The sequence below is a fragment of the Pseudomonas sp. GW456-E7 genome (assembly GCF_059424105.1).
This window is the reverse complement of sequence record NZ_JBWKZB010000030.1, coordinates 37630-84626: the sequence shown is the minus strand read 5'-3', so window position 1 is coordinate 84626 and position 46997 is coordinate 37630. Positions and strand designations below refer to the sequence as shown.

At 59.7% G+C, this 46997-nt stretch carries 42 protein-coding genes and 3 tRNA genes; 14 read left to right on the top strand and 31 right to left on the bottom strand.

All coding sequences use genetic code 11. The annotated features are described in order from the left end of the window. Position 1 precedes the first annotated feature (1 nt). From AC07YV_RS19265 to rluD, 6 genes are all read right to left on the bottom strand, one after another. A tRNA-Lys gene (locus AC07YV_RS19265) sits at positions 2-77 on the bottom strand. Between the two features lie 5 nt (positions 78-82). Then, a tRNA-Pro gene (locus AC07YV_RS19260) sits at positions 83-159 on the bottom strand. 9 nt (positions 160-168) lie between these two features. After that, a tRNA-Asn gene (locus tag AC07YV_RS19255) sits at positions 169-244 on the bottom strand. A gap of 300 nt (positions 245-544) precedes the next feature. Then, entirely contained in the window at positions 545-3109 is a 2565-nt protein-coding gene (gene clpB / locus AC07YV_RS19250; RefSeq protein WP_015096877.1) for an ATP-dependent chaperone ClpB, read from the bottom strand. A gap of 130 nt (positions 3110-3239) precedes the next feature. After that, on the bottom strand, positions 3240-3965 hold the full coding sequence (pgeF, locus tag AC07YV_RS19245) for a peptidoglycan editing factor PgeF (protein WP_102701716.1): 726 nt from the start codon (positions 3963-3965) through the stop codon (positions 3240-3242). Beyond that, the gene (rluD, locus tag AC07YV_RS19240; RefSeq protein WP_007990414.1) at positions 3962-4924 is read right to left on the bottom strand and encodes a 23S rRNA pseudouridine(1911/1915/1917) synthase RluD; all 963 of its coding nucleotides are present in this window, start codon (positions 4922-4924) and stop codon (positions 3962-3964) included. Before rluD ends, pgeF begins: the two co-directional genes overlap by 4 nt. Positions 4925-5075: 151 nt before the next feature. Between rluD and AC07YV_RS19235 the strand changes: the two genes are divergently transcribed. The 3 genes from AC07YV_RS19235 (at position 5076) to AC07YV_RS19225 (ending at position 8138) form a co-directional block, all read left to right on the top strand. Beyond that, entirely contained in the window at positions 5076-6098 is a 1023-nt protein-coding gene (locus AC07YV_RS19235; protein ID WP_015096879.1) for an outer membrane protein assembly factor BamD, read from the top strand. A gap of 124 nt (positions 6099-6222) precedes the next feature. Beyond that, positions 6223-6456, top strand: coding sequence for a PP0621 family protein (locus tag AC07YV_RS19230; RefSeq protein WP_102701717.1), 234 nt, complete (start codon positions 6223-6225; stop codon positions 6454-6456). Between the two features lie 344 nt (positions 6457-6800). Beyond that, positions 6801-8138: a sigma-54-dependent transcriptional regulator gene (locus AC07YV_RS19225; protein ID WP_102701719.1), complete on the top strand. Its 1338-nt coding sequence runs from the start codon at positions 6801-6803 to the stop codon at positions 8136-8138. A 92-nt stretch (positions 8139-8230) separates the two neighbouring features. On the opposite strand, the gene thiO is transcribed toward AC07YV_RS19225, so the two are convergent. From thiO to AC07YV_RS19190, 7 genes are read right to left on the bottom strand one after another with little or no spacing between them, the layout of a single operon-like run. Further along, positions 8231-9331 carry a glycine oxidase ThiO gene (gene thiO / locus AC07YV_RS19220; protein ID WP_102701720.1) on the bottom strand — a complete coding sequence of 367 codons (1101 nt, stop codon included), beginning with the start codon at positions 9329-9331 and terminating at the stop codon, positions 8231-8233. 56 nt (positions 9332-9387) lie between these two features. Continuing rightward, complete coding sequence (locus AC07YV_RS19215) at positions 9388-9789, bottom strand: type IV pilin protein (protein WP_102701721.1); 402 nt, start codon at positions 9787-9789, stop codon at positions 9388-9390. A gap of 14 nt (positions 9790-9803) precedes the next feature. Beyond that, positions 9804-10217 carry a hypothetical protein gene (locus AC07YV_RS19210; protein WP_102701722.1) on the bottom strand — a complete coding sequence of 138 codons (414 nt, stop codon included), beginning with the start codon at positions 10215-10217 and terminating at the stop codon, positions 9804-9806. Beyond that, on the bottom strand, positions 10204-10683 hold the full coding sequence (locus AC07YV_RS19205; RefSeq protein ID WP_102701739.1) for a pilus assembly PilX family protein: 480 nt from the start codon (positions 10681-10683) through the stop codon (positions 10204-10206). The genes AC07YV_RS19210 and AC07YV_RS19205 overlap by 14 nt, the downstream gene beginning before the upstream one ends. A 10-nt stretch (positions 10684-10693) precedes the next feature. Next, positions 10694-11401 carry a PilW family protein gene (locus tag AC07YV_RS19200; RefSeq protein WP_102701723.1) on the bottom strand — a complete coding sequence of 236 codons (708 nt, stop codon included), beginning with the start codon at positions 11399-11401 and terminating at the stop codon, positions 10694-10696. Then, positions 11398-11847, bottom strand: coding sequence for a type IV pilus modification protein PilV (gene pilV / locus AC07YV_RS19195; RefSeq protein ID WP_102701724.1), 450 nt, complete (start codon positions 11845-11847; stop codon positions 11398-11400). Before pilV ends, AC07YV_RS19200 begins: the two co-directional genes overlap by 4 nt. Continuing rightward, positions 11844-12317 (bottom strand): GspH/FimT family pseudopilin, encoded by a 474-nt coding sequence (locus AC07YV_RS19190; protein WP_102701725.1) that lies wholly within the window; start codon positions 12315-12317, stop codon positions 11844-11846. The genes pilV and AC07YV_RS19190 overlap by 4 nt, the downstream gene beginning before the upstream one ends. 124 nt (positions 12318-12441) lie before the next feature. Between AC07YV_RS19190 and AC07YV_RS19185 the strand changes: the two genes are divergently transcribed. Continuing rightward, complete coding sequence (locus AC07YV_RS19185; RefSeq protein ID WP_102701726.1) at positions 12442-12981, top strand: GspH/FimT family pseudopilin; 540 nt, start codon at positions 12442-12444, stop codon at positions 12979-12981. Here the strand turns inward: AC07YV_RS19185 and ispH are convergent. From ispH to murJ, 6 genes are all read right to left on the bottom strand, one after another. Further along, positions 12950-13897 carry a 4-hydroxy-3-methylbut-2-enyl diphosphate reductase gene (ispH, locus tag AC07YV_RS19180; protein WP_102701727.1) on the bottom strand — a complete coding sequence of 316 codons (948 nt, stop codon included), beginning with the start codon at positions 13895-13897 and terminating at the stop codon, positions 12950-12952. The two genes, AC07YV_RS19185 and ispH, sit on opposite strands and share 32 nt — an antisense overlap. A 176-nt stretch (positions 13898-14073) precedes the next feature. Next, positions 14074-14511, bottom strand: a complete 438-nt coding sequence (gene fkpB, locus AC07YV_RS19175; protein ID WP_173900849.1) for an FKBP-type peptidyl-prolyl cis-trans isomerase — start codon at positions 14509-14511, stop codon at positions 14074-14076. 7 nt (positions 14512-14518) lie between these two features. Then, the gene (gene lspA, locus AC07YV_RS19170; protein ID WP_007970932.1) at positions 14519-15031 is read right to left on the bottom strand and encodes a signal peptidase II; all 513 of its coding nucleotides are present in this window, start codon (positions 15029-15031) and stop codon (positions 14519-14521) included. Further along, positions 15024-17855 carry an isoleucine--tRNA ligase gene (gene ileS, locus AC07YV_RS19165; protein WP_102701728.1) on the bottom strand — a complete coding sequence of 944 codons (2832 nt, stop codon included), beginning with the start codon at positions 17853-17855 and terminating at the stop codon, positions 15024-15026. The genes lspA and ileS overlap by 8 nt, the downstream gene beginning before the upstream one ends. A gap of 13 nt (positions 17856-17868) precedes the next feature. Further along, positions 17869-18807, bottom strand: a complete 939-nt coding sequence (ribF, locus tag AC07YV_RS19160) for a bifunctional riboflavin kinase/FAD synthetase (RefSeq protein WP_104451400.1) — start codon at positions 18805-18807, stop codon at positions 17869-17871. A 129-nt stretch (positions 18808-18936) separates the two neighbouring features. Further along, on the bottom strand, positions 18937-20475 hold the full coding sequence (gene murJ, locus AC07YV_RS19155; protein ID WP_102701730.1) for a murein biosynthesis integral membrane protein MurJ: 1539 nt from the start codon (positions 20473-20475) through the stop codon (positions 18937-18939). A gap of 252 nt (positions 20476-20727) precedes the next feature. On the opposite strand from murJ, the gene rpsT reads away from it, so the two are divergent. After that, positions 20728-21006 carry a 30S ribosomal protein S20 gene (gene rpsT, locus AC07YV_RS19150; RefSeq protein ID WP_007970922.1) on the top strand — a complete coding sequence of 93 codons (279 nt, stop codon included), beginning with the start codon at positions 20728-20730 and terminating at the stop codon, positions 21004-21006. A gap of 184 nt (positions 21007-21190) precedes the next feature. On the opposite strand, the gene AC07YV_RS19145 is transcribed toward rpsT, so the two are convergent. From AC07YV_RS19145 to rplU, 5 genes are all read right to left on the bottom strand, one after another. After that, a complete protein-coding gene (locus tag AC07YV_RS19145; RefSeq protein WP_064675817.1) occupies positions 21191-21655 on the bottom strand; it encodes a CreA family protein in 465 nt (154 codons plus the stop codon). Positions 21656-21667: 12 nt separating this feature from the next. Then, entirely contained in the window at positions 21668-22786 is a 1119-nt protein-coding gene (gene proB / locus AC07YV_RS19140; protein ID WP_033047437.1) for a glutamate 5-kinase, read from the bottom strand. Positions 22787-22919: 133 nt separating this feature from the next. Beyond that, entirely contained in the window at positions 22920-24143 is a 1224-nt protein-coding gene (cgtA, locus tag AC07YV_RS19135) for an Obg family GTPase CgtA (RefSeq protein WP_008052064.1), read from the bottom strand. Positions 24144-24338: 195 nt separating this feature from the next. Continuing rightward, positions 24339-24596: a 50S ribosomal protein L27 gene (gene rpmA, locus AC07YV_RS19130; protein ID WP_003281574.1), complete on the bottom strand. Its 258-nt coding sequence runs from the start codon at positions 24594-24596 to the stop codon at positions 24339-24341. A gap of 35 nt (positions 24597-24631) precedes the next feature. Continuing rightward, positions 24632-24946: a 50S ribosomal protein L21 gene (gene rplU, locus AC07YV_RS19125; RefSeq protein ID WP_003176051.1), complete on the bottom strand. Its 315-nt coding sequence runs from the start codon at positions 24944-24946 to the stop codon at positions 24632-24634. Between the two features lie 240 nt (positions 24947-25186). Between rplU and AC07YV_RS19120 the strand changes: the two genes are divergently transcribed. The 3 genes from AC07YV_RS19120 (at position 25187) to AC07YV_RS19110 (ending at position 27156) form a co-directional block, all read left to right on the top strand. Then, on the top strand, positions 25187-26155 hold the full coding sequence (locus tag AC07YV_RS19120) for a polyprenyl synthetase family protein (protein WP_007970914.1): 969 nt from the start codon (positions 25187-25189) through the stop codon (positions 26153-26155). 203 nt (positions 26156-26358) lie between these two features. After that, complete coding sequence (locus tag AC07YV_RS19115; RefSeq protein ID WP_007970912.1) at positions 26359-26700, top strand: zinc ribbon domain-containing protein YjdM; 342 nt, start codon at positions 26359-26361, stop codon at positions 26698-26700. Between the two features lie 198 nt (positions 26701-26898). Next, a complete protein-coding gene (locus tag AC07YV_RS19110; protein ID WP_102701731.1) occupies positions 26899-27156 on the top strand; it encodes a PA4570 family protein in 258 nt (85 codons plus the stop codon). Positions 27157-27293: 137 nt separating this feature from the next. Here AC07YV_RS19110 and bamJ read toward each other — a convergent pair whose 3' ends face one another. From bamJ to AC07YV_RS19095, 3 genes are all read right to left on the bottom strand, one after another. Next, positions 27294-27911: a BamJ family beta-barrel-assembly machinery protein gene (bamJ, locus tag AC07YV_RS19105; RefSeq protein ID WP_007970907.1), complete on the bottom strand. Its 618-nt coding sequence runs from the start codon at positions 27909-27911 to the stop codon at positions 27294-27296. Positions 27912-28031: 120 nt separating this feature from the next. Beyond that, positions 28032-28322 carry a DUF6482 family protein gene (locus AC07YV_RS19100; protein WP_015096896.1) on the bottom strand — a complete coding sequence of 97 codons (291 nt, stop codon included), beginning with the start codon at positions 28320-28322 and terminating at the stop codon, positions 28032-28034. Positions 28323-28537: 215 nt separating this feature from the next. Further along, a complete protein-coding gene (locus tag AC07YV_RS19095; RefSeq protein WP_007970904.1) occupies positions 28538-29026 on the bottom strand; it encodes a TIGR00645 family protein in 489 nt (162 codons plus the stop codon). Between the two features lie 170 nt (positions 29027-29196). Here AC07YV_RS19095 and AC07YV_RS19090 point away from each other — a divergent pair, with 170 nt between their 5' ends. Beyond that, positions 29197-31026 (top strand): hypothetical protein, encoded by a 1830-nt coding sequence (locus AC07YV_RS19090; protein ID WP_102701732.1) that lies wholly within the window; start codon positions 29197-29199, stop codon positions 31024-31026. A 6-nt stretch (positions 31027-31032) separates the two neighbouring features. On the opposite strand, the gene AC07YV_RS19085 is transcribed toward AC07YV_RS19090, so the two are convergent. Together AC07YV_RS19085 and AC07YV_RS19080 are read right to left on the bottom strand one after the other, a co-directional pair. Continuing rightward, entirely contained in the window at positions 31033-31374 is a 342-nt protein-coding gene (locus AC07YV_RS19085) for a PA4575 family protein (RefSeq protein ID WP_007970902.1), read from the bottom strand. Positions 31375-31696: 322 nt separating this feature from the next. Then, positions 31697-34135, bottom strand: a complete 2439-nt coding sequence (locus AC07YV_RS19080) for a Lon protease family protein (protein ID WP_102701733.1) — start codon at positions 34133-34135, stop codon at positions 31697-31699. Positions 34136-34415: 280 nt separating this feature from the next. Between AC07YV_RS19080 and AC07YV_RS19075 the strand changes: the two genes are divergently transcribed. From AC07YV_RS19075 to AC07YV_RS19065, 3 genes are all read left to right on the top strand, one after another. Then, positions 34416-34904, top strand: coding sequence for a DUF3015 domain-containing protein (locus AC07YV_RS19075; RefSeq protein ID WP_007970900.1), 489 nt, complete (start codon positions 34416-34418; stop codon positions 34902-34904). Between the two features lie 225 nt (positions 34905-35129). Then, positions 35130-36983, top strand: a complete 1854-nt coding sequence (locus tag AC07YV_RS19070) for an Lnb N-terminal periplasmic domain-containing protein (RefSeq protein ID WP_102701734.1) — start codon at positions 35130-35132, stop codon at positions 36981-36983. A 392-nt stretch (positions 36984-37375) separates the two neighbouring features. Further along, the gene (locus AC07YV_RS19065) at positions 37376-37870 is read left to right on the top strand and encodes a GreA/GreB family elongation factor (RefSeq protein ID WP_102701735.1); all 495 of its coding nucleotides are present in this window, start codon (positions 37376-37378) and stop codon (positions 37868-37870) included. Here AC07YV_RS19065 and gdhA read toward each other — a convergent pair. Together gdhA and ettA are read right to left on the bottom strand one after the other, a co-directional pair. Then, positions 37867-39204 (bottom strand): NADP-specific glutamate dehydrogenase, encoded by a 1338-nt coding sequence (gene gdhA / locus AC07YV_RS19060; protein WP_102701736.1) that lies wholly within the window; start codon positions 39202-39204, stop codon positions 37867-37869. The genes AC07YV_RS19065 and gdhA overlap by 4 nt on opposite strands. 372 nt (positions 39205-39576) lie before the next feature. Then, positions 39577-41241 (bottom strand): energy-dependent translational throttle protein EttA, encoded by a 1665-nt coding sequence (ettA, locus tag AC07YV_RS19055; RefSeq protein WP_007970893.1) that lies wholly within the window; start codon positions 41239-41241, stop codon positions 39577-39579. A gap of 288 nt (positions 41242-41529) precedes the next feature. Here ettA and AC07YV_RS19050 point away from each other — a divergent pair, with 288 nt between their 5' ends. Both AC07YV_RS19050 and glyA read left to right on the top strand, forming a co-directional pair. Then, positions 41530-45378, top strand: coding sequence for a bifunctional diguanylate cyclase/phosphodiesterase (locus AC07YV_RS19050; protein ID WP_102701737.1), 3849 nt, complete (start codon positions 41530-41532; stop codon positions 45376-45378). Between the two features lie 249 nt (positions 45379-45627). Further along, entirely contained in the window at positions 45628-46881 is a 1254-nt protein-coding gene (gene glyA / locus AC07YV_RS19045) for a serine hydroxymethyltransferase (protein ID WP_102701738.1), read from the top strand. Positions 46882-46997 lie beyond the last annotated feature (116 nt).

Sequence of the window (46997 nt, the reverse complement as noted above, 5' to 3'; positions counted from 1 at the left end):
ATGGTGGGTCGTGTGGGATTCGAACCTACGACCAATTGGTTAAAAGCCAACTGCTCTACCAACTGAGCTAACGACCCAAATATGGTCGGGGTAAGGGGATTCGAACTCCTGACATCCTGCTCCCAAAGCAGGCGCGCTACCGGACTGCGCTATACCCCGGTTTGAAATTGGCTCCGTGACCAGGACTCGAACCTGGGACCCAATGATTAACAGTCATTTGCTCTACCGACTGAGCTATCACGGAACTACATATTTCAATTTACAACTTTGAAGCTTTACTGCGTTCTCTTCGACCCGTTCGCATCGCTGCGTTCGTGTGTCTGAGGCGCGCTATTCTACAATCTTCAGCACCTCTGTCAACCCCCTAAATTGCTTTCAAGTTAATGATTTGCAACTTATTTTGGATTCCAGCTTGGGGAGCGGAAACCCTGGCGGGTGACTGACTGCGGGGCGCACTTTACAAGCCTTTTCCTTTGAGTTCAACAGCCTAACGAAAAAAAGGCCTCGCATTGCGAGGCCTTTTCGATTTTGTTGCCGTTATGGATCAGACGAAGACGATTTCGTCGTTTTCCACCACACCGTGAGCGGTATCGCCCGGCATGAACCGTCCGGACAGAATCAGCTGCGCCAGCGGGTTCTCGATCCAGCGCTGGATAGCGCGCTTGAGCGGCCGTGCGCCGTACACCGGGTCGTAACCGACCGCGATCAGCTTGTCCATGGCCTCAGGGCTGAGCTCAAGCTTCAGCTCGCGCTCGGTCAGGCGGCTACGCAGACGACCCAACTGGATCTCGGTAATGCCGGCGATCTGATCCCGCGCCAACGGCTCGAAGATCACCACTTCGTCGACCCGGTTGATGAACTCCGGCCGGAAGTGGCTGGAAATCGCATCCATCACCGCCGCGCGCTGCGCCTCACGGTCACCGACCAGTTCCTGGATCTGTACCGACCCCAGGTTGGAGGTCATGACAATCACGGTGTTCTTGAAATCCACCGTGCGGCCATGGCTGTCGGTCAGACGGCCGTCTTCGAGCACTTGCAGCAAGATGTTGAACACATCCGGGTGCGCCTTCTCGACTTCGTCCATGAGGATCACCGAATACGGCTTGCGACGTACGGCCTCGGTCAGGTAACCGCCCTCTTCATACCCCACGTAGCCCGGTGGCGCACCGATCAGGCGAGCCACAGAGTGTTTCTCCATGAACTCGGACATGTCGATCCGCACCATCGCCTCTTCGGTATCAAAGAGGAATTCGGCCAGCGCCTTGCACAACTCGGTTTTACCGACACCGGTCGGGCCGAGGAACATGAACGAGCCGCTCGGGCGATTCGGGTCGGACAACCCGGCACGGGAACGCCGCACCGCGTTGGAAACAGCCACCACCGCTTCATCCTGGCCGATCACACGCTGGTGCAACAGGCTTTCCATCTTCATCAGCTTGTCGCGCTCGCCTTCGAGCATTTTCGACACCGGAATACCGGTCCACTTCGACACGACTTCGGCGATCTCTTCTTCAGTCACCTTGCTGCGCAGCAACTGGTTTTCGGCTTTGCCATGCTGATCGACCATTTGCAGGCTGCGCTCCAGGTCCGGGATTACACCGTACTGCAACTCGGCCATGCGGTTCAGGTCGCCTTTGCGGCGGGCCGCTTCCAGTTCCTGACGGGACTGCTCGATTTTCTGCTGGATCTGCGCAGAACCCTGGACTTCGGCTTTCTCCGAGTTCCAGATTTCTTCGAGATCCGAGTACTCACGCTCGTGACGAGCGATTTCCTCCTGCAGTTTTTCCAGACGCTTCTTCGCTGCGTCGTCGCTTTCTTTCTTCAGCGCCTGGGATTCCACCTTCAGCTGAATCAGGCGACGTTCCAGACGGTCCAGCACTTCAGGCTTGGAGTCGATCTCCATGCGGATGCGGCTGGCGGCTTCGTCGATCAGGTCGATGGCCTTGTCCGGTAACTGCCGGTCAGTGATGTAGCGATGACTGAGCTTGGCCGCTGCAATGATGGCGCCGTCAGTGATGGCCACCTTGTGGTGAACCTCATAACGCTCTTTGAGGCCACGCAGGATGGCGATGGTGTCTTCTTCGCTCGGCTCGTCCACCAGCACTTTCTGGAAACGTCGCTCGAGAGCGGCGTCCTTCTCTATGTATTGGCGGTATTCGTTCAGCGTGGTGGCGCCCACGCAGTGCAGTTCACCGCGGGCCAGGGCCGGCTTGAGCATGTTGCCCGCATCCATCGAGCCTTCGCCTTTACCGGCGCCGACCATGGTGTGCAGTTCGTCGATGAACAGGATGATCTGCCCTTCCTGCTTCGACAGTTCATTGAGCAGGGATTTCAGGCGCTCTTCGAACTCACCACGATACTTGGCACCGGCAATCAGCGCCCCCATGTCCAGGGACAACAGACGCTTGCCCTTGAGGCCATCCGGCACTTCGCCATTGATGATGCGCTGGGCCAGGCCTTCGGCGATGGCGGTTTTACCCACGCCAGGCTCACCGATCAGCACCGGGTTGTTCTTGGTACGACGTTGCAGCACCTGGATGGTCCGGCGAATTTCATCGTCACGACCGATCACCGGATCGAGCTTGCCGTCTTCGGCGCGCTTGGTCAGGTCGACGGTGTACTTGTCCAGGGCCTGGCGTGCTTCCTCGTGGTTCGGGTCGTTGACGGCCTCGCCACCACGCAGGTTGTTGATCGCGTTTTCCAGGGCTTTCTTGCTCACGCCCTGGCCGAGCAACAGCTTGCCGAGCTTGCTGTTCTCGTCCATGGCGGCGAGCAGCACCAGCTCACTGGAGATGAACTGGTCGCCTTTCTGCTGCGCCAGACGATCGGCCTGGTTGAGCAGGCGCGCCAGATCCTGTGACATATTCACATCGCCGGTCGGGTTCTGGATTTTCGGTAGCTGGTCGAGCTCTTTGGTCAGCTCTTTACGCAGGCTGTTGACGTCGAAGCCCACCTGCATCAACAGGGGCTTGATCGAGCCGCCCTGCTGCTCGAGCAAGGCTTGCATCAAGTGCGCCGGTTCAATGGCCGGATGATCGTGGCCGACAGCCAGGGATTGGGCATCGGACAACGCTAACTGCAATTTGCTGGTTAAACGGTCTATACGCATGGGTCACCTTCCTTTTGAGCAGGCCGGACCTATAAAACATCCTGAATGAAGAAACCTGCCAGATACCACAATAGATGTGGTCGATTCTGGGAGTTTCAAGCGTCGTGACGTTGATGCAGGTCAGGCAAGTCTAGCGTTCGAGCCAGATAAGGGAGGCAAACCGACCAGTGCGTGGACTGCGGCGGTAAGAAAAGAAGCGTGAGTCGGTCACGGTGCAGAAACCGCCGCCGTAGACCGCGGTTACACCACAAGCTGCCAGGCGCAAGCGGGCCAGCCTATAGATGTCGGCCATAAACTTGCCGGGGTTTTGACTCGGCACAAAAGCCTCAGCGGCTTGCGGCAACTGCTGAACGAAGGTCTCGCGTACTTCCGGGCCCACTTCAAAGGCTTGCGGGCCGATGGCCGGGCCGAGCCAGACCAGTACTTCGGCGGATGGCACATTGAGGCTGTCGAGAGTCGCTTCCAGCACACCAGTTGCCAATCCACGCCAACCGGCATGGGCTGCCGCGACACGCGTCCCGGCACGGTCGCAAAACAGCACAGGCAGGCAGTCCGCAGTCATCGCTGCGCAGGCGACACCCGGCGTTGATGTCCAGCTGGCATCAGCCGTGTCCACCCGGCCCGGATCGGCATGAGCCACGACAATGCCGTGGACCTGCTGCAGCCAGGCCGGCTGAATAGAGAAATGATCGGTAAGACGACGGCGATTCTCGGCAACCGCTTCAGGGTTGTCGTCGACGTGATCACCGAGGTTGAGGCTGTCGAACGGCGCCACACTGACGCCGCCCGCACGGGTGGTCACACAGGCTTTGACCCCGGCCGGCGCGGGCCAGTCAGGAATCAGCCAGTCACTCATCCGATGAACGCCTCGCGGTCTTGCTTGAGCAGGGTCAGCAGCCAGACGAAGTCTTCCGGCAACGGCGATTCCCAACTCATGCGCTTACCGGTGGTCGGATGATCCAGTTCCAGGAAACGCGCATGCAGCGCCTGACGCGGGAAATTTTTCAGCGACTCGACCATGGTCGGGTTGGCGGCCGGCGGAATACGGAAACGACCGCCGTAGGCAGGATCTCCGACCAACGGGTAGTTGATGTGCGCCATGTGCACGCGGATCTGGTGCGTACGACCGGTTTCCAGCTTCACCCGCACATGAGTGTGGGAGCGGAAGCGCTCGAGCACGCGGTAATGGCTGACGGCTTGCTTACCACCCTCCATTACGGCCATGCGCTGGCGTTGCTGGCCGTGACGACCGATAGGCGCGTTGATCTTGCCACCGGCCGTCACCACACCGATCACGATGCACTCGTAGATCCGGCTGACGCTGCGGCTCTGCAACTGTGTCACCAGCTGCGTCTGCGCCTGAATGGTCTTGGCCACCACCATCAGACCGGTGGTGTCCTTGTCCAGGCGATGCACGATACCGGCGCGGGGCACATTGATGATGTCCGGCACGTGGTGCAGCAAGGCGTTGAGCAAGGTGCCGTCGGCATGACCGGCAGCCGGGTGCACCACCAGGCCCGCAGGCTTGTTGATCACCAGGATGTCGTCGTCTTCGTAGACGATGTCCAGGGCTATGTCTTGAGCGACCCATTCGCCCTGAGCTTCCTGCTCGGCAGTCAACTCAAGGATGGCGCCGCCATGGACGATGTCTCGCGGGCGGATAACCGCCCCATCCACAGTCAGGCGGCCGTCTTTGATCCAGGCGGAAAGGCGCGAGCGCGAGTGCTCAGCGAATAATTGTGCGGCGACTTGATCGAGGCGTTGGCCGCCCAATTCGGACGGCACCTCTGCGCGAAGTTCAATTTTATCGGACATGCTCAGACTAGGCGTCGGCACAGCCTTTGGTTTCGGCTGCGCGCTTGTGGTTAAATACGGCGTCTTTTGCCCCGAGGCTTTTCAACGGGGCGCTCATCATAACAGGACGGCCACGCCCAAGACAGCGGCCGTCATAGGGACGCAAGCCGCCATGCAAGTGAAACACCTGCTGCTGATCGCCATCCTCGCATTGACCGCTGCTTGCTCATCGAAGGAAGTCGTAGACGAAAACCTCAGTGAAGTCGAGCTGTACCAACAGGCTCAAAATGACCTGGACAACAGTAGCTACACCAGCGCCATCGCCAAGCTGAAGGCTCTGGAGTCGCGTTATCCGTTCGGTCGCTATGCCGACCAGGCGCAACTCGAACTCATCTACGCCAACTACAAGAACACCGAGCCAGAAGCGGCCAAGTCCGCGGCTGAGCGCTTCATTCGTCTGCACCCACAGCATCCGAACGTCGATTATGCCTACTACCTCAAGGGCCTGACTTCTTTCGACCAGGACGTCGGCCTGCTGGCGCGTTTCCTGCCGCTGGACATGACCAAGCGTGACCCGGGCGCCGCCCGCGACTCCTATAACGAGTTCGCCCAGCTGACCAGCCGCTTCCCGAACAGCCGTTACGCGCCGGATGCCAAGCAGCGCATGATTTACCTGCGCAACCTGCTGGCCGCCTACGAAATTCACGTGGCCGACTACTACCTGACCCGCCAGGCCTATGTCGCGGCGGCAAACCGCGGTCGTTACGTGGTGGAAAACTTCCAGGAAACCCCTTCGGTCGGCGACGGCCTGGCGGTGATGACCGAGGCCTATCAGCGCCTGCACCTGGACGAACTGGCTGCCACCAGCCTGGAAACCCTGAAACTCAACTACCCGAACCACCCGACGCTGGTAGACGGCCAGTTCGTGCCGACCGTGGCCGAAGCCGACAACCGCTCGTGGCTGAGCAAGGCGACCCTGGGCCTGATCGAATCCCGTCCGCCGCTGCCGCCGGGCGAAACCCGCGCCAACCAGGACGTACAGAAGCAGTTCCAGGACGCCAAGGACGCGATTCCGTCCGAGCTCAAGCCTAAAGACGACAATGGCGACGTGATCGAAGAAGAAAATCACGAAGCGGAAGGCAATAACAGCGACCGCTCGTGGTTCAGCTACATGACCCTCGGCGTGTTCGACTGACACCTCGGGCTGTGCAAAAGGGAGACTCTCGGGTCTCCCTTTTTTATTTCAGTGCTTTATTACACTGTGCGCCTGTCAGGTCCTTGGCTAAACTGCCGGATCATCAGTCAAAAAGCAGCTCACCATGCTTCGTTTATTGTTCTGGATTGCCCTGATTGCCGCTGCCGTATGGTTCTGGCGCAAATTCAAGGGGCAGGCATCCACCCCCAGGCCCCCTGCCGAACGGGATGCAGCGCCCATGGTCCGCTGCGCCCATTGCGGCGTTCACCTGCCCCGTGACCGCGCGCTGAGCCTCGACCAACGGTGGTATTGCAGCCAGGCTCATCTCGAGCAGGACAAGGACGCCAGCGGCCGCTGACACTCCCCCGAATTGGCGGCCGATCGAGGACTATCGCTGGCACCCAAGGAACTGAAAGGCATCGAGTGACGTCTGACGCAGATTATTCAAGACCTCTCTCTGCGAATGAACCGGGTAATCGAAAACGTCCTGTACCTGCAGCGCCGCGCGCAAATGTCGCCGCCATGGCTTGACCTGAAATCACTGGAAATACTCCATCCCGAAGCCCTCGCCCCGTCTATCACGGGCCCGGGGCTTTATCTGTCCGGCCAGCCGGGCGAAAGCACTCCGTCCCGCCTAGACTTCAAGGCACGCCAGGAAAGCGGCTGCTTTTGCATGACCCTTGCTCACGGACGGAACCTAGTTTGAACACGAGACCACGACAAAAAGTCTTGATCGTCGATGACGAACCAGACATACGCGAACTCCTGGAAATCACCCTGGGAAGGATGAAACTGGAGACGTTCAACGCCCGTAATGTCGTCGAAGCGCAATCGCTGCTGAAAAGCGAAACATTCGATCTTTGCCTGACCGACATGCAATTGCCGGATGGCACCGGCCTGGAATTGGTGCAGCACATCCAGCAACGTCACCCTCAGGTCCAGGTGGCGATGATCACCGCCTATGCCAGTCTCGAAACCGCAATCAATGTGCTCAAGGCCGGAGCATTCGACTTCCTCACCAAGCCGGTGGACCTTACGCGCCTGCGTGAACTGGTCACCAGCGCCCTGCTGCTTCCTGCCCGCGGGGTCGACATCGATCGCCGGTTGCTGGGCGACTCTTTACCCATGCGCAACCTGCGTAAACACATCACCAAACTGGCCAACAGTCATGCGACGGTATACATCAGCGGAGAATCCGGCAGTGGCAAGGAATTGGTCGCGCGCCTGATCCATGATCAAAGCCCTCGCGCCAAGCAGCCGTTCATTGCGATCAACTGCGCGGCGATTCCCTCGGAACTGTTGGAGAGCGAGTTTTTCGGCCATCGCAAAGGCAGCTTTAGCGGCGCCATCGAAGATAAACCCGGTCTGTTCCAGACAGCTCACGGCGGCACCCTGCTCCTCGACGAAGTGGCCGACCTGCCGCTGACAATGCAAGTCAAACTGCTACGCGCCATTCAGGAGAAAGCCGTACGCAGTGTTGGCGGGCAGCAGGAAGTGGCGGTGGATGTGCGCATTCTCTGCGCCACACACAAGGACCTTGGCGCCGAAGTCGCCGCGGGGCGATTTCGGCATGATCTTTACTACCGTTTGAATGTGATCGAACTCCGGGTGCCGCCCCTGCGCGAGCGTCGTGATGACATCGAGGTGCTGGCCAGCCACATACTCAAGCGCCTGGCCGCCGATACGGGTCAACCGGCAGCCAGACTCCACCCCCAGGCCCTCGATGCGCTGAAAAGTTATCGCTTCCCGGGCAACGTGCGGGAACTGGAAAATATGCTCGAACGGGCTCACACCTTGTGCGAGGACAATCAGATCGAAGCCGGTGACCTGCGCCTGGCTGAAGGCAATTGCACAGCTGAAGGTGGAATGCCAGACCTGACCCGGATAGACAATCTGGACACCTATCTGGAAAACGTCGAACGCCAACTGCTGCTCCAGGCCCTGGAGGAAACCCGCTGGAACCGCACGGCAGCGGCTCAGCGGTTGAACCTGTCATTCCGGTCGATGCGTTACAGGCTCAAGAAGTTGGGACTGGATTGAGACTTTAAAAAGATCGCAGCCTGCGGCAGCTCCTACAGGAGGTGCGCTCACCATGTAGGAGCTGCCGAAGGCTGCGATCTTTTGTGTTTTGTTCACAGTCTTCCAGCAGGCGCATAAGGCGTCGGATCGATAATCGGCGTACGACCCAGCATCACATCGGCAAACAACTGACATGACGCCGGCGCCAACACCAGTCCGTTACGGTAATGCCCACAGTTGAGCCAGAGCCCGTCAAACCCCGGCACCGGGCCGATATAGGGAATGCCCTCAGGTGATCCCGGGCGCAATCCGGCCCAGTGCCCCACCACTTCGGCATCAGCCAGTGCCGGGATCAATTCCACCGCCGACGCCTTCAAGCTTTCCAGTGCCGCCCCGGTCGGCGTCTTGTCAAAACCTTCATGCTCCAGCGTACTGCCGATCAGTATGTGTCCGTCGCGCCGGGGAATCGCATAACGGCCCTTGGCCAGGACCATGCTTGGCAGGAAATCCGCCGCGCACTTGTAGAGAATCATCTGCCCTTTCACCGGCTCGACCGGCAGCGTCAGATCAAGACGCTTGAGCAAATCACCGCTCCAGGCTCCCGCCGTCAGGACAACTTGATCGCCGAGAACAGCACCTGTGGCGGTCTGCACGCCGACCACTTTGTTGCCGTCACGAACAAACCCGCTGACTTCGCACTGCTCATGGATCGTCACGTTCGGCAGCGCCAGCAACGCGGCCTTGAGCGACTTCACCAGACGCGGGTTACGCACGTTGGCGACGTCGGCCATGTAGATCGCCCGGGAAAAACCGCTGCCCAGCACTGGCACCGCGTCGTGTGCCGCTGAGATATCAACGGCACTCAATGGACGATGTTCCCGGGCGGCCCATGCCAGCGCTTCAGCCTCGTCATCCAGATCCAGCCAATACAGACCGGTGGTATGCACTTCAGGATCAACACCGGTGGCGGCGAACAAGCGCTCGCCCAGTTGCGGATAAAAATCCTGGGACCAGTGAGCCAACGCGGTGACCGCCGGACTGTAGCGCCACGGGTAAAGCGGCGAAACGATGCCGCCACCGGCCCAGGACGACTCCTGACCGACGTTCGAGCGATCCAGCAGCACAACGCTTTGCACTTCGGAGGCGAGATTGAAGGCCGTCAGCAAGCCAATCACCCCACCGCCGACAATCACCACTTGCTGTTGCCTGGTCATGTTCTGATCCAATCGTTAAATAGACAGAGGGTGCAAAAAGCACCCGAAAAGGAAACTCAGCGCCCCCAGCAGTCTTTGCTGGTCAGGCCGGACTTCGCATTGACCATTCCCAGCACACCGGTGTTGGTGATAGTCAGATCACCGCATTTGTCAGTGGCCATGCTTGAGCCGGTCTTGCGTACCGCCGTCAGCAGAAAGGTCTGGTCGGTCAGGGTTGGAGTGATGCTGTAGTAGTCATTGCCGGCGCTGAGGCCCGTCGCATCGGTGTAGACATTTTTCTGCGAGTAGAAGCGCTCCAGGAGCTGCGCCTGCTCCGAAAGCAGACCCGCCACTTCCGCGCGACGGCCCTTGTTCAGGTACTCGGTGAAACTCGGGGCGGCAATGGTCATGACAATCCCGATGATCGCAATCACGATCATGATTTCGATCAGGGTAAAACCGCGGTTGGAACTACGCATGCCTCAACTCTCACTTACTGTATTTGTCGCCACATGATGCGACGGCTGCCGCCGGATTTTTCCATCCCCGGCGTATCGTCGCCAGTGGAATCGTTTACGGCCCCGCCATTGTCACCGGTATTCTGGGTCGGATGCTCTCCGACGAAGATCACACCCTCGGACAGCGCGTCGATGTTGTCGACCACTCCATCGGCGTTGCTGTCGAGCATCTTAACGCTGATCGCTTCGGGCAGCTTCAGGCAGACGGCTTTCAAGCCCTGATTGCCATGATAGAAACCGTACCAGTTGCCATTCGCCAGACAGGTTGGCCAGTTCAGCGCTGGCGAATCCGCTGGCGTGGCTGCATGCGCCGACATCGACAGGTCAAGCGCGACCACGACGCCGAGCAGGTGCGACCATAACCTGACAGGTCGCTCAGTACTTCGCATAGATACTCTCCACCACACTGCGCGAATGCCCCGCGATGCCGACTGCCGTTACCCGATACAAGGTCGCCTGGGTATTGATCGGCACATTCACCGCCTTCTTGCTGACACCGATGTTTTGCACGCCATAAAAACCCTTGCCCGATGCAATCCAGGTCACTCCGGAAATGGCGTTGAAGCCGGCGGCGGTAATAGTCGAGGACTCGGACGGTGGTGCACATTGAACGATGCCGCTGCAAACAGGTAGCGCATAACTGTCCCGTTGCACGCCACTCTCGCCCACCCGCAATGCTGCCTCGGCGCTCTGAAACGACTGGTTGTGCAAGGCGACGCTACCGGCCATTTTTTCCTGCAGGGTCGCGCTCTGCATCGAGGAGAGACCCATCAGCGTCAACAAGAGCAAGAACACCAGACTGACCAGCAGCGCCATGCCGCGCTGGGTGTAATACGTCATGGGAGAACGACTCAATGGCATCCCCTCATGGCAAGCGGTTGCGCAGCGCGGCAACCACGTTGAAGGTTTGATCGCTCACCCGACGGCTCGGATCGGTGAGGGTCAGGCTCAGGCGAACGCTACGAATCAGCGCGGGGTCCGGCGGGTTGCTGCTGTAGCGCGATGCTGCCAGATCAGTGGCCGTGCTGGCCAAGCCGAAGCTCACGTCGAAAGCGCCGACATTGTCCACCAGTACCTGGTCTGCTGCGGCCCCGCCCTTCATGAGCAATTGGTTGTTACTGAACCTGTATGTCAGCCGCCGGATCGGAAATGCCTGCTGCCCTGCCGCTGGCGTCCGGCCTTCACTGTAGGCCGTCGAATGGGTTTTACAATCGGAAAGCACAGTCCAGTCCGGCTTGTCGCCATTGCTGCCGACATCCGACATCACCAGCGTCAACTGGCGGCCGCCGTTGTCCCAACGAATCGGCGTTGTACGACTGGAATGGAAATCACCCTCCTTACTTGAATCAGTGATCGTTTCCAGACAACCGAACATCCCGACCATGCGGATTTCCTTAATCATTTTGCTCAGTACGAAACGTGCATCCTCCTGCATGTTCGCGGCCGCACTCTGGCTGAGATAAGTGTTCTTGGCCGCGATGAAAACCTGCACCACGCCGAGCACCACGATCAGGCTCAATGCCAGGGCGATCAGCAACTCGACCAGGCCAAAGCCTTTGCTGCAACGAATCATGGGGTCGCCCCCGGATCGACGGCCGTGCGGCTGGTCAGGACGAAGCTGCGCCGCGAGTCGGCAGTATTCGCGGCCCGTGAGTCGTCCCAGTTGATCGTGATGGTGTACAGCTGCTGGTTGACGGTGACCCTGCCGGTCGCGGTGGCGCCGAGTGAGCTGACAATGTTGGCGTTGAAGTCAAACAGGTCCTGATCCCGGGCAACATCCGGATTGCCCGAAGCCGGAGGCGCAATGGTGTAGTCCGCAGCGGCATTGGCGCGAATGCGGTCCAGCATGTCGTAGGCGATAAAACTGGCCTGACTGGTCATGCGCGCGCTGTCCGTGTACTTCAGCGCATTGAGCTGAAACGCCGCTGCGCCCAGCAATCCCACTCCCAGAATGACTAACGCCACCAGGACTTCGACCAGCGTCATGCCCTCCTGCGCGCCTTGCATCCCTGCCCTCATCCGCAACGTCCACCCAATAGAATTCGTCCGTTCAAACACACTGTCAGCGTCCTGCTTTGTGCTCCCCGCCCATAGCTGATCAGCACCTCCGAGGACGGTGATGACAATCCGCCCAGACTGTTGAAATCGATGGCAGTGACGCCAGAGGTTAGCGCCAGAGTTGCGCCGCTGCTCATCGCCGGAACAACCCGCAATACATTGGCCAAAGCGCCAGTACCGTCGTAAATCGCCAGCTCCCCACTCCAGACATCCCCGCCGGCTGTCGGCCGTACCCGTGTGGTAGTGCCCCGTTCGATGGCTTCGAGCCGGGCAACATTCAACGCTCGCTGCAGGTCCGCGATTTCGGTATCAGCCCTGGTTGTTTGAGTCGAGCGGGTAAACGCCGGGACGGCCATAGTCAGCAGGATCAGAAGAATCGCGAGCGCGATCAGCAACTCGATCAGCGTGAAACCTTTTGTACGATGCTCCATCGGGCCCTTCTGTTTCCTTCGGCTATACCTGCTGTTGCGCAGCACAACGTTCGAACGATGCTGTGCGTTGCCATTTCTCGCGCACGGATTGCGCGAGCCACAGCACGCCACGGAGGGAAATATCATGCGACAACACGGCTTCAGCCTGATCGAACTGCTCATGGGACTGGCAATTACAGGAATTGTTCTGCTTCTGGTGACTCCGGCGTTCGCAACGCTGATCGAGTCGAACCAAAGACAGCAAGCGGCGCAGGCTCTTTTCAGTGGTATTCGCACCGCCCGGAGCGAAGCCATCGTCCGCAACCAGGCCGTGGTGATTCACGGCATCAATGGCGACTGGAGCCAAGGCTGGCGGATGATCCTGGATATCAGCGGCAAGGGGGAGATGGACAGCGACAATCCACTGTTGGCCGAACGCCAGAGCGGCGCACGCGTGTCGATTGCAGGGAACGGTTCGGTTGAAAGCTCAATACGCTTCAAAGGTCAGGGCGAAGCACTGATTGGAGGAACGCTATACATTTGCGCCGCTCGCGAGCAGGTAAGCCGACATCAAGTGGTGTTGGCACGGACCGGCCGCGTCAGCCTGCGCAACGACAAGGTTGAGCAGGCGTTATGCGAGAAAAGGACTGGATTCAGAGCAACGAGCGAACACGCAGTTCTTTAGGCATCGAGAACGTGATGTTCTCCTCGCGACCGGCCAGCTCATCGGCACCGGTGGCACCCCAGGCCTGCAACTGCTGGATCACACCGCGCACCAGGACTTCCGGGGCGGATGCGCCAGCGGTGATGCCGATACGCTCGACGCCGTCGAACCAGCTCTTTTGCAGGTCTTCGGCACCATCGATCAGGTAGGCCGGAGTGGACATGCGCTCTGCCAGCTCGCGCAAGCGATTGGAGTTGGAACTGTTCGGGCTGCCGACCACCAGCACCACGTCGCACTCGTCGGCCAGTTGCTTGACCGCGTCCTGACGGTTTTGCGTGGCGTAGCAAATGTCGTCCTTGCGCGGTCCGCCGATGGCCGGGAAGCGCGAACGCAGGGCATCGATAACGCGACTGGTATCGTCCATCGACAAGGTGGTCTGGGTCACGAAGGCGAGCTTTTCAGGGTTGTTCACCTGCAACGCCGCGACATCTTTCTCGTCTTCGACCAGGTAGATCGCGCCACCATTGCTGCCATCGTACTGGCCCATGGTGCCTTCGACTTCCGGGTGACCGGCGTGGCCGATGAGAATGCACTCTCGGCCGTCACGGCTGTAGCGCGCCACTTCGATGTGGACTTTGGTCACCAGCGGGCACGTAGCATCGAACACTTTCAGCCCGCGGCCAGCCGCTTCGCTGCGCACGGCCTGGGAAACGCCGTGTGCACTGAAGATCACAATGACGTCGTCCGGCACCTGATCCAGCTCTTCGACGAAGATCGCACCACGGGAGCGCAGGTCTTCGACGACAAATTTGTTGTGGACCACTTCGTGGCGCACATAGATCGGCGGCCCGAAAACTTCCAGGGCGCGGTTGACGATTTCGATCGCCCGGTCCACACCGGCGCAGAAGCCACGGGGGTTGGCGAGTTTGATTTGCATGCTGTGCCTCGTGTCTTGCGCGCGAAAAATGGTAATGCCCTGCCGTTCGTCGAACACCGTGTTCAAGAACAGCGAGGGTTCAGTGTGGGAGCGGGCTTGCTCGCGAATGCTGACTGACATTCAACATTGATGTCGTCTGACACACCGCTTTCGCGAGCAAGCCCGCTCCCACACTTTTACAGTGCTTTGACGTTGATGATCTCGACGTCAAAGGTCAGCGTCTTGCCCGCCAGCGGGTGGTTGAAGTCGATGGTCACTTGCGCGTCGTCGAACTCTTTCACCACGCCCGGCAGTTCAGTATTGGCCGCATCGTTGAAGATCACCAGCAAACCCGGCGACAGTTCCATGTCTGCAAACTGCGAGCGCGGAATGATCTGCACGTTTTGCGGGTTCGGCTGGCCGAACGCGTTTTCCGGCTCGATGCTCAGTGTACGCTTGTCACCGGCCTTGAAACCGAACAGGGCTGCTTCGAAACCTGGCAACAGGTTGCCGTCACCGACCTTGAAGGTCGCCGGGGCTTTGTCGAAGGTGCTGTCCACCGTGTCGCCATTCTCCAGGCGCAATGCGAAATGCAAGGTGACTTCCGTGTTCTGGCCGATGCGTTGCTCAGCCAATACCTGTTCAGTCATGAACGGTTTCTCCGGTCTTTTTACTTTTGAACATATCCAGTGCCAGCATCACCGCACCAACGGTAATTGCGCTGTCGGCAAAGTTGAACGCCGGGAAATACCAGCGGTTCTGCCAATGCACCAAAATGAAATCGATCACATGGCCCAGGGCAATGCGGTCATACAGATTGCCCAGCGCGCCGCCGAGCACCAGCGCCAGCGCGACCGCCAGCCAGGTCTCGTTGCGCCCCAGACGTTTGAGCCACACCACCAGCACCGCACTGACCACCACCGCGATCAAGGCGAACAGCCAGCGCTGCCAGCCGGAGCTGTCAGCCAGGAAGCTGAACGCCGCGCCAGTGTTGTAGGCCAGGGTCCAGCTGAAGTAATCGGGGATGATCACGATCTGCTGGTACATCTGGAGCTTGCCTTCGAAGTAGAACTTGCTGGCCTGGTCGATGACCAGGACCAGCAAACTCAACCAGAGCCAGCTCAGCCGTCCGAAACGGCCAACGGCATTAGGCATAGTGACGGACCTCGCCAGCGCCGCTGATGTTATCCACGCAACGACCGCAGATTTCCGGATGCTCCGGATTCACGCCGACGTCTTCGCGGCAGTGCCAGCAACGGGCGCATTTGGCGTGGGCCGACTTGACGATCTTCAGCTTCAGGCCGCTGACTTCAGTAACGACCGCGTCCTCGGGTGCCTTCACAAACGGGGCAACGCTGGCAGTCGAGGTGATCAGCACGAAACGCAGTTCGTTGCTCAGCTTGGCCAGGTCGGCAGTCAGCGCGTCTTCGGCGAACAACGTCACTTCGGCTTGCAGGTTGCCACCGACAGCCTTGGCTGCACGCTGGATTTCCATTTCTTTGTTGACCGCGACCTTCACTTCCATGATGCGGTCCCAGTAGGCGCGACCCAGCTCGAAGCCTTCCGGCAGCTCGCTCAGGCCTTCGTACCAGGTGTTGAGCATGACGGACTCGTTACGCTCGCCCGGCAGGTACTGCCACAGTTCGTCGGCGGTGAACGCCAGGATCGGCGCGATCCAGCGCACCAGCGCCTCGGAGATGTGGAACAGCGCGGTCTGGCACGAACGGCGGGCCTTGCTGTCGGCGCCAGTGGTGTACTGGCGATCCTTGATGATGTCGAGATAGAAGCCACCCAGCTCCTGCACGCAGAAGTTGTGGATCTTCGAGTACACGTTCCAGAAGCGGTATTCACTGTAGTGCTCTTGCAGCTCACGCTGCAGCAGCAGGGTGCGATCCACGGCCCAACGGTCCAGCGCCAGCATTTCTTCGGCCGGCAGCAGGTCGGTGGCCGGGTTGAAACCGGTCAGGTTCGACAGCAGGAAGCGCGCGGTGTTACGGATACGCCGGTAGGCGTCCGCACTGCGTTGCAGGATCTGCTCGGAAACCGCCATTTCACCGGAGTAGTCGGTAGATGCGACCCACAGGCGCATGATGTCGGCGCCCAGGGTGTCGTTGACTTTCTGCGGCGCGATCACGTTGCCCAGGGACTTGGACATCTTGCGGCCGGACTCGTCGACGGTGAAACCGTGGGTCAGCAGTTCGCGGTACGGCGCGTGGTTGTCGATGGCGCAACCGGTCAGCAGCGACGAGTGGAACCAGCCGCGGTGTTGGTCCGAACCTTCCAGGTACAGGTCGGCGCGCGGGCCGGTTTCGTGGCCCATTGGGTGGGAACCGCGCAGGACGTGCCAGTGCGTGGTGCCCGAATCGAACCAGACGTCCAGGGTGTCGCTGATCTTGTCGTACAGCGGCGCTTCGGCGCCCAGCAGCTCGGCGGCGTCCAGCTTGAACCAGGCTTCGATGCCTTCGACTTCGACGCGCTTGGCAACTTCTTCCATCAGTTCGACGGTACGTGGGTGCAGCTCGCCGCTTTCCTTGTTCAGGAAGAACGGGATCGGCACGCCCCAGTTGCGCTGACGGGAGATGCACCAGTCCGGACGGTTGGCGATCATCGAGTGCAGGCGCGCCTGGCCCCAGGCCGGGACGAACTGGGTGTCTTCAATGGCCTTGAGCGAGCGCTGGCGCAAGGTGTCGCCGGTGGTCGGCTGCTTGTCCATGCCGATGAACCACTGCGCGGTGGCGCGGTAGATCAGCGGGGTCTTGTGACGCCAGCAGTGCATGTAGCTGTGTTCGATGATGGTGGTATGCAGCAGCGCACCGACTTCGGTCAATTTGTCGACGATGGCCGGGTTGGCCTTCCAGATGAACTGGCCGCCGAAGAACTCCAGCGAAGGCACGTACACGCCGTTGCTTTGTACCGGGTTGAGGATGTCGTCGTTGACCATGCCGTACTTCTTGCAGGTCACGAAGTCGTCCACGCCATAAGCTGGTGCAGAGTGAACCACGCCAGTACCGGCGCCCAGCTCGACGTAGTCGGCCAGGTATACCGGTGACAGGCGGTCGTAGAACGGGTGGCGGAAGTTGATCAGTTCCAGCGCCGAACCAGCAGCGGTAGCGATCACCGAACCTTCCAGCGAGTAGCGCGCCAGGCACGACTCGACCAGCTCTTCAGCCAGCACCAGCAGTTTGTCGCCGACGTCGACCAGGGCGTAGTTGAATTCCGGGTGGACGTTCAACGCCTGGTTGGCCGGGATGGTCCACGGGGTGGTGGTCCAGATCACGATCGAGGCTGGCTTGCCCAGGGCAGGCAGACCGAAGGCGGCAGCCAGCTTGGCTTCGTCGGCAATCGGGAAGGCCACGTCGATGGTCGAGGACTTTTTGTTCTCGTACTCGACTTCCGCTTCAGCCAGGGCCGAACCGCAGTCGAAGCACCAGTTCACGGGCTTCAAGCCCTTGAACACGAAACCGCCCTTGACGATTTCAGCCAGGGCACGGATTTCCCCGGCCTCGTTCTTGAAGTCCATGGTCTTGTACGGGTTGGCGAAGTCGCCCAGCACGCCCAGACGGATGAACTCGGATTTCTGCCCTTCGATCTGCTCGGTGGCATAGGCACGGCACAGTTCACGGGTCTTGTCCGCGCCCAGGTTCTTGCCGTGGGTCACCTCGACCTTGTGCTCGATCGGCAGGCCGTGGCAGTCCCAGCCCGGGACATAAGGTGCGTCGAAGCCCGACAGGGTCTTCGAGCGGATGATCATGTCCTTGAGAATCTTGTTCAGCGCATGACCGATGTGAATCGTGCCGTTGGCGTACGGAGGGCCGTCGTGCAATACGAACTTCGGACGATCCTTGCCAATCTCGCGCAACTTTCCGTACAGGCCAATACTGTCCCAGCGCTGCAGGATCTGCGGTTCGCGCTGTGGCAGGCCGGCCTTCATTGGGAAGGCGGTGTCCGGAAGGTTTAGCGTGGCTTTATAGTCGGTCATTTAAGGCTCTTCATTAGCGATGGGCGCTAGGTGCGGCTAGTGCACGGGCGGCGGCGACATCCGCGCTGATCGCCGTTTTCAGTGCCTCCAGAGAGGCGAAACGCTGCTCTTCACGCAGCTTGTGGTGGAATACCACCGTTAAACGCCGGTCATACAGATCGCCGGCAAAATCTAAAAGATGCACTTCCAGGTGGGCTTTGCCATCACCTTGAACCGTGGGCCGCACGCCGATATTGGCGACGCCGGGCCAGGTCTTGCCATCGATCTCGACGTCCACCAGGTAAACCCCGGTGAACGGTACGCGACGGCGCTTGAGTTGTATGTTGGCCGTGGGCGTACCCAACTGCCGAGCAAGCTTCTGGCCATGCAATACGCGACCGGCGATCCGGTACGGCCGCCCGAGGAGGCGTTCGGCCAGGGCGAAATCCGCGGCGGCCAGGGCATTGCGGACCTGCGTGCTGCTGACCCGGATGCCATCCAGCTCGACGGTTTGCGCCGCTTCGACGGTAAATCCCTGAAGGATGCCGGCCTGTTGCAGGAAATCGAAATCTCCCGCGCGGTCACAACCGAAACGGAAGTCATCACCGACCTCCAGGTGCTGGACACCCAGGCCATCGACCAGAATGGTATCGACGAACTCGCTGGCGCTGAGTTTGCTCAGGCGCTGGTTGAAAGCCAGGCACAGAACGCGGTCGACGCCTTCGGCGGCCAACAATTGCAGCTTATCCCGCAGACGGGCCAGACGGGCCGGTGCGGTCTCCGGAGCGAAGAACTCGCGCGGTTGCGGCTCGAAAATCACCACGCAACTGGGCACGCCCAACTCGAGCGCACGCTCACGCAGCCGCGCCAGGATAGCCTGGTGGCCACGGTGTACACCGTCAAAGTTGCCAATAGTGGCGACACAGCCCCGATGCTGGGGGCGCAGATTGTGGAGGCCTCGAACCAGCTGCATAACGCGCTTCTTGCTCATAAAGTGGTCGATTATAACCACACCCGGCGGCCGACGACAGGCAACACCGTAACCCAAAGTGATCGAGCCGACAAAACCGCCGGCCCGCCCGTGTTTATCGAGGCCGGAACCTCAGCCCAGCGTCTTGCGATTGAAGTCGCGCAAACGGAAGCCCATCAACACTAACATGCCGAAATAGGCCACCACACCGGCAACGACCAAGGCACCCAGACGCAGGAAACGCTCAAGCATCTGCCCCTCACCCCAGGCCGGCATGAAATGCATCCCTGCCAGCAACACGCCAGACATCACCGCCACCGCAATCACCAGCTTGAAGCCGAACTTTGCCCAGCCCGGTTGCGGCTGGTACATCTGCTGTTTACGCAGCTGATAGAAGAGCAACCCCGCATTGAGGCAGGCGCCGGCGCTGATGGCGAGCGCCAGGCCCGCGTGAGCCAGAGGACCAATCAGCAACAGGTTAAACAACTGAGTGACGACCAGCGTGAAAATTGCGATTTTCACCGGCGTGCGGATGTTTTGTTGCGCATAAAAGCCCGGCGCCAGCACTTTAATCACGATAATTCCGAGCAACCCCACGGAATAGGCGATCAACGCACGCTGGGTCATGGCCGCATCATGGGCATCGAACTGACCATACTGGAACAGGGAAACCGTCAGCGGTTCGGCCAGAATCCCCAGCGCCAGGGCGCAAGGCAATACCAGCACGAAGCACAGTCGCAGGCCCCAGTCGAGGATGCGCGAGTATTCGTGGCGATCCTTGCTGGCGTAGGTCTTGGCCAGGGTCGGCAGCAGAATCGTCCCCAGCGCCACGCCCAACACCCCGGACGGCAGCTCCATCAAACGGTCCGCGTAATACATCCACGACACGGAACCGGCCACCAGGAAAGACGCGAAGATGGTGTTGATGATCAGCGAAATCTGGCTCACCGAGACACCGAGAATGGCCGGCAACATTTGCTTCATGACGCGCCACACACCGCTGTCACGCAGGTTCAGGCGCGGCAGTACGAGCATGCCGATCTTTTTCAGGTGCGGTAGCTGATAGAGCAACTGCGCCAGGCCACCGACCAGTACCGCCCAGCCGAGCGCCATGACGGGCGGATCGAAGTACGGCGTCAAAAACACCGAAAAGATGATCATGCTGACGTTCAGCAGGGTCGGCACGAAGGCCGGCACCGAAAAGCGGTTCCAGGTATTGAGGATCGCGCCGGCCAACGACGACAGGGAAATCAGCAGGATGTAGGGAAAGGTCACCCGCAACAGACTGGAAGTCAGTTCGAATTTTTCCGGCGTGTCGGTGAAACCCGGCGCGGTGACCCAGATGACCCACGGCGCGGCGATCATGCCCAACGCCGTGACCAGCGCCAGTACCAGCGTGAGCAGGCCCGAGACGTAGGCGATGAAGGTACGCGTCGCCTCTTCACCCTGCTGGCTTTTATATTCGGCAAGAATCGGCACGAACGCTTGGGAAAACGCCCCTTCGGCAAAGATTCGCCGCAGCAGATTGGGCAATTTGAAGGCGATAAAGAAGGCGTCGGTCGCCATTCCTGCGCCAAATGTACGCGCGATGAGGGTGTCTCGGACAAACCCCAGAATCCGGGAAAGCATCGTGATAGAGCTGACGGCGGCCAACGATTTGAGCAGATTCATGGAAAGAGTTTGTGCCTGTCGATAAACAGCAGGCGAACTACGCGCCTACTTGTGCGATACTCCGCGCCGCAACAGCACAGAGCCAAAGCTCGCGAGTTTACAGGTCACACGCCGGAAAGAAATATCCCGTCGCACCACGCCTACCACTTAGCGGAACGTTTCAAGCGCCCTTGACAAGACTTCAACTCATCGGCATGATTCGCGGCCTATTTTGTTTGCTATTTCCTAAAAAGTCTTTCGAGGAGCTCGACGGTGGCCAACTCACCTTCCGCCAAAAAACGTGCAAAACAGGCTGAGAAGCGTCGCAGCCACAACGCCAGCCTGCGTTCCATGGTTCGTACCTACATCAAGAATGTAGTTAAGGCCATCGACGCAAAAGACGCTGCCAAAGCTCAAGCCGCTTACGTTCTGGCTGTGCCAGTTATCGACCGTATGGCCGATAAAGGCATCATCCACAAGAACAAGGCCGCTCGTCATAAGAGCCGCCTGAATGGCCACGTGAAGGCCCTGAACGTTGCCGCTGCTGCCTAAGCGACACGCTCATTAAAAAACCGACCTCAGGGTCGGTTTTTTATTGCCTGCGATTTGATGCACCCACCACAAAAAACTGTGGGAGCGAGCCTGCTCGCGAAGAGGCCATCACATTCAGCATCATCACCGACTGTCACGCCGCCTTCGCGAGCAGGCTCGCTCCCACATTTGGATCTGCGCTAGCTTATTGAGCGTGCGCCCACGGCAAGATCGGAATCGCCGTCACCGCATTCTGCGGACTGCCCTCGATCAAGCGATCGCTGTACACCAGGTACACCAGCGTATTGCGCTTCTTGTCGAGGAAGCGCACCACCTGCATGGTCTTGAACACCAGGGACGTGCGCTCCTTGAACACCTCGTCGCCATCCTTGAGCTCACCCTTGAAGCTGATCGGCCCGACCTGCCGGCAGGCGATGGACGCCTCGGCACGGTCTTCGGCCAATCCAAGACCACCCTTGACCCCGCCCGTCTTGGCGCGCGACAGGTAGCAAGTCACACCCTCGACCTTGGGATCATCAAAAGCCTCGACCACGATCCGGTCATTTGGCCCGACGAACTTGAACACCGTCGACACCTGACCGATTTCCTCGGCCGAAGCCAGCAGCGGCATCGCCAACAGCAATCCCAACCATCCTTTTGCCACGCGCATTCAGGTATTCCTTCAGACCAGAATCAGGTTATCGCGGTGAACCAACTCCGGCTCCGCCATGTAACCCAGCAGACCGACAATCGCCTCGGACGACTGACCGATGATTTTTTGCGCTTCCAGCGCACTGTAGTTGGCCAGGCCGCGGGCAATCTCACGACCGTCCGGCGCCACGCAAACCACCATCTCGCCGCGACGGAAGCTGCCCTGCACCAATTTGACCCCGACCGGCAGCAAGCTCTTGTTGCCCTGGGACAACGCGGTCACCGCACCGGCATCCAGCACCAGGGTGCCACGGGTTTGCAGATGACCGGCCAGCCACTGCTTGCGTGCCGCCAGCATGCCGCGCTCCGGCGAGAGCAAGGTGCCGATGCGCTCGCCCGCCTTGAGGCGATCCAGCACACGCTCAAGCCGCCCACCGACGATGATGGTGTGAGCACCGGAACGGGCCGCCAGACGCGCCGCGCGCAGCTTGGTCTGCATGCCGCCACGCCCCAGCGCCCCGCCCGTACCGCCCGCCACCGCATCGAGCGCCGGATCATCGGCACGCGCTTCGTAAATCAGCTGGGCATCCGGATTGTTGCGCGGATCGGCGTCGAACATGCCATCGCGATCCGTCAGGATCACCAGCAAGTCAGCCTCGACCAGGTTCGCCACCAGCGCCGCCAGGGTGTCGTTGTCGCCGAAACGGATTTCGTCGGTGACCACGGTGTCATTCTCGTTGATGACCGGAATGACCTTGAGCTCGACCAATGCGCGCAAGGTACTGCGGGCGTTCAGGTAGCGCTTGCGGTCGGACAGGTCGTCGTGGGTCAGGAGAATCTGCGCGGTATGCCGGCCGTGCTCGGCAAAGCTCGACTCCCAGGCCTGCACCAGCCCCATCTGGCCGATTGCAGCAGCGGCCTGAAGCTCGTGCATCGCACTGGGTCGCGAAGTCCAGCCCAAGCGGCTCATACCGGCCGCCACCGCCCCGGAGGACACCAGCACCAGTTCGACACCCGCCTCATGCAAGGCCACCATCTGCTCAACCCAGACACCCATTGCCGCGCGATCCAGGCCCTTGCCGTCCGCCGTCAGCAAAGCGCTGCCGATCTTCACGACCCAACGCTGCGCACCTGTCACCTTGCTCCGCATCATCTTCAACCTTAGCTTGAGGACAGCGCGACCTGGCACTGCCCGTGACGTTATTCGTGGCTATTCGCGACCAACGATTTACAGATACTAAAACGCCGCTCGATTGAGCGGCGCTTAAGTTTATCGCAACGAATCAGTCACGCACGTAAATGATTTCCGGACCGTCTTCGTCATCCACATCTTCTTCGTCCCAATCATCGTCGCCGATGTCGTGGACCGACTTCACGCCGCTGCGACGCAGGGCACGCTTGTCATCCAGCGCCTGCAGCTGCGCGCGAGCTTCGTCTTCGATGCGCTGATCGAGATCGGCCAGCTCTTCCTTGTAGGCCGGGTCATTGGCCAGGCGATCAGCACGATCTTCCATGTAACGCATGATGTCGTGGCACAGACGCTCGGTACCGAGCTTGGAGATGGCCGAGATTACGTAGACCGGACCGGTCCACTCCAGGCGATCGACGATCTCCTTGACGCGAGCATCGTGCTCCTCGTCAAGGATCTGGTCGCACTTGTTCAGGACCAGCCAGCGATCACGCTCCGCCAGGGACGGGCTGAACTTGATCAGCTCGTTGACGATCACCTCAGCGGCATCCGGTGCACTGGCGTCATCCAGCGGCGCCATGTCCACGAGGTGCAGCAGCAGGCGCGTACGCGCCAAGTGCTTGAGGAAGCGAATGCCCAGACCAGCACCTTCGGAAGCACCTTCGATCAAACCCGGAATATCGGCAATGACGAAGCTCTTCCAGCGATCGACGCTGACCACACCCAGGTTCGGCACCAGCGTGGTGAACGGGTAGTCGGCAACTTTCGGCTTGGCAGCCGAAACCGAGCGGATAAAGGTACTTTTACCGGCATTCGGCAAACCCAGCAGACCGACGTCAGCCAGTACTTTCATTTCCAGCTTCAGGTCGCGCTGCTCACCCGGCTTGCCCGGAGTGGTCTGGCGCGGCGCACGGTTGGTACTGGACTTGAAACGGGTATTGCCCAGACCGTGCCAGCCGCCCTGCACTACCATCAATTTCTGACCGGCCTTGGTCAGGTCGCCGATGACTTCCTGAGTTGCGGAGTCGATCACCGTGGTGCCGACCGGAACGCGCAGGATCAGGTCTTCACCCTTCTTGCCGGTGCAGTCGGTGCTGCCGCCGTTGGAGCCACGCTCGGCATCGAAGTGCCGGGTGTAACGGTAGTCCACCAGGGTATTGAGGTTTTCGTCGGCCATCATGTAGATGGAACCGCCATCACCACCATCACCACCGTTCGGACCACCGTTTTCGATGAATTTTTCCCGACGGAAACTCATGGCGCCATTGCCGCCATCACCGGCCTTTACTCGAATCGATACTTCATCAACAAACTTCATAACAAACGCCTCTCGCCATACGGACGAGCCGAAAAACAATCAAGACATAAGACTCTTGCAAAAATGAGCGCAGCGACCCCAAACCACGACACCTACATCGTACGCCGACAGCCCATACAAACAGCTTTGCAAGAGACTCACCCCACAAACGAAAAAGCCCCGTCGCGAGACAGGGCTTTTCCAGCGATCGCGCAATTAAGCTGCGACTACGCTCACGTAACGACGACCGAAGGCGCCTTTTACTTCGAACTTGATCACGCCTTCGACTTTAGCGAAGAGGGTGTGATCTTTACCCATGCCAACGCCGTAGCCAGCGTGGAATTGGGTACCGCGCTGACGCACGATGATGTTGCCTGCTTTGATAGCCTGGCCGCCATACATCTTCACGCCAAGGCGTTTGGCTTCTGAGTCGCGACCGTTACGGGTACTACCACCAGCTTTTTTGTGTGCCATGAGTTCAATTCTCCTAGTGAGGAATTAGGCTGAAATTAAGCCTGAATACCGGTGATTTTGATCTCGGTGTACCACTGGCGGTGGCCCATACGCTTCATGTGGTGCTTACGGCGACGGAACTTGATGATGCGGACTTTATCGTGACGACCTTGGGAGATCACTTCAGCCACAACGGTAGCGCCAGCAACAACTGGAGCGCCGATATTCACGTCGTCACCGTTGGCAACCAACAGAACGCGATCAAAGGTAACGGATTCGCCGGTAGCGATTTCCAGTTTTTCGATCTTCAGGTATTCACCTGGGGCGACTTTGTACTGCTTGCCGCCAGTAACGATTACTGCATAAGACATGGTATTTCTCCGATAATCCTGCTCACCCAGCTCTTTATAAGAAGAGGTATTGGCTGGCATGGCTGCATGGGGCTGGAAGGCCCGCTTGCAATTGCGTAAGGCAGGTGCTGCCCAGGAAGTTCAGGGTGCGCGATTGTACGCAAGCCACGCCAGCCTTGCAAGGGGCCGTCCATCGCGCCTTGACACCTGCTGGCGTGGGTCCTAGCATGCCGCGCAACCCTTCTGGAGCGACTGTCGCTGATGCAACCCCAAGCTTTCTACCGCGCGGTGGCGGACGATTTTAGCGCCGTCGACGGCATCATCAAGAAGCAGCTGACTTCGCGGGTGCCGCTTGTATCGAAAATCGGCGATTACATCACCTCGGCCGGCGGTAAACGCCTGCGCCCCTTATTAGTGCTGCTGTGTGGCAAGGCCCTGGGCCGTGAAGGCGACGAACTGCGCCTGTTGGCCGCCACCATCGAGTTCCTGCACACCGCCACCCTGCTGCATGACGACGTGGTCGACATGTCCGGCATGCGTCGTGGCCGCTCGACCGCCAACGCCATGTGGGGCAACGCGCCAAGCGTGCTGGTCGGTGACTTCCTGTATTCGCGCTCCTTCGAAATGATGGTCGAACTGGGTTCCATGCCAGTGATGAAGATCCTTTCGCAAGCCACGCGCATCATCGCCGAAGGCGAAGTGCTGCAGCTGTCGAAGGTGCGGGACGCCAGCACCACCGAAGAAACCTACATGGAAGTCATCCGCGGCAAGACCGCGATGCTCTTCGAAGCCTCGACCCACAGTGCTGCCGCCCTGTGCGAAGCCACGCCGGAACAGGCCGAAGCCCTGCGTACATTCGGGGATCACCTGGGGGTGGCCTTCCAGCTGGTCGACGACCTGCTTGACTACAAAGGCGACGCCGAGACCCTGGGCAAGAACGTCGGTGACGATCTGGCCGAAGGCAAGCCGACCCTGCCACTGATCTACACCATGCGCGAAGGTACGCCGGAACAGGCCGCCCTGGTGCGCAAGGCGATCCAGAAAGGCGGAATAGAAGATCTGGAAAGCATCCGCGAAGCCGTGGAAGCCTCGGGTTCGCTGGAGTACACCGCACAACTGGCCCGCGATTATGTGGCCCGCGCGATCAAGTGCCTCGAAGCGCTGCCCGCCAGCGAATACCGCGATGCACTGGTTGAACTGAGTGAGTTTGCAGTAGCCCGCACGCACTGACAATACTGCAAAACCCTGTGGGAGCGAGCTTGCTCGCGATTAGGCACTTACATTCAACATTGTTGTTGACTGAAAGGACGCCATCGCGAGCAAGCTCGCTCCCACAGGTATGTTCCCCACAGGTTTTCCTGCGCCGTGCCCTCTCCCACCTAAAACCCTATATAATGTACGCTTTTTAGCGATCCTGAATCCAAGGAGCCTTAGTGAGCACGCTGCCACCCTGCCCAAAATGCAATTCCGAATACACCTACGAAGACGGCACCCAACTGATCTGCCCCGAGTGCGCCCACGAATGGTCCGCCAGCGGTGAAGCCGAAGCGGCGTCCGATGACACAGTGAAAAAGGATTCGGTCGGCAATGTCCTGCAGGACGGCGATACCATCACCGTGATCAAGGACCTCAAGGTCAAGGGTACGTCCCTGGTGGTCAAGGTCGGCACCAAGGTCAAGAACATCCGCCTGTGCGATGGCGATCACGACATCGATTGCAAGATCGACGGCATCGGCCCGATGAAACTCAAGTCCGAATTCGTCAGAAAAGTCTGATTCTGCTGCATCCATCCTGCGCCCGACGCGGGATGGAACTCCCTCCCCCCTCACCCGGTAAATCCACGTAATAGCCAGACGCCAGTCCTTTTGACCTGACGCAATCTTTACCCGGAAAAAAGCGCAAACCGCCAATAGGCCCTTGCTATTTGATGAATAAGAATTATTCTCATCAAACCTTCAATGGAGATGAGAACCATGACTTATTTGATCGATGCCTGGCTGGACCGCCCGCACCCTTACCTCAGGATCCTGCATCGGGAAACCGGGGAAGTCTGTGCCGTACTGGAAGAAGAAGCCTTGAACGAGCTGCAGGACCAGGGTGACCTGGACGTCAGCGGCCTGAGTTCAAGCGAGCCGGTGGTGCTCAAGGAACTGGTGCGCAATCTGTTTCTGTTCTGCTATGCCCGGGCGTTGCGCCCGCACAGTGAGCTGCACCACAAGATCGAAGTATGAGAGTCACCGAAAAAACTGTGGGAGCGGGCTTGCTCGCGAAAGCGGTGTGTCAGGCAACCTGTTTGTCGACTGAATAAACGCCATCGCGAGCAAGCTCGCTCCCACATTATTAGCCCGACGCCATATCAGGCCAGGTCTTACAGAACGTCAAGCAGCTCGACGTCGAACACCAGTACGCTGTGCGGCGGGATGCCGCCAACGCCTTGAGCGCCGTAAGCCAGTTCGCTCGGCACGTACAGACGCCATTTGCTACCGGCGTTCATCAGTTGCAGGGCTTCGGTCCAGCCGGCGATCACGCCGCCAACCGGGAATTCTGCAGGCTGGCCGCGCTCGTAGGAGCTGTCGAACACAGTGCCGTCGATCAGGGTGCCGTGGTAGTGAGTACGCACGGTGTCTTCACGGGATGGCTTGGCGCCTTCGCCAGCAGTCAGAACTTCGAACTGCAGGCCGGAAGCCAGAGTGGTGATGCCTTCACGCTTGGCGTTTTCAGCCAGGAAAGCCAGGCCTTCGCCAGCGGCCGCTTCAGCCTTGGCTGCAGCTTCGGCCTGCATGATTTCACGAATGACTTTGAAGCTGGCGGACATTTCTTCCTGACCCACGCGGCTTGGCTTGCCGGCGAATGCGTCGGTCAGACCCGCCAGGATCGCGTCCAGGCTGACACCCGGTGGCGGGTTGTCACGCAGTTGGTCGCCCAGCTGACGGCCAATACCGTAGCTGACGCGGGTTTCGTCGGTGGACAGATTTACTTCGGACATGACACTGCTCCGCTGTGCGGACGGCCTGGAACTTGCCGTGCGTGCACAGCGCGTCCCGGAGCGCCCGGAACCAAAAGGGCCAGCAGACTAGCACAGATGACATGCCATTGATGAGGGACGTCAGGCGATCGGCACCTTCAGGGTATCCTGCACATCGGCAACCAGCCCGCACATCTCGTCATGCACGACGGTGTGCACAAGGTTGAAGTGCAGCTTGGGAAAGGAGCGCAGCACATCGCGGGCATGCTCCACCGAACGCAGGCTCATCATGTGCCCGTGCGCATCGCTCAATGGATACGCCGCGCCATGCATCCGCGCCTCAAGCAGGTAGATGCCACCTTCCATGGAGATCAGGTTCAGCTCATCGACCTTCCCGGCGACGGCATAGGCATTCAACTCTTGCAGGTTCATGTACGCACCTCACGCAATGGCGAGCCAACATACTTACAGGGATAGGCTTCGGTGCATCAAAGCACAAGCCACTGGCCGGACCGTTTGTCTGTTATCGCGAGAGGTTGTGGCGAGCGAGCTTGCTCGCGCCGGGCAGCGCAGCAGCCTCAAAAAAGCGGGATCGCTTCGCAATCCAGCGGGAGCAAGCTCCCTCGCCACAAGGGAGCCTGACCGGATCAGTGCTTGGTGACTTTATCCAGGTAACCCATGGCGAATGCCGAGACCACGAAGGTCATGTGGATGATCACGTACCACTGCAGATGTTCGGGGTCGACGTTCTTGGCGTCCATGAAGATGCGCAGCAGGTGAATGGACGAGATTGCCACGATCGACGCGGCCACCTTCATCTTCAGCGACGAAGAGTCCATGGTGCCGAGCCAGTTGAGCTTTTCCTTGCTGTCGTCGATGTCCAGTTGCGAGACGAAGTTCTCGTAGCCGGAAATCATCACCATCACCAGCAAACCGCCCACCAGCGCCATGTCGATCAACGACAGCAGCACCAGGATCAAGTCCGATTCGGCCATCGAGAACACGTTCGGGATGACGTGGAAGACTTCCTGGAAGAATTTCAGTGCCAGCGCCAACAGCCCGAGGGACAGGCCGAAATAGATCGGCGCCAGCAGCCAGCGCGAGGCGTACATTGCATTTTCGATAAAGCGTTCCATTGAAACTCACATGTGGACTGGAAATGGCGGCGAGTATATCAGTCGCCCGCCCCTATCCAGAAGCTGCCAGAAAACGTCGAAAAATCCGCCACCTGCGCCTGTGTACCAAGGTTTTTCTGCTAGTGTCCAAATCATTGAACGCTCAGTGATATTGGACAGGAAGACTGGAAATGGATGTGCGATTGCCTTTGACCAGTGCCGGCATTTGCCTGGCACTGCTGCTAAGTGGCTGCTCACCCAGCGATGAAAAACGCCAGGTCAGCCTCGAAGAAAAAACCGCGCAGTTCGAAAAGTCGCTGGACACCATCCAGGATCCGAAGCTCAAGGATGCCGTGTCGGAGCTGGGCGGCTCACTGCTGCTGCTCGAGCGCGCGCAACTCAAGCTCGACAGCAAACCGGTGGAAACCGAATACGGCGAAGACGCCCTTGCCATGCTCAAGCACTACCCGACCCCGCAAGCCCTGGTCGACACCTATATCAACGGGTTGTTCGTGCTGCAAAAGGATTCCAGTTCCGACTACCTGACCGATCTGCAACCGGTGTTTCCCTTCACGTTCAGCGTTCCTGCCGCGTTTTTGTTTCCCCACGGCCTGGAATGGCAGTCCGTCACCCTGAGCAATAAACGGGTCATTGCCTTCCAGCCGGAATGGTCGGAAACCGACCCCGGCATTCAACTCAGCCCATCGAGTTCCAACCTGACCAACCCCGACGACCTGACAGTGGCCTACCCCTTCATCGAAGGCCTCGACATCGACAAAAAAAATCAGCCGCAGCCCGTGAGCCTGCAGGGTAAGGTCGAAGTCATCGCGCCCCGCCGGCTCTACAGTTTCGACCTGACGAAAAAGGACATTGGCCAGACCCGCACCAATGACAACCTGAGCGTCACCTTGCTCACACTGACGAACAACTTCGCGGAAATCGAATACAACAACAGCGCGCCGCTGGCGCCTGAAGTCAGTGAAACACCACTGAACCCCTTGATCGTCCAGGCCAGGGACAGCACCGGGCAATACATCACGCGCGCAGGCTCGATCAACGAAACCGCGGCACAAATTGCCTTCTATCGGCAGCAACTGGCCAAGATGCAGCAACAAAAGAGCTGGAGCGAGACGCTGGAAAAGCAACTCGACGAAGAACAACGCACCTTTGAGGAACAGCAGGCCCGACGCTATTCAAAGGTGTATTTCAACGGGACGATCGAAACCCTCGAAGTCAGCATGCTGGATTTTTCCGCCGCCACGGTCACTCGCAAGGACCTCGACCTGCCGGTCCGGCGCTTCGATGCCGAGACCCCGGACAAGGGCATTCTGCCCTTGAACCTGCCCGTGGTGGTCTATGACGACCAGGCGGCAACCTGGCTAAAAGGGGCAACGCTGAGCGAGGAACAACTGAAAAAGAACGTCAGCATCAGTCAGTCGGTCGACGACCCCAGCGCTGCTCGAATCGAATTCACCCATCTGCGCAGCTTCAACGATGAACTGCTGGGCACTTCGCTCAACCCCGGTGAAAGCCCGGTGAGTTTCTTTACCGAAGACACGCGTGGTAAACGCGACGAACCGATCGAGCTGCCACCCGAGGCTTACCAGATCGATCCACTGCGCGGCACCATCACCTACGATCTGAATCTGTTTCCGGAAACGCCGGCCTACGCAGTGGGCTCGATGCCACTGTTCCTGGCCACGATCGAGCAAAAAACCGTCGATACCCGTCAACTGCCCAAAGGCCTTGAGCTCAAGGACAATGCCCTGGTGGTGAATCTGAAAGCATTTCCCGCCCAGGACTGGCGCTTTTTCGCCAAGGACGAGAGCGGCAATTACTTGAAGGAAATTCTATCGGTCAGCCATGGCGCGAACGCACAAGGCCGGGCGCAATTTGCCGTGCATTACTTCTACGGGCAGCCTACGCGCCTGGAAACCTATCAGCGCACTGACCTCGCCACCGTGCAATATGGTTTCGAGGTCAAACTCGACAAGGCCGACATGACACGCCTTGATCAATAGTGCGACTCAGTGCTCGGGGTGAAACTCGAAGCCGCCCAGGTTACGGCAGCGACCACCGTTGATTTCCCGCAATTGGGCTTGCAGGTGCAGGCACCAGATTTGCGGATCGTCGGCCAACTCGTAGCCGTGCAAGGTCAGGCTTTCAACGATGGTGTCGAGGATTGATTCAGCGGCGATTGGACCATGAAACGGGCCTTGGGCCTTGATGGCCGAAGGTTGCTCACCGGCCATTCCGGCGGCGAACAACAGTGTCCACATGCCCGTGTCTCCTGCCAGCGGACGGATGGCACACTCGATACGGGTCACAAGGCCCAGGCATTGACGGGTGAGGCAGAGGTTGCGCGACATGGCGGCGACCCTCGGTAGATCCGGTATTCAGCCCCCATGTGAAGGCTGTTTCGATCCTGTGATTACTGTCGATATCCCTGAGCAGAGAATAGAAGAAAAGTCTGGCTTGCAGGCCGAGGCAAGACCGAAAGGCGCCGAATGGTCATAGTGTGAATATTGACGTCATTTCGACGACGCTTTTCGGCAGTCCATACATAAAAATGTGGGAGCGAGCCTGCTCGCGAAGGCGGACCGTCAGTCAACACATGGATTGAATGTCAGTCCCTCATCGCGAGCAGGCTCGCTCCCACAGTAGAGCGGTGTAAGTTAGTTCAAGTACGCATCACGCAGGCTTGGTTTCCGCCAATGCCTCTTGCGCCAACTCCTTCTCGGCTTCCTTGAGATCATCCTCACTGATCATTTCCGCGATAACCCGCAAGCGTTCCACGACCCGCGCGTTCACGCTGCCTTCAGGGAACTCGCCATTCTCGTCCGGTTCGCCGGCCGGCTCGCCAACCAGCAAACTCAAGGCTTCGTCGGCCTGACGGACCGCGTAGACATGGAACTGCCCCGCACGCACCGCCGCCAGCACCTTCTCGTCGAGCATCAGCGTGGCGACGTTGGCGTGCGGAATGATTGCCCCCTGCTCGCCAGTCAACCCGCGGGCTTCGCACAGACGGAAGAAGCCCTCGATCTTCTCGTTGACCCCTCCGACCGCCTGCACTTCGCCGAACTGGTTGATCGAACCGGTGATGGCAAAGCACTGTTTGAGCGGGGTTTTCGACAAGGCCGAGATCAGAGTGCAGGCCTCGCCCAGGGACGCACTGTCGCCATCGACATAACCGTAGGATTGCTCCAGGGCGATGCTCGCGGAAATCGCCAGCGGGAATTCCTGGGCGTAGCGACTGCCCAGATACCCCGTGAGGATCATCACGCCCTTGGAGTGGATCGGCTGGCCGAGGTTGACCTCGCGCTCGATGTCGACAATACCGCTGCCACCCGGGTACACCGTGGCGGAAATCCGCGCCGGCACACCGAAAGCCGAGTCGCCGACCTCCAGCACGGTCAAGCCGTTGCACTTGCCGACCGCTGCGCCGTCGGTGTCGATCAGGATGATCCCGGCCAGCATGTCGTCGAGAATCCGCGCCGAAACCCGCCCGGTTCGCGTGGCCTTGGCCTTGAGTGCCCGTTCGATGTGCCCGGCGTCGGTCATTTCATCACCGGCCAGGTGGCGGATGAAATCGGCCTCGCTGACCAGCTGGAACAAGTCACCGATACGCGCCGACAAGCGCCCCTGGTGTTCGGCCAGGCGGGCGCTGTAAGTCGCCAGACGCGCCACCGCATCGGCGGTCAGCGGTGCCATGCCTTCTTCGGAAGTACGAGTTTTGAGCAACTGGGCGAACTGCTCCAGGCTCTCGTCGACCATCGGGATGTCCTCGTCGAAATCCACCAGGACGCGGAACATCTCCTGGAAATCCGGATCGAGGTCTTGCAGCGTGTAATACAGCTGACGGGCACCGATGATGACGACTTTGACCTGCAGCGGAATGTGTTGCGGTGTCAGGGTCACAGTGGCCAGACGGCCCAGTTCGCCCAGCGGTGATTCCATTTTCAGCTTGCGCGATTGCAGGGCGCGTTTCAGTGCGTCCCACACGAATGGCTCGCTGAGCATTTTGTCCGCTTCAAGGATCAGGAAACCACCGTTGGCCCGGTGCAAGGCCCCCGGCCGCAATTGGCGGTAGGTGGTGTACAGCGCGCCCTGGTCGGTGCTGTACTCGATACGACCGAAGAGGTTTTCGTAGGTCGGGTGCGGCTCGAACACCACTGGCGCACCGCCGCTGGCCGAGTGACCGACCACCAGGCTCGGTGCGTATTGTTCTTCCAGCAACTTGCGGGCGACAGCGTCGGTCTTGCTGTCGTCCACCAGTTGCTCGACCACGGTCTTGAGCAAATACACCTGCATGGCTTGCAGATAACCGCAAACCGCCGCGTTCTCGGCGTACTTCTCCGACAATGGCGACAACAAGGGCTGCAAGGCCAGGGTGATGGTTTCTTCGTTCAAGTGACGCAACTGGTTGCTCGACTCACGCTTCCATTGCGGCAGGCTGGCGAGCTCTTCGTTCAGGCGCTCTTCCAGTGCCGAAATATCCTCGTGAAAGCGCTCGCGTTCGGCTTCCGGCAACTGGGCGAATTCAGCTTCGTCCAACGCCTTGCCGTCGCCCATCGGGGTGAAGGCGATATTGCTGGCGTCGCGGTAGAGCGCGACGTCCTTCTCCAGCGCCAGACGCTCGATGACGTCCAGGGCCTTGTCGTAGCGCTGGTTGAAGGCGCGGTCGATGCCACTTTTCTTCTGTTGGTAGGACGGATGCTCGAAGACAGCCGGAAACGTCGCCAGCAGGTTGTCGATCAAGCCGTTGATGTCACCGATGAAGGCACCGGCGGTGCCCGACGGCAGTTCCAGCGCGCGCGGCTCCCGCGGCTCATCGAAATTGTTGACGTAGACCCAGTCCGACGGAGTCTGCAGGCGCTTGCCTTCGGCCTTGAGGTAGCGTTTGACGAACGAGAACCGGCCAGTCCCCGGCTCGCCCATGACAAATACGTTGTAACCGGGGCGTGGCATGGCCACACCGAACTGCAAGGCTTCGACCGCACGTTCCTGGCCAAGCACACCGCGAAAGGGCTCCAGATCATTGGTGGTAGAGAAGCTGAACTGTTCAGCGGAAAACGGACGGGTCAGCGCTTCGGGCGCTAGACGCAAGCTGGCAGCAACAGGATCAGGCATCGGGCTTCCTTAACAATCAGGCGGGGCAGATGGCAGCATTCTGGCGCTGCCCATGCCCGACTGGCAAGGAGCGTCGCAGGCCAAAGCATAGACAAGCACAAACCCCTATGTAGAGCCGCGCCAAATCACTGTTTGCGACGATTGTTTTTACAAAAAATCACGGAACCCCGCGATCGTGCCTAAACTCCAAACTGCGCGGCTGGACTAATGACCGGCCCACTGGCACCAGACGGGCCAGAACCCCCTGTCAAATTGGTATGCACATAAAGAGAACAAAGCTATGAAACGGATTCTTCTTGGTACTCTCTTCACCGCTGTATCCATCAACGCCATGGCTCAGGCGCCAGGCGGCCCGGATTGCGGTTGGGGCAACATGCTGTTCGAAGGCCAGCGTGGTACTCCGGCTCACTTCCTGGCATCCACCACCAACGGCACTTCCGGCAACGCAACCTTCGGCATGACATCCGGCACCAACGGTTGCGCAACCAATGCGTCGCTGACCTATGGCGGCAAATCCTGGTTTGCCATGAACGGCATGATGAACGAGCTGTCCGAAGACATGGCCAAGGGTCAGGGCGAAGCGCTGACCACCTATGCCGTGGTACTGGGCGTAGCGCCGGAAGACCGTGCGCACTTCGCCGCCGTCACTCACGAGCACTTCCAGCAGATCTTCAGCAAGGCTGACGTGACGGCCGAAGATGTGCATACCAACACCCTGGCCGTGCTCAAGGCCGACCCTCGTCTGGCCAAGTACGCCACTCAGGCATAAGCTCGACCCGCCCGCTTCTCATTGGGGGAGCGGGTTTTTATTTTTTGGACCTGCCCCCTTTTCGGGTAATGCCAACCATCTGTAGGAGCTGTCGAGTGAAACGAGGCTGCGATCTTTGTTTTTAAAAGATCAAAAGATCGCAGCCTCGTTTCACTCGACAGCTCCTACAGGTGAAGGACATCAATTGCGCTGGTCCTGGTTTTTTTCCTGTTTAAGTTGCCGAATATGCTCAAACGCCTTGTCTGGCTGGCGCTCTGTGTCTGCGCCCCGCTGTCCGCCGCGCCCCACATCGATCCACAACGTTTGCAGCAACTGGCCAACGACCCTTTCTGGATATCCCTGGGCCATTACGAAACCGCCAAGCTCGGCGGCTGGCGCAGCTATGTCAGCGACCGGAAATTCTTCCTCGCCGCCGATGGCAATGAACATCCGGACCATGAACTGGCGGCGACTGTACAAGCCTTGTACGCCCCGGCCAGTGCCGGTGAACAACACGCACAATGCGTCTACCCGGCCCGCACCCGCTGGCTCAAGGAACAACTCGACCTGAACGGTCTGCCAACGCCGGACTGCGCAGCGTTCAAACAATGGTTCAAGGACGTCTCGCCCGACAGCGCGGTGATGATCTTCCCGGCGGCTTACCTGAACAGCCCTTCCTCGATGTTCGGCCATACCCTGCTGCGCATCGACCAGGCCGAAGTGAAGAGCGACAAGACTTCGCTGCTCAGTTACGCGATCAACTTCGGCGCCTACATCGAGGGCTCGGACAACAGCGTCATCTATGCCTGGAAAGGCCTGATGGGCGGTTATCCCGGCCTGTTCGCGATGGTGCCCTATCAGGAAAAGCTCTCGGAATACCGCAGCCTGGAAAACCGCGACCTGTGGGAGTACCGCCTTAACCTGACCCCACAGGAAACCGCGCGCATGGTCGAGCACGTCTGGGAGCTGAAGCAGGTCAAATTCGACTATTTCTTCTTCGACGAAAACTGCTCATACCGCTTGCTGGAACTGCTGCAAGTGGCTCGCCCGAGCCTGCGCCTGACCGAACAATTCCCGCTCACGGCCATCCCCACCGACACCGTCAAGGCCGTGAAAGCGGCCGGGCTGGTGGAATCGATCCAGTATCGCCCGTCCCGGGAGCGCGAGTTGCTCAGTCGCGCCGAGCCGTTGAACCCAGAAGAGCAGCATTGGGTGCTGAAAGTCAGCGCCGACCAGAGTCAATTGCAGGATCCGACATTCAAGGCTCAGCCCCGCGACCGCCAGGCGTTGATCATCGATGCCGCCTATCGCCTGGAGCGCTATCGCGCCAACGGCCAGGAACGCGATCCGGCGCGCGCCCAGCGCAGCTTCGAACTGCTGCGGGCGATCAACCAGAACCCGGCACCGGAGCTGACTATCCCGCAACCCGGTCTGCCTGAAGACGGTCACGAGTCGCGCACCTGGCAGCTCGGTCTCGGCACCCGCGGAGATAAAGCCTTCGGCGAGTACGGCTTGCGCATGGCCTATCACGACCTCAATGACAACAGCGAAAGCTTTCCCCTTGGCGCGCAGATCGAAATCCTGCAGTTGAAACTTCGCCAGTACGAAGGCAACGACTGGCAGGTGCAGCAACTGGACCTGGCAACCATTCGCTCCCTGACCCCGCGTAACGAATTGCTGCAACCACTGTCATGGCAAGTCACGGGGGGCCTGGAACGGGTGCCGGGCAAGCACGATGACCAAACCCTGGTCAGCCATGTCAACGGCGGTGGTGGTGGAACCTGGCAACTGGGCGAGGACATGCTCGGATTTGTCCTGGGCACTGTGCGTATCGAGCACAACAACGACTTCGCCGAATTCATCGCGCCGGCCGCCGGTTTCAACACTGGGGTGCTGTGGAAAAACCCGCTGGGCAATCTGAGCCTCGAAGCCAAGGGCGATTACTTCACCAATGGTGAAGTGCGCCGCAGCCTGAGCCTGAATCAGCAATGGGAAATCTCCCGCAATCTCGGACTGCGCTTGAGCGCCCAGCGCGAGTTCAGCCATTTGGCGTCGGCCGAGAACGAAGTGATGCTTGAGGTGAAGTGGTACCACTACTAACCCGAACGCACCACACATCCCTGTGGGAGCGGGCTTGCTCGCGAAAGCGGTGTGTCAGTCAGCATTGATTTTGAATGGCAGATCGCATTCGCGAGCAAGCCCGCTCCCACAGGGGGGGTTATGTGGCGTTCGACAAAAAGCGTACACAGCTTTCACATACACCCGACGAATCCACCTCTAGACTTTCTCTATGGGCCACGTATCGGCCTGGGAGAGTGAAATGTGACGGCGTGCAGGATGGTTGGCTGTGTTGTTGCTGATCGCCGGGTGCCAGTCAACCCACGACGACCTGCTCGCCGCCCGGGCCTATCACTCGCCGTAAGTCGCTTTCAGACATTCAGTGAAACCAAATGCCTGCGACCATGGCCCAAATCCTATATCGGGAGATTTTCATGAGCCGTGCCTTCGTCAATGAAGATAACGCCGCCGCGCAGGCCGATCAGCCAGTCGAACGCCAGGTCAGCGCGCAGCCCAATTACGTCACGCCGCAAGGCCTGAGCCTGTTGCAGGGTAAAGTCGCTGAGCTGCAAAGCCTGCACGCCGAACAGTCGGCAAAAGGCGAGCAGGCGGACAAGCAGCGCCTGGCCGATCTCGAACGTGATCTGCGTTACTTCAAACAGCGCCTGAGTAGCGCTCAGGTGGTACCCGCCGCGACTTCAACCGAAAAAGTGCAGATCGGCAGTTGGGTAACCTACGCCGATGAGCACGCCACCGAACGCCGGGTACAACTGGTGGGCGAAGATCAGGCCGATGCCGCCCATGGCCTGATCAATTGGGGTTCACCGCTGGGCCGGGCACTGCTCGGTGCACGACTCAACGATGAAGTGCTGTGGCAGCGCCCTGCCGGGGATCAACTGATTGAAGTGATCCGTATCGAGCCGACTTAGACCACGCCCTGGGCCAGCATGGCATCGGCAACTTTGACGAAGCCGGCGATGTTCGCACCCTTGACGTAGTTGACCCGACCATTCTCTTCGCCGTAATGCACGCAGGCGTGGTGGATCGACTGCATGATCGCGTGCAGCTTGCTGTCCACTTCACCACCGGTCCACGCCAGGCGCATGGCGTTCTGCGACATCTCCAACCCGCTCACCGCCACGCCACCGGCATTGGACGCCTTGCCCGGCGCGAACAGGATGTCGGCCTCGATGAACAGGTCCACCGCCTCCAGGGTGGTCGGCATGTTCGCGCCCTCGGCCACGCAGATGCAGCCGTTGCGCAGCAAGGTGCGAGCGGCTTCGGCGTCCAGTTCGTTCTGCGTCGCGCACGGCAGCGCGATATCGCAGCTCAGGCTCCACGGAAGCTCACCGGCGCGGAACTCCAGGCCAAAACGGCCGGCCAGTTCACGGATGCGCCCGCGCTGTACGTTTTTCAGTTCCAGCACCGCCAGCCATTGCTCCTCGGTCAAACCGCTTTCGCAATACAAGGTGCCTTCGGAGTCGGACAGCGAAATCACTTTGCCGCCCAGGTCCATGACCTTGCGCGCTGCGTATTGCGCGACGTTACCGGAGCCGGAGATCGCTACGCGTTTACCTTCCACGGCCAGGCCGCGACGCTTGAGCATTTCCTCGGCGAAGTACACGCAACCGAAACCGGTGGCTTCCGGACGAATCAGGCTGCCGCCGTAGCTTGGACCTTTGCCGGTCAGCACGCTGGTGAACTGGTTGCTCAGGCGCTTGTACTGACCGAACAGGAAGCCGATTTCCCGCGCGCCGACACCGATATCCCCGGCCGGCACGTCAACGTCCGCGCCAATGTGGCGGTACAGCTCGCTCATGAAGGCCTGGCAGAAGCGCATGACTTCCGCGTCGCTTTTTCCTTTGGGGTCGAAGTCGGACCCACCCTTGCCGCCGCCCATGGGCAATGAAGTCAGGGAGTTTTTGAAGGTCTGTTCGAAGGCGAGGAATTTCAGGACGCCCATGTTCACCGACGGGTGAAAACGCAGCCCCCCCTTGTACGGGCCGATCGCGCTGTTCATCTGGATGCGGAACCCGCGATTGACCTGGACCTTGCCCTGATCGTCGACCCACGACACGCGAAACACCACCGCCCGCTCCGGCTCGCAGATGCGCTCCAGGATGCCGGAGGTCAGGTAATGCGGATTGACTTCAAGAAAGGGCCACAGGGTACGCAGGACTTCTTCGACAGCCTGGTGAAACTCGGGTTGATCCGGGTCGCGTTTTTTCAGGCGCGCAAGGAAGGATTCGACGGATTCGATCATGGAAAAGTCTCGGCAAATTTATTGTCGTTGGAGGAGATTGAGCCGGACTGTAACAAACGATTCGCGCACAGGAATAGAGCAAAATGTCGCATTAATGAAATTAAATGGTGCGCAGGATATAAAACAGACTGCTTTTCTGCCTGATATTGCACCCGAATGGGGATTCACCATTCAATTCCTGCACCATCAGGAATACCGCCTTCGCGAGCAAGCCCGCTCCCACAGGGAATCGATGTTGAATCGAGAGGTGTGCCTTTCACAAAACCCTGTGGGAGTGGGCTTGCTCGCGAAGGCCACTACTCGGTCACACTGAAAAAAACGAAAAAAAAAACGGAGCCCGAAGGCTCCGCTCTTTATGCAACCAACCCGAAATCAGGCCAGTTTCTTGTGCCGTACACGATGCGGCTGGGCAGCCGCTTCGCCGAGGCGCTTTTTACGGTCGGCTTCGTACTCGGTGTAGTTGCCTTCGAAGAACACCGCTTGCGAGTCGTCTTCGTACGCCAGGATGTGCGTCGCGACGCGGTCAAGGAACCACCGGTCGTGGGAGATCACAATGGCGGCGCCCGGGAAGTCCAGCAGGGCTTCTTCCAGGGAACGCAGGGTTTCAACGTCGAGGTCGTTGGACGGTTCGTCGAGCAGCAGGACGTTGCCGCCCTCTTTCAGGGTCAGGGCCAGGTGCAAGCGACCACGCTCACCACCGGACAGGTCCTTGACGAACTTCTGCTGATCGCCGCCCTTGAAGTTGAAGCGACCGACGTAGGTGCGCGACGGGATCTCGTAGTTGCCGATGCGGATCTGGTCGGAACCGTCGGAAATCTGCTGGAACACCGTCTTGCTGCCGTCCAGGTCTTCGCGACTCTGGTCCACGCAAGCCAGTTGCACGGTTTCGCCGACTTCGATGCTGCCAGAATCCGGCGTTTCCTTGCCCATCAGCATGCGGAACAGGGTCGACTTACCGGCACCGTTACCGCCGATCACGCCGACGATAGCGCCTTTAGGCATGGAGAACGACAGGTTGTCGATCAGCACGCGGTCGCCATAGCCCTTGGTGACGTTCTTGAATTCGATGACCTTGTCACCCAGGCGTGGACCGGCCGGGATGTAGATCTCGTTGGTTTCGCTGCGCTTCTGGAATTCCTGCGATTGCATTTCTTCGAAGCGTTGCAGACGAGCCTTGGATTTCGACTGGCGGGCCTTGGCGCCTTTGCGCACCCACTCCAGTTCTTCCTTCATGGCCTTTTCATGAGCCGACTGCTGCTTGGATTCGGCAGCCAGACGATCGGACTTGGCTTCCAGCCAACCCGAATAGTTGCCCTCGTACGGAATGCCAGCGCCGCGGTCGAGTTCCAGAATCCAGCCGGCAACGTTGTCCAGGAAGTAACGGTCGTGCGTGATCGCGACCACAGTGCCCGGGAAGTCGTGCAGGAAATGCTCGAGCCATGCAACGGAGTCGGCATCCAGGTGGTTGGTCGGTTCGTCGAGCAGCAGCATGTCCGGGGCGGACAGCAGCAGGCGGCACAGGGCCACACGACGTTTTTCACCACCGGACAGGTGTTCGACCTTGGCATCCCAGGCCGGCAGACGCAACGCATCGGCAGCGACTTCCAGCTGACGCTCCAGGTTGTGGCCGTCGCTGGCTTGCAGGATGGCTTCGAGCTTGGCCTGTTCGGCGGCCAGCTTGTCGAAGTCGGCATCCGGATCGGCGTAGGCCGCGTAGACCTCGTCCAGGCGCGCCTGGGCGTCCTTGATCACGCTGACCGCTTCCTCGACCACTTCACGCACGGTCTTGGTCGGATCCAGTTGTGGTTCCTGCGGCAGGTAGCCGATGTTCAGCTCCGGCATCGGACGGGCTTCGCCCTCGAATTCGGTGTCGACGCCAGCCATGATTTTCAGCAGCGTGGACTTACCCGAACCGTTGAGGCCGAGGACACCGATCTTGGCGCCGGGGAAGAACGACAGAGAAATGTTTTTCAGGATTTCCCGCTTCGGCGGAACAACTTTGCCCAGCCGATGCATGGTGAATACGTATTGAGCCATGGAGAACCTAGGGTCAGTGACTGATGAATGATTGGAGCGCAGGCAATGCCCGGCCAGACCGTGCGCGTCGCTCGCTTGAGGCTATCAATACGTGCGCGCTGAAAAAGTCTGAGTCTAGGAGCTGGAACGCTCCCGCGTAACCGGCAAAGCTACCTTAATGACCGGTGGCAGTCCAGCCGACGGGCTGGGGCTGGCACTTCGCCACAACTCAAGGCATGCTAGCCGCCCTTCGGGCGTCCGGCTTATAGTGCACGTCGCGCCAGTCCAGCCAAACCGCAGGATTACAGCTTGTCCAATGTCCCTCCGCCCCTGACTTCCAGTGCGCCGACCATAGCGCCCGGCTCCCCCCTGCGCGGGACCTTGAAGGGCACCTTGGCGACACTTGCATTGTTGTTGCTGGCATTGCTGTTCTGGCAGTTGCTCGATCAGTTGCGCGAAACCCAGAAAAACCAGCGTCAGTACACCATCGACTACACCGCCGACCTGGCCGCGCAGGTCAGCCTGAACATGGCACTCAACGCGCAGATCGCCCTCAACCTGTTGCCCATCGTCGAGCAACCGCAGGATGCCAATGAGCTGCAGGCCCTGCTGCGCAAGCTGCAACAGTCGCTGCCGGAACTGCGCAGCCTGGCCTTGCTCAGCCCCTCGGGAAAAGTCATCAGTGACAGCGCTCCCGACAGCGAAGACAGCGACTACCTGGGTGAACTGGTACGCCGCAGCCATGCCCAGGCGCACTACTTCAGCAACGCCACCGATGGTTCCGTGGTGCATTTATTGTTGCATCAGGCCAGCGGCAGTTCCCGGGGCTACTGGGCCTTGCGCCTGACACCGACCTTCTTTTCCACTTTGACCAAGCAAAGCGAGATGGGCAGCCGTCCGCTGTGGCTGGTGGAAAATCGCATCAATCATCAGATCATCAGCCGTGACGAAGGGCTGCCCTCGGTCAATCCGGGCACACTGACCGAGGACGATGTCGCCAACAGTGTGCTGACGGTTCCGCTGAGTAGCAGCGATTGGCAATTGCGCGGCTTGTTTGACCGTCAGCGCGTACTGGAAGAGCTGCTGCCGGCGTTCATCGGCAAATGCCTGCTGGGCTTGGCGTTTTCCATGCTGCCGTTCATCGCTTTGCTGAACATGCGCCGGCGTCAACGCCAATTGAATGAAGGCCGCCGGCGTTATCAGGACATTTTCGAAGGCACCGGCGTGGCCTTGTGTGTACTCGACATGTCCGGGCTGAAGAGCTTTTTCGACAAGGCACAACTGCAGGACAGCGAACAACTGCAAGCGTGGCTGGCGATCCCGGAAAAACGCCGACAACTGCTGCAGGAACTGCGGATCACCGAGGTCAACCAGGTCGCACTGCAGTTGCTCAATGTCGATAACGCCAATAAAGCCTGGAAGCTGCTGATCGACGGCCATCCGCTGGACGGCACCGCCATCGGCAACCAGGTGCTCGACGCGGTGCTCAATCAGCAGCAACAGCTTGAGCTGGAAATCAAATTGCAGGATGCCGGCGGTCGCGACCAGCACCTGTGGCTGGTACTGCGTCTGCCACAAACCCAGGACGATTATAAATCGGTGATTTTGAGCATCACCGATATCACCAGCCGCAAGCTCATCGAACTGTCGTTGCAGGAGCGTGAAGGGTTTTGGTCGGACGTTGTGCGCACCGTACCGGATCATCTGTATGTGCAGGATGTGATCAGCCAGCGCATGATCTACAGCAACCACCATCTGGGCCAGACGCTGGGTTACAACCGCACCGAACTGCACCAGATGGGCGAATACTTCTGGGAAATCCTCCTGCACCCCGAAGACGCCGACTATTACCACCGCTCCCGCCAGGTCCAGCGCCAGGCCGGTTATCACCAGTTGATGCAGTGTCAGTTGCGTTTCCGCCATCGGGACGGCCAGTGGCGACGCTTCGAGATTCGCGAGCAGGCACTGGCGCGGGACAACGAGGACCAGGTCACGCGGATCATCGGCGTGGCCAAGGACATCACCGACCAGATCGAAGCCAGCGAATCCCTGCGCGACAGCGAGCAGCGCTACCGCATGCTCGCCGAAAGCATCAGCGACGTGATTTTCTCCACTGACAGCCGCCTTAACCTCAATTATGTCAGCCCTTCGGTGCAAGCCGTGCTGGGCTATGACGCCGAGTGGATTTTCCAGAACGGCTGGCAATCGACCATCGCCAACCCGCAACAACTGACCGGCATCTACCACCTGATGGACCGGGTCAGCAAGGCGCTGGATCAGCCGGACCAACTGGCGGTGCTACGCAGCCAGGTACAAACCCAACTATTCCTGTTCGATTGCCTGCGGGCCGACGGGCGCAAGATCCCGATCGAACTGCGCCTGGTATTGGTCTGGGACGAGCACGGGACGTTCGAAGGCGTGCTCGGCGTCGGCCGCGACATCAGCCAGCAACGCCGGGCCGAAAAAGACCTGCGCATGGCCGCCACGGTATTCGAGCACTCGACCTCGGCGATCCTGATCACCGACCCGGCCGGCTACATCGTCCAGGCCAACGAAGCCTTCAGCCGTGTCAGCGGCTATGCCGTGGAACAGGTGCTCGACCAACTGCCGAACATGCTGACCGTCGACGAGCAGCAGGAAGCGCATCTGCGTTATGTGCTCAAGCAATTGGGCCAGCACAGTACCTGGGAAGGCGAAGTCTGGCTCAAGCGCCGTAACGGCGAGCATTACCCGGCCTGGGTCGGGATTACCGCCGTACTCGACGACGAAGGCGACCTGGCCAGTTATGTGTGTTTCTTCAGCGACATCAGCGAGCGCAAGGCCAGCGAGCAGCGGATTCATCGCCTCGCCTACTACGACGCCCTGACCCACCTACCCAACCGCACGCTGTTCCAGGATCGCCTGCACACGGCACTGCAATCGGCCGAACGGCAGAAGTCGTGGGTGGTGCTGATGTTCCTCGATCTCGATCGCTTCAAGCCGATCAACGACTCCCTGGGCCACGCCGCCGGCGACCGCATGCTCAAGGAGATGGCCACGCGCCTGCTTGGTTGCGTCGACGATGACGACACGGTGGCGCGCATGGGCGGTGACGAATTCACCTTGCTCCTGCAACCGCGCGCCAACCGTGAGATCGCCCTGAACCGGGCCATTCATGTGGCAGAACAGATACTCGCCAGCCTGGTGAAACCCTTTGTGCTCGAGGGCCGCGAGTTCTTCGTCACGGCCAGTATCGGCATCGCCCTGAGCCCGCAGGACGGCAACGAGCTCAGCCAGCTGATGAAGAACGCCGACACGGCGATGTACCACGCCAAGGAGCGTGGCAAGAACAACTTCCAGTTCTATCAGGCGGACATGAACGCCAGCGCCCTGGAGCGACTGGAACTGGAAAGCGATTTGCGCCATGCCCTGGAACAGAACGAATTCGTGCTGTACTACCAGCCGCAGTTCAGCGGCGACGGCAAGCGCCTGACCGGCGCCGAGGCGCTGCTGCGCTGGCGTCATCCCCGCCGCGGGCTGGTGCCGCCGGGGGATTTCATTCCGGTGCTCGAAGAGCTCGGGCTGGTGGTGGATGTCGGCGACTGGGTGATCAGCGAAGCCTGCCGTCAACTCAAGGCCTGGCATCAGGCCAGGGTACGGGTGCCGAAGGTGTCGGTGAACATCTCGGCGCGGCAGTTCTCCGACGGCCAGCTCGGTACGCGAATCGCCACCATTCTCAAGGAAACCGGCCTGCCGCCGGCATGCCTGGAACTGGAACTCACCGAAAGCATCCTGATGCGCGAAGTCAGCGAGGCGATGCAGATCCTCGACGGCCTGAAGAACCTCGGCCTGAGCATTGCGGTCGACGATTTCGGTACCGGTTACTCATCGCTCAACTACCTCAAGCAGTTCCCGATCGACGTACTGAAAATCGACCGTACCTTCGTCGACGGGTTGCCTTCGGGCGAACAGGATGCGCAGATCGCCCGGGCGATCATCGCCATGGCCCACAGCCTTAACCTGGCAGTGATCGCCGAGGGTGTGGAAACCCACGAGCAGCTTGATTTTCTGAGGGAACACGGTTGCGACGAGGTGCAGGGTTACCTGTTCGGCCGGCCGATGCCGGCGGGGCGGTTCGAAGGGCAGTTCAGCAATGATGCCCTCTTCATGTTCGACTGAGGTTTGCGGCGCGGCAATTGGCCTCATCGCGAGCAAGCTCGCTCCCACAGGTTTTTGGGGTGTACGCACCATGTGTGAATACCAAAGACCTACTGTGGGAGCGAGCTTGCTCGCGATGAGGCCGGCACGATCACCGCTGATCCCGTCATGAAGCCCACTTGTCTGCGACATGATGCCGTTTCATATGCCATCTAAAACCCATTGGGTTAGAATGCCCCCCTTTTCCGCCCCCGATCCTTGAGGACCGCCATGTTCAGCCGTGATTTGACTATTGCCAAGTACGACGCCGATCTCTTTGCCGCCATGGAGCAAGAAGCTCAGCGCCAGGAAGAGCACATTGAGCTGATCGCTTCGGAAAACTACACCAGCCCTGCTGTGATGGAAGCCCAAGGCTCGGTACTGACCAACAAGTACGCCGAAGGCTACCCGGGCAAGCGCTACTACGGTGGCTGCGAGTACGTCGACATCGTCGAGCAACTGGCTATCGATCGCGCCAAAGAGCTGTTCGGCGCCGACTACGCCAACGTTCAGCCGCACGCCGGCTCGCAAGCCAACAGCGCCGTTTACCTGGCCCTGCTGTCGGCTGGCGACACCATCCTGGGCATGAGCCTGGCCCACGGCGGTCACCTGACCCACGGTGCCAGCGTTTCGTCCTCGGGCAAGCTGTACAACGCCATCCAGTACGGCATCGACGCCAACGGCCTGATCGACTACGACGAAGTCGAGCGCCTGGCCGTTGAGCACAAGCCGAAAATGATCGTGGCCGGTTTCTCTGCCTACTCGCAGATCCTCGACTTCCCGCGCTTCCGTGCAATCGCCGACAAGGTTGGCGCTTACCTGTTCGTCGACATGGCCCACGTGGCCGGTCTGGTCGCCGCTGGCGTCTACCCGAACCCGGTTCCATTCGCTGACGTCGTGACCACCACCACCCACAAGACCCTGCGCGGTCCACGTGGCGGCCTGATCCTGGCTCGCGCCAACGCCGACATCGAGAAGAAGCTGAACTCCGCGGTATTCCCGGGTGCCCAGGGCGGCCCGCTGGAGCACGTGATCGCAGCCAAGGCGATCTGCTTCAAGGAAGCGCTGCAGCCTGAGTTCAAGGCATACCAGCAACAAGTGGTGAAAAACGCCAAGGCCATGGCCGGCGTATTCATCGAGCGCGGTTTCGACGTGGTTTCCGGCGGTACTGAAAACCACCTGTTCCTGCTGTCGCTGATCAAGCAGGAAATCTCCGGTAAAGACGCCGACGCCGCTCTGGGCAAAGCGTTCATCACCGTGAACAAGAACTCCGTGCCAAACGATCCACGCTCCCCGTTCGTCACCTCCGGCCTGCGCTTCGGCACTCCGGCTGTGACCACTCGTGGCTTCAAGGAAGCAGAGTGCAAGGAACTGGCCGGCTGGATCTGCGACATCCTGGCTGACCTGAACAACGAAGCGGTGATCGACGCCGTTCGTGAGAAGGTCAAGGCCATCTGCAAGAAGCTGCCGGTGTACGGCGCTTAATTGCGACGTTAAATCCGCAGCATGAAAAACCGGCCAAGTGATTGGCCGGTTTTTTTTCGCCCGCGAATTGACATCGCTTACCTGTAGGAGCTGCCGAAGGCTGCGATCTTTTGATC

Excerpts from the sequence above, each read along its gene's own strand:
- clpB (WP_015096877.1), bottom strand. The coding sequence starts at position 3,109 with ATGCGTATAGACCGTTTAACCAGCAAATTGCAGTTAGCGTTGTCCGAT.
- pgeF (WP_102701716.1), bottom strand. The coding sequence starts at position 3,965 with ATGAGTGACTGGCTGATTCCTGACTGGCCCGCGCCGGCCGGGGTCAAA.
- rluD (WP_007990414.1), bottom strand. The coding sequence starts at position 4,924 with ATGTCCGATAAAATTGAACTTCGCGCAGAGGTGCCGTCCGAATTGGGC.
- AC07YV_RS19235 (WP_015096879.1), top strand. The coding sequence starts at position 5,076 with ATGCAAGTGAAACACCTGCTGCTGATCGCCATCCTCGCATTGACCGCT.
- AC07YV_RS19230 (WP_102701717.1), top strand. The coding sequence starts at position 6,223 with ATGCTTCGTTTATTGTTCTGGATTGCCCTGATTGCCGCTGCCGTATGG.
- thiO (WP_102701720.1), bottom strand. The coding sequence starts at position 9,331 with ATGACCAGGCAACAGCAAGTGGTGATTGTCGGCGGTGGGGTGATTGGC.
- AC07YV_RS19215 (WP_102701721.1), bottom strand. The coding sequence starts at position 9,789 with ATGCGTAGTTCCAACCGCGGTTTTACCCTGATCGAAATCATGATCGTG.
- AC07YV_RS19210 (WP_102701722.1), bottom strand. The coding sequence starts at position 10,217 with ATGCGAAGTACTGAGCGACCTGTCAGGTTATGGTCGCACCTGCTCGGC.
- AC07YV_RS19200 (WP_102701723.1), bottom strand. The coding sequence starts at position 11,401 with ATGATTCGTTGCAGCAAAGGCTTTGGCCTGGTCGAGTTGCTGATCGCC.
- pilV (WP_102701724.1), bottom strand. The coding sequence starts at position 11,847 with ATGAGGGCAGGGATGCAAGGCGCGCAGGAGGGCATGACGCTGGTCGAA.
- AC07YV_RS19190 (WP_102701725.1), bottom strand. The coding sequence starts at position 12,317 with ATGGAGCATCGTACAAAAGGTTTCACGCTGATCGAGTTGCTGATCGCG.
- AC07YV_RS19185 (WP_102701726.1), top strand. The coding sequence starts at position 12,442 with ATGCGACAACACGGCTTCAGCCTGATCGAACTGCTCATGGGACTGGCA.
- ispH (WP_102701727.1), bottom strand. The coding sequence starts at position 13,897 with ATGCAAATCAAACTCGCCAACCCCCGTGGCTTCTGCGCCGGTGTGGAC.
- lspA (WP_007970932.1), bottom strand. The coding sequence starts at position 15,031 with ATGCCTAATGCCGTTGGCCGTTTCGGACGGCTGAGCTGGCTCTGGTTG.
- ileS (WP_102701728.1), bottom strand. The coding sequence starts at position 17,855 with ATGACCGACTATAAAGCCACGCTAAACCTTCCGGACACCGCCTTCCCA.
- ribF (WP_104451400.1), bottom strand. The coding sequence starts at position 18,807 with ATGCAGCTGGTTCGAGGCCTCCACAATCTGCGCCCCCAGCATCGGGGC.
- murJ (WP_102701730.1), bottom strand. The coding sequence starts at position 20,475 with ATGAATCTGCTCAAATCGTTGGCCGCCGTCAGCTCTATCACGATGCTT.
- AC07YV_RS19145 (WP_064675817.1), bottom strand. The coding sequence starts at position 21,655 with ATGCGCGTGGCAAAAGGATGGTTGGGATTGCTGTTGGCGATGCCGCTG.
- proB (WP_033047437.1), bottom strand. The coding sequence starts at position 22,786 with ATGCGGAGCAAGGTGACAGGTGCGCAGCGTTGGGTCGTGAAGATCGGC.
- cgtA (WP_008052064.1), bottom strand. The coding sequence starts at position 24,143 with ATGAAGTTTGTTGATGAAGTATCGATTCGAGTAAAGGCCGGTGATGGC.
- rpmA (WP_003281574.1), bottom strand. The coding sequence starts at position 24,596 with ATGGCACACAAAAAAGCTGGTGGTAGTACCCGTAACGGTCGCGACTCA.
- rplU (WP_003176051.1), bottom strand. The coding sequence starts at position 24,946 with ATGTCTTATGCAGTAATCGTTACTGGCGGCAAGCAGTACAAAGTCGCC.
- AC07YV_RS19120 (WP_007970914.1), top strand. The coding sequence starts at position 25,187 with ATGCAACCCCAAGCTTTCTACCGCGCGGTGGCGGACGATTTTAGCGCC.
- AC07YV_RS19110 (WP_102701731.1), top strand. The coding sequence starts at position 26,899 with ATGACTTATTTGATCGATGCCTGGCTGGACCGCCCGCACCCTTACCTC.
- bamJ (WP_007970907.1), bottom strand. The coding sequence starts at position 27,911 with ATGTCCGAAGTAAATCTGTCCACCGACGAAACCCGCGTCAGCTACGGT.
- AC07YV_RS19100 (WP_015096896.1), bottom strand. The coding sequence starts at position 28,322 with ATGAACCTGCAAGAGTTGAATGCCTATGCCGTCGCCGGGAAGGTCGAT.
- AC07YV_RS19095 (WP_007970904.1), bottom strand. The coding sequence starts at position 29,026 with ATGGAACGCTTTATCGAAAATGCAATGTACGCCTCGCGCTGGCTGCTG.
- AC07YV_RS19090 (WP_102701732.1), top strand. The coding sequence starts at position 29,197 with ATGGATGTGCGATTGCCTTTGACCAGTGCCGGCATTTGCCTGGCACTG.
- AC07YV_RS19085 (WP_007970902.1), bottom strand. The coding sequence starts at position 31,374 with ATGTCGCGCAACCTCTGCCTCACCCGTCAATGCCTGGGCCTTGTGACC.
- AC07YV_RS19080 (WP_102701733.1), bottom strand. The coding sequence starts at position 34,135 with ATGCCTGATCCTGTTGCTGCCAGCTTGCGTCTAGCGCCCGAAGCGCTG.
- AC07YV_RS19075 (WP_007970900.1), top strand. The coding sequence starts at position 34,416 with ATGAAACGGATTCTTCTTGGTACTCTCTTCACCGCTGTATCCATCAAC.
- AC07YV_RS19070 (WP_102701734.1), top strand. The coding sequence starts at position 35,130 with ATGCTCAAACGCCTTGTCTGGCTGGCGCTCTGTGTCTGCGCCCCGCTG.
- AC07YV_RS19065 (WP_102701735.1), top strand. The coding sequence starts at position 37,376 with ATGAGCCGTGCCTTCGTCAATGAAGATAACGCCGCCGCGCAGGCCGAT.
- gdhA (WP_102701736.1), bottom strand. The coding sequence starts at position 39,204 with ATGATCGAATCCGTCGAATCCTTCCTTGCGCGCCTGAAAAAACGCGAC.
- ettA (WP_007970893.1), bottom strand. The coding sequence starts at position 41,241 with ATGGCTCAATACGTATTCACCATGCATCGGCTGGGCAAAGTTGTTCCG.
- glyA (WP_102701738.1), top strand. The coding sequence starts at position 45,628 with ATGTTCAGCCGTGATTTGACTATTGCCAAGTACGACGCCGATCTCTTT.